At 67.3% G+C, this 55,664-nt stretch carries 55 protein-coding genes and 1 tRNA gene (2 of these 56 only partly in view); 37 read left to right on the top strand and 19 right to left on the bottom strand.

Annotation, left to right across the window (positions count from 1 at the left end; translation table 11 throughout):
• From glnA to map, 3 genes are all read right to left on the bottom strand, one after another.
• On the bottom strand, nucleotides 1-1,155 hold the 5' portion of the coding sequence (gene glnA, locus NDB2M1_RS03465; protein ID WP_072379527.1) for a type I glutamate--ammonia ligase. It extends 255 nt beyond the left edge of the window; only the first 1,155 of its 1,410 coding nucleotides appear in the window; the start codon lies at nucleotides 1,153-1,155; its stop codon lies off the left edge, out of view.
• Nucleotides 1,156-1,280: 125 nt separating this feature from the next.
• Nucleotides 1,281-1,619 (bottom strand): P-II family nitrogen regulator, encoded by a 339-nt coding sequence (locus tag NDB2M1_RS03460; protein WP_072379525.1) that lies wholly within the window; start codon nucleotides 1,617-1,619, stop codon nucleotides 1,281-1,283.
• 433 nt (nucleotides 1,620-2,052) lie between these two features.
• Nucleotides 2,053-2,886 carry a type I methionyl aminopeptidase gene (map, locus tag NDB2M1_RS03455; RefSeq protein ID WP_054121755.1) on the bottom strand — a complete coding sequence of 278 codons (834 nt, stop codon included), beginning with the start codon at nucleotides 2,884-2,886 and terminating at the stop codon, nucleotides 2,053-2,055.
• Nucleotides 2,887-3,005: 119 nt separating this feature from the next.
• Between map and NDB2M1_RS03450 the strand changes: the two genes are divergently transcribed.
• The 4 genes from NDB2M1_RS03450 (at nucleotide 3,006) to NDB2M1_RS03435 (ending at nucleotide 6,404) form a co-directional block, all read left to right on the top strand.
• On the top strand, nucleotides 3,006-4,418 hold the full coding sequence (locus NDB2M1_RS03450) for a leucyl aminopeptidase family protein (RefSeq protein ID WP_072379524.1): 1,413 nt from the start codon (nucleotides 3,006-3,008) through the stop codon (nucleotides 4,416-4,418).
• A 56-nt stretch (nucleotides 4,419-4,474) separates the two neighbouring features.
• Nucleotides 4,475-4,819: an SH3 domain-containing protein gene (locus tag NDB2M1_RS23055; protein ID WP_072379522.1), complete on the top strand. Its 345-nt coding sequence runs from the start codon at nucleotides 4,475-4,477 to the stop codon at nucleotides 4,817-4,819.
• Entirely contained in the window at nucleotides 4,816-5,739 is a 924-nt protein-coding gene (argC, locus tag NDB2M1_RS03440; RefSeq protein WP_072379520.1) for an N-acetyl-gamma-glutamyl-phosphate reductase, read from the top strand. Before NDB2M1_RS23055 ends, argC begins: the two co-directional genes overlap by 4 nt.
• Before the next feature lie 170 nt (nucleotides 5,740-5,909).
• Complete coding sequence (locus NDB2M1_RS03435) at nucleotides 5,910-6,404, top strand: DUF427 domain-containing protein (RefSeq protein WP_072379518.1); 495 nt, start codon at nucleotides 5,910-5,912, stop codon at nucleotides 6,402-6,404.
• 3 nt (nucleotides 6,405-6,407) lie between these two features.
• Here NDB2M1_RS03435 and NDB2M1_RS03430 read toward each other — a convergent pair whose 3' ends face one another.
• The 3 genes from NDB2M1_RS03430 to NDB2M1_RS03420 all read right to left on the bottom strand — a co-directional run bounded on the left by NDB2M1_RS03430 (nucleotide 6,408) and on the right by NDB2M1_RS03420 (nucleotide 10,748).
• Entirely contained in the window at nucleotides 6,408-7,763 is a 1,356-nt protein-coding gene (locus NDB2M1_RS03430; protein ID WP_072379516.1) for an alkaline phosphatase family protein, read from the bottom strand.
• A gap of 1 nt (nucleotide 7,764) precedes the next feature.
• A complete protein-coding gene (locus NDB2M1_RS03425) occupies nucleotides 7,765-10,071 on the bottom strand; it encodes a TonB-dependent receptor domain-containing protein (protein ID WP_072379514.1) in 2,307 nt (768 codons plus the stop codon).
• Nucleotides 10,072-10,430: 359 nt separating this feature from the next.
• Nucleotides 10,431-10,748 carry a 2Fe-2S iron-sulfur cluster-binding family protein gene (locus NDB2M1_RS03420; RefSeq protein ID WP_054121762.1) on the bottom strand — a complete coding sequence of 106 codons (318 nt, stop codon included), beginning with the start codon at nucleotides 10,746-10,748 and terminating at the stop codon, nucleotides 10,431-10,433.
• A gap of 140 nt (nucleotides 10,749-10,888) precedes the next feature.
• On the opposite strand from NDB2M1_RS03420, the gene NDB2M1_RS03415 reads away from it, so the two are divergent.
• The 3 genes from NDB2M1_RS03415 (at nucleotide 10,889) to NDB2M1_RS03405 (ending at nucleotide 13,186) form a co-directional block, all read left to right on the top strand.
• The gene (locus tag NDB2M1_RS03415) at nucleotides 10,889-11,506 is read left to right on the top strand and encodes a DNA-3-methyladenine glycosylase family protein (protein WP_072379512.1); all 618 of its coding nucleotides are present in this window, start codon (nucleotides 10,889-10,891) and stop codon (nucleotides 11,504-11,506) included.
• 28 nt (nucleotides 11,507-11,534) lie between these two features.
• A complete protein-coding gene (locus tag NDB2M1_RS03410; protein WP_143146599.1) occupies nucleotides 11,535-12,314 on the top strand; it encodes a hypothetical protein in 780 nt (259 codons plus the stop codon).
• 71 nt (nucleotides 12,315-12,385) lie between these two features.
• A complete protein-coding gene (locus NDB2M1_RS03405; RefSeq protein WP_072379508.1) occupies nucleotides 12,386-13,186 on the top strand; it encodes an SDR family oxidoreductase in 801 nt (266 codons plus the stop codon).
• Here NDB2M1_RS03405 and NDB2M1_RS03400 read toward each other — a convergent pair.
• Complete coding sequence (locus NDB2M1_RS03400) at nucleotides 13,183-13,476, bottom strand: 4a-hydroxytetrahydrobiopterin dehydratase (RefSeq protein WP_072379506.1); 294 nt, start codon at nucleotides 13,474-13,476, stop codon at nucleotides 13,183-13,185. The two genes, NDB2M1_RS03405 and NDB2M1_RS03400, sit on opposite strands and share 4 nt — an antisense overlap.
• Nucleotides 13,477-13,525: 49 nt before the next feature.
• On the opposite strand from NDB2M1_RS03400, the gene ccmA reads away from it, so the two are divergent.
• From ccmA to NDB2M1_RS03250, 30 genes are all read left to right on the top strand, one after another.
• Entirely contained in the window at nucleotides 13,526-14,101 is a 576-nt protein-coding gene (gene ccmA / locus NDB2M1_RS03395) for a heme ABC exporter ATP-binding protein CcmA (RefSeq protein WP_072380088.1), read from the top strand.
• On the top strand, nucleotides 14,098-14,757 hold the full coding sequence (ccmB, locus tag NDB2M1_RS03390) for a heme exporter protein CcmB (RefSeq protein ID WP_072379504.1): 660 nt from the start codon (nucleotides 14,098-14,100) through the stop codon (nucleotides 14,755-14,757). Before ccmA ends, ccmB begins: the two co-directional genes overlap by 4 nt.
• 94 nt (nucleotides 14,758-14,851) lie before the next feature.
• Nucleotides 14,852-15,859 carry a cysteine synthase A gene (locus tag NDB2M1_RS03385; RefSeq protein WP_072379502.1) on the top strand — a complete coding sequence of 336 codons (1,008 nt, stop codon included), beginning with the start codon at nucleotides 14,852-14,854 and terminating at the stop codon, nucleotides 15,857-15,859.
• Nucleotides 15,860-15,877: 18 nt separating this feature from the next.
• Nucleotides 15,878-16,267, top strand: a complete 390-nt coding sequence (locus NDB2M1_RS03380) for a hypothetical protein (protein ID WP_083554625.1) — start codon at nucleotides 15,878-15,880, stop codon at nucleotides 16,265-16,267.
• A 26-nt stretch (nucleotides 16,268-16,293) separates the two neighbouring features.
• The gene (locus NDB2M1_RS03375; protein ID WP_083554624.1) at nucleotides 16,294-16,953 is read left to right on the top strand and encodes a motility-associated ABC transporter substrate-binding family protein; all 660 of its coding nucleotides are present in this window, start codon (nucleotides 16,294-16,296) and stop codon (nucleotides 16,951-16,953) included.
• Between the two features lie 351 nt (nucleotides 16,954-17,304).
• The gene (locus tag NDB2M1_RS03370; protein WP_072379498.1) at nucleotides 17,305-17,805 is read left to right on the top strand and encodes a division/cell wall cluster transcriptional repressor MraZ; all 501 of its coding nucleotides are present in this window, start codon (nucleotides 17,305-17,307) and stop codon (nucleotides 17,803-17,805) included.
• Nucleotides 17,802-18,752, top strand: coding sequence for a 16S rRNA (cytosine(1402)-N(4))-methyltransferase RsmH (rsmH, locus tag NDB2M1_RS03365; RefSeq protein WP_072379496.1), 951 nt, complete (start codon nucleotides 17,802-17,804; stop codon nucleotides 18,750-18,752). The genes NDB2M1_RS03370 and rsmH overlap by 4 nt, the downstream gene beginning before the upstream one ends.
• On the top strand, nucleotides 18,749-19,534 hold the full coding sequence (locus NDB2M1_RS23050; protein WP_072379494.1) for a hypothetical protein: 786 nt from the start codon (nucleotides 18,749-18,751) through the stop codon (nucleotides 19,532-19,534). Before rsmH ends, NDB2M1_RS23050 begins: the two co-directional genes overlap by 4 nt.
• Nucleotides 19,531-21,276, top strand: coding sequence for a peptidoglycan D,D-transpeptidase FtsI family protein (locus NDB2M1_RS03355; RefSeq protein WP_072379492.1), 1,746 nt, complete (start codon nucleotides 19,531-19,533; stop codon nucleotides 21,274-21,276). Before NDB2M1_RS23050 ends, NDB2M1_RS03355 begins: the two co-directional genes overlap by 4 nt.
• Nucleotides 21,273-22,742, top strand: a complete 1,470-nt coding sequence (locus NDB2M1_RS03350; RefSeq protein ID WP_072379490.1) for a UDP-N-acetylmuramoyl-L-alanyl-D-glutamate--2,6-diaminopimelate ligase — start codon at nucleotides 21,273-21,275, stop codon at nucleotides 22,740-22,742. Before NDB2M1_RS03355 ends, NDB2M1_RS03350 begins: the two co-directional genes overlap by 4 nt.
• On the top strand, nucleotides 22,739-24,244 hold the full coding sequence (gene murF, locus NDB2M1_RS03345; RefSeq protein WP_072379488.1) for a UDP-N-acetylmuramoyl-tripeptide--D-alanyl-D-alanine ligase: 1,506 nt from the start codon (nucleotides 22,739-22,741) through the stop codon (nucleotides 24,242-24,244). The genes NDB2M1_RS03350 and murF overlap by 4 nt, the downstream gene beginning before the upstream one ends.
• Nucleotides 24,245-25,309, top strand: a complete 1,065-nt coding sequence (gene mraY / locus NDB2M1_RS03340) for a phospho-N-acetylmuramoyl-pentapeptide-transferase (RefSeq protein WP_072379486.1) — start codon at nucleotides 24,245-24,247, stop codon at nucleotides 25,307-25,309.
• Between the two features lie 7 nt (nucleotides 25,310-25,316).
• Nucleotides 25,317-26,627 (top strand): UDP-N-acetylmuramoyl-L-alanine--D-glutamate ligase, encoded by a 1,311-nt coding sequence (gene murD, locus NDB2M1_RS03335; protein WP_072379483.1) that lies wholly within the window; start codon nucleotides 25,317-25,319, stop codon nucleotides 26,625-26,627.
• Nucleotides 26,624-27,856 carry an FtsW/RodA/SpoVE family cell cycle protein gene (locus NDB2M1_RS03330; protein WP_072379481.1) on the top strand — a complete coding sequence of 411 codons (1,233 nt, stop codon included), beginning with the start codon at nucleotides 26,624-26,626 and terminating at the stop codon, nucleotides 27,854-27,856. Before murD ends, NDB2M1_RS03330 begins: the two co-directional genes overlap by 4 nt.
• 8 nt (nucleotides 27,857-27,864) lie before the next feature.
• Nucleotides 27,865-29,046: an undecaprenyldiphospho-muramoylpentapeptide beta-N-acetylglucosaminyltransferase gene (gene murG, locus NDB2M1_RS03325; RefSeq protein ID WP_143146629.1), complete on the top strand. Its 1,182-nt coding sequence runs from the start codon at nucleotides 27,865-27,867 to the stop codon at nucleotides 29,044-29,046.
• A 187-nt stretch (nucleotides 29,047-29,233) separates the two neighbouring features.
• Nucleotides 29,234-30,646, top strand: a complete 1,413-nt coding sequence (gene murC, locus NDB2M1_RS03320; protein ID WP_072379476.1) for a UDP-N-acetylmuramate--L-alanine ligase — start codon at nucleotides 29,234-29,236, stop codon at nucleotides 30,644-30,646.
• Nucleotides 30,643-31,638 carry a UDP-N-acetylmuramate dehydrogenase gene (murB, locus tag NDB2M1_RS03315; RefSeq protein WP_083554664.1) on the top strand — a complete coding sequence of 332 codons (996 nt, stop codon included), beginning with the start codon at nucleotides 30,643-30,645 and terminating at the stop codon, nucleotides 31,636-31,638. Before murC ends, murB begins: the two co-directional genes overlap by 4 nt.
• Nucleotides 31,635-32,579: a D-alanine--D-alanine ligase gene (locus tag NDB2M1_RS03310; RefSeq protein ID WP_072379474.1), complete on the top strand. Its 945-nt coding sequence runs from the start codon at nucleotides 31,635-31,637 to the stop codon at nucleotides 32,577-32,579. The genes murB and NDB2M1_RS03310 overlap by 4 nt, the downstream gene beginning before the upstream one ends.
• Before the next feature lie 3 nt (nucleotides 32,580-32,582).
• Nucleotides 32,583-33,596 carry a cell division protein FtsQ/DivIB gene (locus NDB2M1_RS03305; protein WP_072379472.1) on the top strand — a complete coding sequence of 338 codons (1,014 nt, stop codon included), beginning with the start codon at nucleotides 32,583-32,585 and terminating at the stop codon, nucleotides 33,594-33,596.
• A 10-nt stretch (nucleotides 33,597-33,606) separates the two neighbouring features.
• Nucleotides 33,607-34,890 carry a cell division protein FtsA gene (ftsA, locus tag NDB2M1_RS03300; RefSeq protein ID WP_072379470.1) on the top strand — a complete coding sequence of 428 codons (1,284 nt, stop codon included), beginning with the start codon at nucleotides 33,607-33,609 and terminating at the stop codon, nucleotides 34,888-34,890.
• Between the two features lie 142 nt (nucleotides 34,891-35,032).
• The gene (gene ftsZ, locus NDB2M1_RS03295) at nucleotides 35,033-36,496 is read left to right on the top strand and encodes a cell division protein FtsZ (RefSeq protein WP_072379468.1); all 1,464 of its coding nucleotides are present in this window, start codon (nucleotides 35,033-35,035) and stop codon (nucleotides 36,494-36,496) included.
• A 154-nt stretch (nucleotides 36,497-36,650) separates the two neighbouring features.
• Nucleotides 36,651-38,930, top strand: a complete 2,280-nt coding sequence (locus NDB2M1_RS03290; protein ID WP_171955309.1) for an SPOR domain-containing protein — start codon at nucleotides 36,651-36,653, stop codon at nucleotides 38,928-38,930.
• Between the two features lie 154 nt (nucleotides 38,931-39,084).
• Nucleotides 39,085-39,588: a type III secretion system chaperone family protein gene (locus tag NDB2M1_RS03285; RefSeq protein ID WP_072379466.1), complete on the top strand. Its 504-nt coding sequence runs from the start codon at nucleotides 39,085-39,087 to the stop codon at nucleotides 39,586-39,588.
• A gap of 190 nt (nucleotides 39,589-39,778) precedes the next feature.
• The gene (proC, locus tag NDB2M1_RS03280) at nucleotides 39,779-40,579 is read left to right on the top strand and encodes a pyrroline-5-carboxylate reductase (RefSeq protein WP_256374883.1); all 801 of its coding nucleotides are present in this window, start codon (nucleotides 39,779-39,781) and stop codon (nucleotides 40,577-40,579) included.
• A gap of 153 nt (nucleotides 40,580-40,732) precedes the next feature.
• Nucleotides 40,733-41,476, top strand: coding sequence for a Bax inhibitor-1/YccA family protein (locus NDB2M1_RS03275; RefSeq protein WP_054121152.1), 744 nt, complete (start codon nucleotides 40,733-40,735; stop codon nucleotides 41,474-41,476).
• 135 nt (nucleotides 41,477-41,611) lie between these two features.
• Nucleotides 41,612-42,400 carry a hypothetical protein gene (locus NDB2M1_RS22850; protein WP_072379461.1) on the top strand — a complete coding sequence of 263 codons (789 nt, stop codon included), beginning with the start codon at nucleotides 41,612-41,614 and terminating at the stop codon, nucleotides 42,398-42,400.
• A gap of 142 nt (nucleotides 42,401-42,542) precedes the next feature.
• A tRNA-Ala gene (locus NDB2M1_RS03265) sits at nucleotides 42,543-42,618 on the top strand.
• A 130-nt stretch (nucleotides 42,619-42,748) separates the two neighbouring features.
• Nucleotides 42,749-43,807, top strand: coding sequence for a GTPase ObgE (obgE, locus tag NDB2M1_RS03260; protein WP_072379459.1), 1,059 nt, complete (start codon nucleotides 42,749-42,751; stop codon nucleotides 43,805-43,807).
• Between the two features lie 162 nt (nucleotides 43,808-43,969).
• A complete protein-coding gene (gene proB, locus NDB2M1_RS03255) occupies nucleotides 43,970-45,115 on the top strand; it encodes a glutamate 5-kinase (RefSeq protein ID WP_072379457.1) in 1,146 nt (381 codons plus the stop codon).
• On the top strand, nucleotides 45,112-46,038 hold the full coding sequence (locus tag NDB2M1_RS03250; RefSeq protein ID WP_072379455.1) for an NAD-dependent epimerase/dehydratase family protein: 927 nt from the start codon (nucleotides 45,112-45,114) through the stop codon (nucleotides 46,036-46,038). Before proB ends, NDB2M1_RS03250 begins: the two co-directional genes overlap by 4 nt.
• 4 nt (nucleotides 46,039-46,042) lie before the next feature.
• On the opposite strand, the gene NDB2M1_RS03245 is transcribed toward NDB2M1_RS03250, so the two are convergent.
• The 12 genes from NDB2M1_RS03245 to sseA all read right to left on the bottom strand — a co-directional run.
• Nucleotides 46,043-47,374 carry an ABC1 kinase family protein gene (locus tag NDB2M1_RS03245; RefSeq protein ID WP_072379453.1) on the bottom strand — a complete coding sequence of 444 codons (1,332 nt, stop codon included), beginning with the start codon at nucleotides 47,372-47,374 and terminating at the stop codon, nucleotides 46,043-46,045.
• Complete coding sequence (locus NDB2M1_RS03240; RefSeq protein WP_072379451.1) at nucleotides 47,371-47,721, bottom strand: thiol-disulfide oxidoreductase DCC family protein; 351 nt, start codon at nucleotides 47,719-47,721, stop codon at nucleotides 47,371-47,373. The genes NDB2M1_RS03245 and NDB2M1_RS03240 overlap by 4 nt, the downstream gene beginning before the upstream one ends.
• A gap of 308 nt (nucleotides 47,722-48,029) precedes the next feature.
• Nucleotides 48,030-48,836 (bottom strand): phosphoadenylyl-sulfate reductase, encoded by an 807-nt coding sequence (locus NDB2M1_RS03235; RefSeq protein ID WP_072379449.1) that lies wholly within the window; start codon nucleotides 48,834-48,836, stop codon nucleotides 48,030-48,032.
• Nucleotides 48,826-49,257, bottom strand: coding sequence for a DUF934 domain-containing protein (locus tag NDB2M1_RS03230; protein ID WP_072379447.1), 432 nt, complete (start codon nucleotides 49,255-49,257; stop codon nucleotides 48,826-48,828). The genes NDB2M1_RS03235 and NDB2M1_RS03230 overlap by 11 nt, the downstream gene beginning before the upstream one ends.
• Nucleotides 49,250-50,884: a nitrite/sulfite reductase gene (locus NDB2M1_RS03225; RefSeq protein ID WP_072379445.1), complete on the bottom strand. Its 1,635-nt coding sequence runs from the start codon at nucleotides 50,882-50,884 to the stop codon at nucleotides 49,250-49,252. The genes NDB2M1_RS03230 and NDB2M1_RS03225 overlap by 8 nt, the downstream gene beginning before the upstream one ends.
• Nucleotide 50,885: 1 nt before the next feature.
• Nucleotides 50,886-51,185, bottom strand: a complete 300-nt coding sequence (locus tag NDB2M1_RS03220; protein WP_072380082.1) for a DUF2849 domain-containing protein — start codon at nucleotides 51,183-51,185, stop codon at nucleotides 50,886-50,888.
• Nucleotides 51,182-51,952: a uroporphyrinogen-III C-methyltransferase gene (gene cobA / locus NDB2M1_RS03215; protein ID WP_072379443.1), complete on the bottom strand. Its 771-nt coding sequence runs from the start codon at nucleotides 51,950-51,952 to the stop codon at nucleotides 51,182-51,184. The genes NDB2M1_RS03220 and cobA overlap by 4 nt, the downstream gene beginning before the upstream one ends.
• A gap of 210 nt (nucleotides 51,953-52,162) precedes the next feature.
• Nucleotides 52,163-52,549 carry a RidA family protein gene (locus NDB2M1_RS03210; RefSeq protein ID WP_072379441.1) on the bottom strand — a complete coding sequence of 129 codons (387 nt, stop codon included), beginning with the start codon at nucleotides 52,547-52,549 and terminating at the stop codon, nucleotides 52,163-52,165.
• A 122-nt stretch (nucleotides 52,550-52,671) separates the two neighbouring features.
• Nucleotides 52,672-53,604, bottom strand: a complete 933-nt coding sequence (locus NDB2M1_RS03205) for a mechanosensitive ion channel family protein (protein ID WP_072379439.1) — start codon at nucleotides 53,602-53,604, stop codon at nucleotides 52,672-52,674.
• Entirely contained in the window at nucleotides 53,601-54,830 is a 1,230-nt protein-coding gene (metC, locus tag NDB2M1_RS03200) for a cystathionine beta-lyase (protein ID WP_072379437.1), read from the bottom strand. The genes NDB2M1_RS03205 and metC overlap by 4 nt, the downstream gene beginning before the upstream one ends.
• 159 nt (nucleotides 54,831-54,989) lie before the next feature.
• Complete coding sequence (locus NDB2M1_RS03195; protein WP_054120521.1) at nucleotides 54,990-55,199, bottom strand: hypothetical protein; 210 nt, start codon at nucleotides 55,197-55,199, stop codon at nucleotides 54,990-54,992.
• A gap of 89 nt (nucleotides 55,200-55,288) precedes the next feature.
• A protein-coding gene (gene sseA / locus NDB2M1_RS03190; protein ID WP_054120520.1) for a 3-mercaptopyruvate sulfurtransferase crosses the window boundary here: on the bottom strand, nucleotides 55,289-55,664 show its 3' portion. 470 nt of this gene lie beyond the right edge of the window; 376 of the gene's 846 nt are visible here — the last part of the coding sequence; its start codon lies off the right edge, out of view — the gene reads right to left on this strand; it ends in the stop codon at nucleotides 55,289-55,291.

The raw sequence follows: 55,664 nt of genomic DNA, 5'->3' as shown, positions 1-55,664 counted from the left end.
GTTCTTGATCCCGTCGAGGCCGGCCATGAGCAGCGCCGAGTAGCACAGGTAGGGGTTGGCCATCGCGTCGGGGAAGCGGAACTCCACGCGCTTTGCCTTGGCGCCCGAGCCATAGGGGATGCGGCACGAGGCCGAACGGTTGCGCGCCGAGTAGGCGAGCAGCACGGGGGCTTCGTAGCCCGGCACCAGCCGCTTGTAGCTGTTGGTGGTCGGGTTGGTGAAGGCGTTGAGCGCCTTCGCGTGCTTGATCACGCCGCCGATGAAGTAGAGGCACATGTCCGACAGGCCGGCATAGCCGTTGCCCGCGAAGAGCGGCTTGCCCGCATCCCAGATCGACATGTGGGTGTGCATGCCGCTGCCGTTGTCGGTCTTGATCGGCTTGGGCATGAACGTCGCGGTCTTGCCATAGGCCTGCGCGACCTGGTGCACGACGTACTTGTAGACCTGCATGCGGTCGGCGGTCTGGACGAGCGTGCCGAAGGTGAGGCCGAGCTCGTGCTGGGCCGAGGCCACTTCGTGGTGATGCTTGTCGCAGGGCAGGCCCATGTCGATCATCGTGCGGACCATCTCGGCGCGGATGTCGACGCAGCTGTCGACCGGCGCGACCGGGAAGTAGCCGCCCTTGGCGCGCGGACGGTGGGCGAGGTTGCCGGCTTCGTATTCCTTGTTGGAATTGGTCGGCAGCTCGATGTCGTCGATCTTGAAGCCGTTGCCGTCGTAGCCGTCGTAGAAGCGCACGTCGTCGAAGATGAAGAATTCGGCTTCGGGGCCGACGTAGACGGTGTCGCCCACGCCGCTCGCCTTGACGAAGGCTTCGGCGCGCTTGGCGGTCGAGCGCGGATCGCGGGCGTAGAGTTCACCGGTCGAGGGCTCGACGATGTCGCAGCAGATGATCATCATCGGGGTCGCCGAGAACGGATCGACGTAGACCGCATTGAGGTCGGGCTTGAGGATCATGTCGGACTCGTTGATGGCCTTCCAGCCCTCGATCGAGGAGCCGTCGAACATCAGGCCGTCTTCGAGTTCATCCTCGCCGAGCACCGACGAAACCATCGTGAGGTGCTGCCACTTGCCCTTGGGGTCCGTGAAACGCAGATCAACCCATTCGATTTCCTCGTCCTTGATGCGGGCGAGAATGTCCTTTGCAGTAGCCATCGCTGGTCCTTTAACTGGCCTCGGCCCCTGCCGAAGCGCTCAGTGGTGGGGTCTGGAGAAGCCGCCGGCCCGCGGCGCCCTCCGGTTCAAATTCCGATACTGGATCGCGTCCCTAGATTGCGTCCCTAGATTGCGTCGTTGTCGCGCTCGCCGGTGCGGATGCGCAGCGCGCTTTCCACCGCGAACACGAAGATCTTGCCGTCGCCGATGCGTCCCGTCTGCGCCGCGGTCGCGATCGCCTCGACCACGCGGTCGACCATCGCATCTGTCACGACGACTTCGAGTTTCACTTTGGGCAGGAAATCGACGACATATTCGGCGCCGCGATAGAGTTCGGTATGGCCCTTCTGCCGGCCGAAGCCCTTGGCTTCGGTGACGGTGATGCCGGAAACGCCGATTTCGTGGAGCGCTTCCTTCACCTCGTCCAGCTTGAAGGGCTTGATGATCGCTTCGACCTTTTTCACTCGATCAATCCCTGCAGGCAGACCGGTTTGCAGGCCCTGCGGCCCTGACCGGCGGTGTTGGTATTCGTACGGAGCCCGATTGCCGGATCAGCTATCCAAGAATCGTGCCACGCGGGTACCACTCATCACTAGGACAGGAACGGGGCGTGCGGAAGCCGGAAAACGGCCACTCCGGCAAGAATGCAAGCCCTGCGCGCGCGCTCGCATTGCGCAAGTTGCGCGGGGCGGTTGGATTGGTGCACAAGATTTGCGCAAACGCTGCCTGATTTTTAGGCAGAAGGGCGGAAGAACCCCTCCGACCCGCCTGCGGCGGGCCACCTCCCCATTTGTCCCTGCGGGAAAAATGGAGAGGACCATCTTTTTCCTCCCCATTTTTGCGAAGCACAAATGGGGAGGTGGCTCGCGAAGCGAGACGGAGGGGTTCTTACCCCCCTCAACCACCGTAAGGCGGCTGGTGCAGCCCCTTCGGGCTCAGCGTGAAAATCTCGCAGCCCGTTTCGGTCACGCCGATCGAATGCTCGAACTGCGCGGAGAGCGAGCGGTCGCGCGTCACCGCCGTCCAGCCGTCGTCAAGCAGCTTCACCCCCGCCTTGCCGAGGTTGATCATCGGCTCGATGGTGAAGAACATGCCGGGGCGCAGCTCCGGCCCGGTGCCCCGGTGCGCGGCGTGGATCACTTCGGGCGCATCGTGGAACAGGCGGCCGAGGCCATGCCCGCAGAACTCGCGCACCACGCCGTAGCGGTGCCGCTCGGCATGGGCCTGGATCGCCGCGCCGATATCACCCAGCCGCGCGCCGGGCTTCACCTGCTCGATGCCGATCATCAGGCATTCGTACGTCACATCGACCAGCCGCCGCGCCTTCAGCGCCACGTCGCCAACGAGGTACATCCGGCTGGAATCGCCGTGCCAGCCATCGAGCAGCGGCGTCACGTCGATGTTGACGATATCGCCATCGCGCAGGATCCGGCTTTCCGATGGGATGCCGTGGCACACCACGTGATTGATCGAGATGCAGCACGAATGGGTATAGCCCCGGTAGCCCAGCGTCGCCGGGATCGCCCCGCCGTCGAGCGTCATCTGCCGCACCACGTCGTCGAGCGCGGCGGTCGAGACACCCGGCTGCACCATAGGCGCGAGCGCATCGAGGATCTCGGCGGCAAGGCGCCCGGCCTTGCGCATGCCTTCAAAGCCCGCGGGCCCATGCAGCTTGATCGTGCCGTCGCGCGGCATCACATCGGTCTCGTCGGCGATCACATAGTCGGTCATGCAAGGCCATGTAGCGCCTTTGCGCCCGAATTGCGAGGTCACGGCGCCACAAGGGCATGCCGCGCGGTGCAATTTCCTCTCGCACTCGCCGTCAAGCTGCGGCAACACTCGCGGCCACGATGAACCAGCTCGATGCACTGATCCAGCCCGATCGCGGCCAGAAGGCCATTCCGCTCCACCTGACCGACAAGGCCGGCCTGCCGGCTTGGCTCTCCGGCCTGACCGCCGCCCAGCGCGCGGTTCTGGCAGGCCAAGGCTTCGAAGGCGGGGCGGGGGAGACCGCCATCGTCCCCGATGCGGCGGGCGCAGGCGAGGGCTGGTTCGCGGTGGCAGGCGTGGCCGATCCGGTGAAACTTTCCAGCTGGTGCCTTGCGCCCCTGGCTGACAGGCTGCCCGCGGGCACCTACCGGCTGGCCAATCCCGGCGCGGAAGGCCCCGCGCTGATCGGCTGGCGGCTCGCGCAGTACCGCTTCGATCGCTATCGCAGCGATCCTTCCGACAAGGGCGCCCGCCTGCTGCTGACCCATGCGCTCGGCGCGATGAACGCGGCCTATGCCGAAGCCGAAGCGGTGATCCGCGTGCGCGATCTGGTCAACACCCCGGCGGAGGACATGGGCCCCGCGCAGCTTGAGGCCGAAGCGCGCGCGCTGGCCAAGGCGCACCACGGCGTGATCCACGTCATCTCGGGCGATGCGCTGGAGCGCGATTATCCGATGATCCACGCCGTCGGCCGCGCTGCCGCGCGCAGCCATGCGCCCCGGCTGATCGAGCTTGAATGGGGCGATCCTGCACACCCGCGTCTCGCCATCGTCGGCAAGGGGGTCTGTTTCGATTCCGGCGGGCTCGACATGAAGCCAAGCTCGGCGATGGCGTTGATGAAGAAGGACATGGGCGGCGCGGCGCATGCCTTGGCGCTCGCGGGGCTGGTGATGGGCGCGGGCCTGCCGGTGCGCCTGCACCTGTTGATCCCGGCGGTCGAGAATGCCGTATCCGGCAATGCCTTCCGCCCCGGCGACGTGCTGCGCTCGCGCGCCGGCCTGTCGGTGGAGATCACCAACACCGATGCCGAGGGGCGGCTCGTGCTGGGCGACGCGCTTACCCGCGCCTGCGAGACCAGGCCCGACCTGATGATCGATTTCGCCACCCTCACCGGCGCCGCCCGCGTCGCGCTGGGTCCGGACCTGCCCGCGATGTTTGCCCGCACCGACGAAACCGCAAGCGGCCTCCTCGCCGCCGGGCTGGAGCGCGATGATCCCTGCTGGCGCCTGCCGCTCCACGATGGCTACCGCGAAATGCTCAAATCCGATGTCGCGGACCTGCAGAACAGCCCCTCCGGCGGCTTTGCCGGTGCGACCGTCGCGGCGCTGTTTCTCGACCGGTTCGTGGCGGAAGGTGTTGATTGGGCACACTTCGATACCTTCGCCTGGCGCCCCGCCGCCAAGCCCGGACGCCCCAAGGGCGGGGAGGCGCTGGGGCTGCGGGCATCTTGGGGCCTGATCCAGTCCCGTTTCGGCAAGGCTTCCGCGCCTTGAACACTGCGCCGGATGCCTCTAAGCGGCGCGCTTTCCTGTTTGCCGGAAAGCCTGACGTGACCGATCTGATCCTGCCAAGCCTGACGACATCGCATTCGCTGAAGGGCCCCGCGCCCAAGGTCGACAGCCATGCGCACACCCGCGCGGTGCGCGGCGATGTCGCGCATATCCGCTATGCCGGGCAGGTCTTCGTCTCGCACTATGCCGTGCCGATGCCCAAGACGGTCGGCGCCGCCGGGGCGACGCTGCGCACGGCGGGCCGCGAGGACGCCGAAGTGATCGGCACCCTGGCGGCGGGCGAGACTTTCAACCTGCTCGACAAGGCGGGCGGCTGGGGCTGGGGCCAGCAGGGCGAGGACGGCCTTGTCGGTTATCTCCCGCTGACGGCGCTGGAGCCATGACCACGCAAGTTTTCATCGACGGCGCGGCGGGCACCACCGGCCTTGAAATCGCCGACCGGCTGGCGGGACGCAGCGAGTTCAGCCTGATCGCGCTCGACGATGCCCAGCGCAAGGACGCCAAGGCCCGCGCCGAGGCACTGAACGCCGCCGATGTCGCGATCCTCTGCCTGCCCGACGATGCCGCGCGCGAGGCCGTGTCGCTGATCGCCAATGACCGCACCCGCGTGATCGATGCCTCGACCGCGCACCGGGTCGCCACCGGCTGGACATACGGCTTCCCCGAACTCGTCGGCCGCGACGCCGTGGCAAACGCCAGGCGCGTCTCGAACCCCGGCTGCTACCCCACCGGCTTCCTCGGCCTCCTCGTGCCGCTGCTGCGCGCTGGCCTGCTCCCGGCGGACTGGCCCTACACGGTCAACGCCGTCTCCGGCTATTCGGGCGGCGGCAAGGCGCTGATCGCCCGCTTCGAAGACGATGCGGACATCGCCTTCCGCGCCTATGGCCTCGCCCTCGGCCACAAGCATGTCGCCGAAATGCAGGGCCATGCGGGCCTCAAGCACGCACCGATCTTCGCGCCCGCCGTGGTCCCGGCGCACCGGGGCATGGTCGTCGAAGTGCCGGCGCCGCTTGCCGCGATCCCCGGCGCCGCTGCACCCGATGCGCTGCGCGATGCCCTCAAGGCTTTCTACGCTGCTAGCCCGCTGGTGCGCGTGCTCGATGGCGTGCCCGATGAACTTCTGCTGCGCCGCTCGGACGAACCGCGTGATGGTCTCGACCTCTACGTCTTCGGCAGCAAGGATGGCACACAGGCCCGCCTCGTCGCCTTGCTCGACAATCTCGGCAAGGGCGCGAGCGGGGCTGCGGTGCAGAGCCTCAACCTGATGAGCGGCCTGCCCGAGACGGCGGGCCTGCGGCTCTAAGGGCAGCTTGAATTTCCATCCCGCTTGCCCGTTCGTGTCGAGCGAAGTCGAGACATCAAACCCAGCGCCCGGTGTCTCGACTTCCGGCCTTCAGGCCGGAAGTTTATCCCGAGCAATGGCGAGGGGCTCGACACGAACGGAGGATGGGTTAATGGCAAAGAGTATGCGGTATGTGGCCCAAACCTGATCCGGTTCTTCCCGGGCAGGAAAGCGTCTGGGACTATCCCCGTCCCGCCGTGGCGCGCGCCTGCTCGGCCCATGTCATGATCGAACATCGCGGCCAGATCATCGCCGATACCCGCCGCGCAGTGCAGACGCTCGAGACCAGCCATCCGCCGAGTTACTACATCCACCCGGACGACATCGCCCCCGGCGTGCTGCGCCGCGCGTCCGGCTCTTCGCTGTGCGAATGGAAGGGCGCGGCGATCTATTGGGACGTGGTGGTGGCGGGCGAAGTCCTGCCCCATGTCGGCTCGAGCTATCCCAGCCCGACCCGCGGCTTCCTCGCGCTCAAGGATCATGTCGCGTTCTACGCCGCGCCGTTCGATCGGTGCAGCGTGGATGGCGAGACGGTTATCCCGCAGCCGGGCGAATTCTACGGCGGATGGATCACCAGCGCGGTCGCCGGGCCGTTCAAGGGCGGACCCGGCAGCCGGGGCTGGTAGGTCTTATTTTCCGAAGGCGATCGCCGGCTCGTCTGCATCGGGCAGCGTGCCGCCCATCAGTTTGGCCAGCGTGGGGGCGATCGCGCGCATGTCAATTTCGCCGAGATTGCGGCCCTCGGGGATGCCCGGGCCCATGATCATGAATGTGGAGCGCATTTCGGGCGCGGTCGGGAAATAGCCGTGCATGCCCTTGACCGGCGAGGGGAACGCCAGCGGCAGGCTGCCGTTGACGAACGGCCCGGCGACCGCGCCGATCTTGAGGTTCACGTAGAAGCTGGCATCGGGATTGCCGCCGCGCTTGGCGATTTCGGGCGCGTCGATCACGCGGTCGATCTTCGCGGCGGGATCGGCGGCCAGCTTGTCGAGCACGGCCTTGACCTTGGCCTTCAGCGCCGCATCGTCCGGCCGCGCGAGGCGGATCGCGAACGAGCCGCCCGAACCCCACGGCGTTGCATCGGCGGAGGCGATCTTGCCATCGGCGCCCAGCGTGACAAGGCCGGCGTCGATAAACGGGCGGTAGAGATTGATCACGGTATCGACCGGCGCAAAGCCATGGTCGCTGACGAGGGCGATGATCGCATCGGGATGCACCTGTTGCTCCGAGACGATCAGATCATTGACGAACCCGTCGATCCGCTCGAGCGCATGCTTGGCCTGCGGCGAGCCCGGGCCGCTTTCGTGCTCGATATGGTCCAGCCCGGCGAAGTAGACGGTGATGAAACCGGGCTTGTGCCTGATGATCAGGCCTTCGGCGATGCGGCTGCGGAGATAGTCTGCGTCGACATCTTCGGACTTGCCGTCGGCATAGGGCACACCGGCTTCGCCTTCGAGTTCCTCGATCAGACCCGGGGTGGCCAGCGCGTTCACCAGCTTGCGGTCGTCCTCATGGCCGGTGCGCCAGATCTGGGGCAGGTTCCACGTCACATTCTTTGCCGCGACCGAGACCGGCCAATGGACATTGGCGGTGGTGAGCCCGGCATCGTGCGCCGCGTCCCACAGCGTGCGGGCCTTGTTGTCCTCGGCATACCAGAACCAGCCGCCCTGGTTGATCTGCAGCGGATCGAAGGTCGTGTTGTTGACGATGCCGTGCTGGGAAGGCGCGGCGCCGGTGATCAGCGTGGTGTGGCTGGGATAAGTCACCGAAGGCAGCACGCCGACAACGCCGGTGGCATAGGCGCCTTCCTCGATGAAGCGGCGCAGCGTGGCGACCTGGAGGCCGCGTTTTTCGGCTTCGATCACGTCGGCGGGCCGCAGCCCGTCGATGGAAATCAGCAGTACGGGAGCGGCGCGCGCTTCCCCGGCAAGTGCGCTGCCGGAAACAGCAGCAAGAAAAGCAAGGGAAAGCGCGCGACGCATCATGTCAGAAACCTACCTTCACAGTTGCAAAGACCTGCCGCGGAGCACCCGCGAGCAGCGTCTGGTTGTCGCCGCTGTTACCGAAGCCATTTGACCCAATTGTTGCGACATAGCTCTTGTCGAACAGGTTGGTCGCATTGACCTGCAGTTCCACCGGCTTGCGCATCCCCAGATCGAACCGGTAGCCGATCGTGGCATCGACAAGCGCCCGCCCCGGCACCGACTGGTCGTTGGTGTAGGTGAAGTAGCGCTTCGACATGTAGTCAACCCCGACGCGGCCGTAGAGCGGGCCCTGATCGTACGAAATCTCGCCGTGCACAAGGTGCTTGGGGCTGTCCGTCACGGTCTTGCCCGCGGTCGGGATCGTGGTGACCGTGCCATTGGCGCGGATCACGACGTCGTCGCGGTAGGTGTTGTCGTTGTAGCTGTACGACGCCAGCGCCGACCAGCCGTGGCCGAGGCGCAGTTCGCCGCTCGCCTCGATCCCAGCCGAGCGCACGCCGCCGACGTTCTGCAGCGCGTTCGCCGCACCCACGATGCCGACCGAGGTCGGGATCGCCAGCAGGCGGTTGCGGAAGTTCACGAGGTAGCCTGCGAGCACGCCGTGGAAGATGCCGCTGTTGTAGCGCAGACCGGCTTCATAGGTGTCCGACTGCTCGGGCTTGAGGAAGGGCTTGATCGCGTCGAAACCCGCCTGGCTCGAGGAGAACGGACCCGCCGTGGTGGCCGAGGCGAAGGCGCGTGTCACCTGCGTGAAGCCGGCGAAGGCTTCGATCTCGCTGGTGAAGCGGTAGCTCACGCCCGCATGCGGCTGGAACCAGTCCTTGGTTGAAAGGTCGCCCTGGGTACGGCCACCGGCGACGATCGGCCGCGCGTGGTTATCCACCTTGAAGCCCTTCCAGCCGAGGCTGATCGTCGCATCTCCCAGCTTGATCTGGTCTTCGACGTAGTACTGGAACGTCTTGGTGTTGAAGTCGATGTCCCACTGCGTGAAGAACGGATCGCGCTGGAACTTCAGGTGATCGCGGCCCGGATTTGTGCGGCTGGCATAGGCGTAGAACCGGCGCGCCTGGTTGAAATCGTTGTTCTCGTACCACGCGCCGACGGTCACGTTGTTCCAGCCCAGATCGGCGTTCACGCTGCCGAACACGCCCTTGCGGTTGATGTCGTATTCGGTGGTGCGCAGCGCCATCGGCACGCCGGTGGGGCTGTTCACATAAGGCGAACCCCAGGTGCCCTGGCCTTCGTTCTTGTGGAGGTAGGTCTTGAGCTTCACCGTGACGCCCGAGGCGATCGGAGCGGTCAGGCCCACCGACGCCAGCGTGTCGCGGCGCAGGCCCGAGGCGTCGTAATAGGCATCGTCCGCGGTCCTGATCGGGGCGGGGTAGACCTTGCCGGCCGCCGGGTTGAGCGGAGTGGTGCCGGTTTCGCCGCGGTTTGCGGCAATGTCCGCCACCTGGATCGCCAGCGCATAGTTGCCCGGGCCGAAGTTGTCCCAGTTGTAGCCGAGGCGCTTGATCTGGTCGAGGCTGAGGTCCTGATAGTCCTGCTCGGCGCGGTCGGAGTAGCTGAAGTAGCCGTCGAGCGTCACGCTGCCGAGCGGCAGGATGCCCTTGGCGTTGACGTTGAGCTGGCGCTGCTTGCCATCACCCTTCCACTTGTCGGTGGTGATATAGGCGACCGACGCGAAAGCGCGCGCGCCGCTTTCGCTGCCGATGCCGCCGCGCAGGAAGCCGCGCCAGGTGTTGTTCGAGCCGTAGGTGCCGCTGGCGTCGAGGCCGAGCGCGGTCCTGGGATCGATCGAGTAGAAGTTCAGCGTACCACCGAGGTTATTCGTCGACTGCGTGTCGATCGAGCCCGAACCCTGCGAAACGACGGTCGAGCCGATGTTCTCGGTGGTGATCGCGCGGCTGATGTGGAGGCCGTTGTAGTTGCCGTACGACATGTCGCCGAGCGGGATGCCGTCGAGGTTGAAGCCCAGCTGGTTCTGGTTGAAGCCGCGCAGGGTGATGCGGGTCGACCATTCGTAGGTGCCGAAGGCGTCGGCCGACTGGAAGTTCACCGAGGGCAGCTTGGCGATGGCGCGCAGCGGGCTGGTGCCGGCGGCCTGGATGGCAAGGTCGGCGCCCGAGAGTTCCTGGACCTGACGGGTCTTGCCGGTGCCGTAGACGACGATGGCGTCGGCATCGCCGCCATCGGTCGCGGGGGCATCGGCGGCCGCAGCTTCAGGCGCGGCCTGCGGTGCGGGGGCCGCGAGAGCCGGGGTGGCCGCAAACGCCGTGGTGGCGAGCAGCAGGGTAACAAGGCGCATATTAAACTCCCTCATAAAGCCTTGGAATGCTGCGGCCGCTAGGGAGGGAGTGTGACAGTTTTGCGTAAATTTTGTAGTATCTTAGGGTAATTTCAATGGTGACAGTTTTGCGTCGCAGCAATCAGGTCACATCGGATTTTTATTCAAAAATAGGGCGGCAGGCGGCCGTCAATGTACGGTGAGCCGAGGGTGCCAAGGTCCGAAATTCAGCAAGCGTTCAGGCACAGGCCAATTGACTAAAGTTAGCAGAAAGGACGCTCAGCTCTGCACGAATCGCCCACAGCAAAACGCCCCGTACGCATCGCTGCGCCGGGGCGTTTGTGCCTTGTAACGGACGGGCGCGCCGGAGCGCGCGGCCATCAATCTTCGGGAGCGATCGTGACCTTGAGGCCGTCGAGATCGGCGGTCAGCTGCACCTGGCACGACAGGCGCGAGGTGTCGTTGCGGTGGTCCGAGCTTTCCAGCAGGTCGTTCTCGTCTTCGCTCATCTTCGGCAGCTTGTCGGCGAAGGCGGGGTCGACATAGATGTGGCAGGTCGCGCACGAGCAGCAGCCGCCGCACAGCGCGAGAAGTTCGTCGAAGCCGTTGTCGCGGATCGCTTCCATCACCGAGAGGCCGGCAGCGGCCTCGACAGTGGATTCTTCACCCGAGCGGTTAACCACGACAAGCTTCGGCATCGACTTGATCTCCTGTTGAGCGCGGCAGGTTCAGGATGCCAACGCTCTCTGGCCCCATTTGACCCGCGCTGCTATCGCGTGGGGGGCAAGTTGGCAAGGTGCTGCACTGCATCCTGGCCTCAAAAGGAAAGCTGAACCGCATGGGCCTCACCGCCAGCCAGATTGCCGAGGGCCTGACCTTCGTCGGGCAGAAGAACCCGCTGATCGCCGAGGCCGTGGCGCGCGTCGGCCATCCCGAGCCGCGCATCCGCCCGCGCGGCTATGCCACGCTCCTGCGCACGATTGTCGGCCAGCAGGTCAGCGTCGCCGCCGCCGCATCGGTGTGGACCAAGCTTTCGGCACTGCTGGGCGATGATATTCCGCCGCATGACCTGCTCGCCGCCGATTTCGATTCCCTGCGTGCTTGCGGCCTCTCGCGCCAGAAGCAGGGCTATGCGCGCAGTTTGTGCGAGCTGGTGGTGACGGGCGAACTCGATCTCCACGCGCTGCCGGAAGACGACGAGGACGCCATTGCCCAGCTCACCAAGATCAAGGGCATCGGTCGCTGGTCTGCGGAAATCTACCTGCTCTTCGCAGAAGGCCGCCCCGATATCTGGCCGGCGGGCGATCTCGCGGTGCAGGCGGGCATGGGCAAGCTGCTGGGGCTCGCCGAACGCCCGAGCGAAAAGCAAGCGCGCGCGCTTGCCGAAGACTGGCGCCCGCACCGGGGCGCGGCGGCGATCTTCACCTGGCATTGCTATAACAATCCGGCGTTGTAGTCTGGCCTCGTTGGAGGGGAGCCAAGCGATGTCCGAGACGAGCGCTACCATGATGCCGGCTGTGTTCCGCGAACATCATCCTGCGGACCACGACGCGGTCGCGGTGGCGATTGCGCTGTGCTGGTTCCTGCTGCTCGCGGGTTTTGTGCCGGATATGGTGCGCGGCCTCGTCACGGGTCACCGCTATGTGCTGAGCGCCCATCTGCACGCGGCTTCGGCCTTCGGCTGGATGGTGCTGCTTAGCTGGCAGGCGCTCAAGATTCGCGGTGGCCGGCAGGCCGATCATCGTCGCCATGGTCGCCTGATCGGAGGCTGGCTGCTGACGTTTGTGGTGCTGAGCGCGCTGGTCACTGTCTGGACTGCCGACCGCGCCCGCCTTGCCGGCACGATGCTGACCCCGGACGGGAGGCCCTACAACCCGGCCGGGCTGGCTTTCCAGCTTGGCCACGTCATTCCCTTCGTGGTTCTCACCGGACTGGCTCTGATGCGCACGGATCAGCCCGCACTGCATAAGCGGTTGCTGCTTCTGGGCATGTTTGCCGTGCTCGATACCGGCTGGTCGCGATGGCTGGGCCCCGACATGGTCAAGCTTCTCGGGCCAGGCTGGGCAGGGCAACTGCTGTTCCGCTTTCCGGCGAGTTGGATCATGCTTGCGGGTATGGCGTGGTATGACCAGGCAACGCGTGGCCGCCTCCATCCGGCGTTCCTGCCGGCGGCAGGGTTGATCTTTGCCACCCAGCTTGGCTCGGCGATGATCTACTTCACCCCCGGCTGGAGCGCGCTGGCTCGACGTTTGCTTGGCGCCTGAAGCTAACGCGTGCTTGCAGGCATGGCACAGCGAGCCATTGTCGCGCGGCAACGGATAAGGAAATGGCGGCTATGGCGCAGAAGACGATTTTCATCACCGGCGGCGCGTCGGGCATCGGGCGCGCGGTGGCGGAGCGGTTCGGGCAGGCCGGCTGGTTCGTCGGCATCGCCGATATCAACCAGGAAGGCATGGCGGGCACCGCTGCGCTGATTCCGGCGGGGTACTCCTCGCAGCACAAGCTCGACGTGCGCGACCGGGCGGCGTGGGACGTGGCGCTCGCTGACTGCGCGGCGGCCGCGGGCGGCAGGATCGATGTCGTGTTCAACAACGCAGGCATCCCCCTCGGCGGGAAGATCACCGATTGCTCGCCCGAGGAGGTGGAGCGCACGCTCGATATCAACCTCAAGGGCGTGATTTTCGGCGCGCAGGCAGCCTATCCGTGGCTCAAGGCCTCGGCCCCCGGCTCATGCCTGCTCAACACGGCGAGCGCGGCAGGCATCTACGGCGTGCCGGGCGGCTCGATCTACTCCGCGACCAAGTTCGGCGTCCGCTCGATCACCGAATCATTGGATGCCGAGTGGAAGGAAGACGGCATCCGCGTCCGCGACCTGATGCCAAGCTTCATCGAAACCCCGCTGCTCGACCACGCCCCGAACCGCGCCTCGAACGAGGATATCCGGGGCCTCGTTACCTCCGCCGGGCTGGAGATCACCCCCGTGAGCGAAGTGGCGGAAGGCGCGTGGGCTGCCGTCCACGGCGAGAAAGTCCACACCCTCGTCGGCAAGACCGCGAAGAAGCTCGCCTTCGCCGCGCGCTGGATGCCCGGCGCCCTGCGCAAGCAGGTGGGGAGCCGAGGCGGGGCGCTAGGCTAGCCGCCGAACCCGTCGATCGCGCTCGCCAAAGCCACGTCGCGCTGGCTCAGGCCGCCGGCGTCGTGTGTGGTCAACGTGATCTCGACGCGATTGTAGACGTTGAACCATTCGGGGTGGTGATCGGCCTTTTCCGCCAGGATCGCGACGCGGGTCATGAAGCCGAAGGCCTCGGCGAAATCGGTGAAGCGGAACGTGCGCGTGATCGCGAGGCCGTCTTCGCGCAAGGCCCAGTGAGGCAGGGCGGCCAGCGCGGCGGTGCGTTCGGCTTCGGTCAGCTGGGCAATAGCCATTTAAGGGTCTCCTTGGCAGGTCCGGGTCTTTCCCCTATCGCGGCAGATGATGCAACCTGCCCGTCTTGCTGCCTACGATCTTGCCTGCCGGCGCGGCGACCGGCTGCTGTTCCGGGGCGTCAGCTTTGAACTCCATCAGGGCGATGCGCTGCAGCTTGCCGGGCCCAACGGCATCGGCAAGTCGAGCCTGATGCGCATTCTGGCCGGGCTGCTGCGGTCCTACAATGGCCATGTGGAGATCGACGGATCGCTGGCGCTGGCGGATGAACGGCCCGCGCTCGATCCGCACCGGCCGCTGGGCGAGGCGCTGGCGTTCTGGCGGGCGATCGATCAGGCGGGCGAGGCGCGTGCCGATTTCGGGCTTGAAGACTTGCTCGATGTGCCGGTGCGCTATCTATCCACCGGCCAGCGCAAGCGTGCCGCGCTTGCCCGGCTGGCGGCGAGCGGAGCGCGGATCTGGTTGCTGGATGAGCCTTTGAATGGTCTGGATACGCATTGGGGCGCAGCTACGCAGGCAGCAATCGAGGCGCACCGCGCGCTGGGCGGGATCGCGGTGATCGCCTCGCACCAGCCGCTGCAATTGCAGAAGCTGAAGAAGCTGGCGCTGCTGGAGCATTTGCCGTGAGGGCGCTGTGGACCATCTTCCGGCGCGACCTCACGCTGCTGCTGATGGGCGCGCCGGGTCGGGGCGGGGCGCTGCTGCCGCTGCTGTTCTTTCTGGCCGTCGCGATGCTCTATCCCTTCGCGGTGGGGCCGGATGCCAAGCTGCTGGCGCGGACCGGCGCAGGGGTGATCTGGGTGGCGGCCTTGCTCGCCGCGATCCTGCCGCTGGACCGGCTGGTGGAGCCCGATCTCGAAGCCGGGTTCTTCGATCAATGGGCGCTGCGCGGGATTGCCGAGGAAGGGGTGCTGACCTTGCGGATTGTCGCACATTGGCTGAGCTTCGGCGTGCCACTGATGCTGGCGGCGCCATTGGCGGCGGGGCTGCTCAACCTCGACGGCGCGCATTTGTGGACGGTGGAAGTGGGCCTGTTGCTGGGTACGCCGGGGCTGGCGGCCATCGGCGTGACCATTGCGGCGCTGACAGCGGGCCTGCGGGCAGGAGCGGCGCTGGGCGGCTTGCTCGCGATCCCGCTCGCCGTGCCGCTGCTGATCTTCGGCGCAGGCTCGCTCCAGCCGGGCGGGGAAGGCGGGTTGCTGTTGCTCGCCGCCTCGAGCCTTGCCGCGCTGGCCATCGCGCCCTTTGCTGCGGCGGGGGCGATCCGGGCCGGGCGGGAATAGACAGGGACAGTCCCCCTTTTTTGACAGCCGCCCTTCGCTCCCTGAAAGCGCAAATCCGTTGCGGCGGGCGCGGCGGCGCATTACCTCACCGGGCATGAGCCAGACCGTCCAGCCGCCCGCCCTGCAATCCGATACTCTCTCGCTGATCGGCAACACGCCGCTTGTCCTCCTCAAGGGGCCGAGCGAGGCGGCCGGGTGCGAGATCTATGGCAAGTGCGAATTTGCCAACCCCGGCGCCTCGGTGAAGGACCGCGCCGCGCTGTGGATCGTGCGCGATGCGGAGGAGAAGGGCCTGCTGAGGCCCGGAGGCACTATCGTCGAAGGGACAGCGGGCAACACCGGCATCGGCCTTGCGCTCGTCGCCAATGCGCTGGGCTACAAGTCCGTGATCGTGATGCCCGAGACGCAGTCGCGCGAGAAGATGGACACGCTGCGCGCGCTCAGGGCCGAGCTCGTGCTGGTGCCCGCCGCGCCGTTTTCCAATCCGGGCCACTTCGTCCATACCTCGCGCCGCATTGCCGAGGAGACCGAAGGCGCGATCTGGGCCAACCAGTTCGACAACATCGCCAACCGCCGCGCGCATATCGAAAGCACCGCGCCGGAAATCTGGGCCCAGATGGAAGGCCGGGTCGATGGCTTCATTTGTGCGGCGGGGACGGGCGGAACCATTGCGGGCGTCGGCTTCGGGCTCAAGGCGTTCGACGAGAACGTGACGATTGGCCTCGCCGACCCGCATGGTGCCGCGCTTTACAACTACTTCGCCCACGGCGAGCTGAAGGCGGAAGGATCGTCGGTCGCCGAAGGCATCGGGCAGGGCCGCATCACCGCGAACCTCGAAGGCGCGCCGATCGACACGCAGTTCCGCATCTCGGACGAGGAAGGCCTCGAATGGGTGCGCCGCCTGCTGGAGGAGGAGGGCCTGTGCCTCGGCCTGTCGAGCGGCATCAACGTTGCGGGCGCGGTGGCGCTGGGCAAGCAATTGGGGCCGGGCAAGCGGATCGCCACCATCCTGTGCGACACCGGCTTCCGCTACCTCTCTTCGCTCTACAATCCGGAGTGGCTGCGGGCGAAGGGCCTGCCGGTCTTCCCTTGGCTCGCATAAACGCGTAACATCGCAGGGATGGCACTGTTCGGCCTCATTCCTGATCGTTCGCCGGAACCGGCCGCGCCTGCCGGAGACGCCGCTGCGGACGCCGCGCGCCTCGCCGCGCTGCAGCCCCAGCATCCCGGCCCGCGCGAGCTGCGCGCGCAGGCGGTGCACCGGTTGCAGATCGGGCTGTTCGGCCTTGCCGGGATGCTGCTGATCGTCAGCCTCGCCAATGTGATCATGGACCGGGCGAAACTGGTCGACCGAACCACCGGCGGCACGCCCGCTGCTGCCGTCAGCCCGAGCGCCAGCCCAAGCACCGCCAACGACCCGCTGGTCGACATGGGCGTTGCTCCCGAACTCCCCGTTGCGGGCGGGGCCAAGCCGGCGCATCAGGCGCCGCCGGCCTCCTCCGGCAACTGAGCCCACTTCGCACTATTCTCGGCGTTTTGGTCGGCGCACTGGCGCTGGCGGGCTGCCATCGCGCGCCCCCGCCGCCAACGCTTGGCCTGTTCACCACCCTGCCGATCCTGTGGAGCGAGGCGGACGGCGTTTCCGCACAACTTGCCGCGCCCACCAGGCCGCATTGGGCCAAGGCTGTGCTGGAGGAAGGTCGCCCGCTCGTCCCGCTCGATACGCTGCTGCACCCGGAAACCGTGGGCGAGCTCGTGATTGCCCAGCCGCGTCCGCTGGAACCGGCCGAGAACGTCGCGCTCGACAGCTGGGTGCGGGGCGGTGGACATGTGCTGCTTTTCGCCGATCCCTTGCTGACGAGCGAAAGCCGCTTCGCCCTCGGCGATCCGCGCCGCCCTGCTGATACGGTGCTGCTCGGGCCGATCCTTGCGCATTGGGGCCTTGCGCTGGGGGAGGGGCGGGAAAGTGCGGGAACGCCGTTTCCGGTGGAGGCGCCCGGTGAACTCGCTCCGCTGCCAGGCGGACCACGCGACTGCCGGATCGAGCAGGCCGGACTGATCGCGGCCTGCCATATCGGCAAGGGTTTCGTTCTGATCGTGGCCGATGCGGCGCTGCTGGGGCCATCAGCTGGCCCGGACGTGGCCGGACGAGCGCGCAGTCTGCGCGAACTGATGCGGCGCGCTTTCGTCCACTGATTTTTCCACAGGCTATTCCACACAGCCAACTCGCGGGAAATCGCGGGAACGAGGCGTGTCGGCCTGTACACCGAGCGGCGGCATCACGAAAACTGGCGGAATTGCGGGATTCCATGCGGTGGCAGGCGGCCCGATTAACTTTGCAGGCGACTGGTCGATGATAAGATTCATCCCTTAGATTCAACGTTCGGACGCAATTTCCCGCATTTTCCCCTTTTCGCCCGGACCCTCCCGCGTTAAGACAACTCCCCATCAGGACGGACTCCATGACGCATCCGCGGGGGATGAGTCGGTCGCACGGGTGTGTGCGGCCGGGTTGGGAGGCTTTCGTCCGACGCGGGGAAGCGGCACGTGGCTGGGGCACAGTCGCATTACTGGGGGCAGGGCTTTTCGCCGCGCGGCGAGAAGAACCGCTTTGTCCTCCCCGCAGACTTCCGCCAGACCGTCCGCGAAGCCTCGAAGGGCAACCGCACCCTCTGCCTCGACAAGCACCACAAGCACCCCTGCCTGGTCGGCTTCGGCGAATCCCGCGCCGACAGCTTCGCTGAGATGCTCGCGCACGAGGAACGCGTCGCCATCGAGCGCGGCGAGCCGTTCGACATGGACCTGCGTGCCTCGCAGATCGGCGGTTTCGCCCGCATCAATTTCGATGATTCCGGCCGCTTCGTCCTGCCCGAATACCTCGGCGAGCAGGCGCAGGTGGGTGATGAACTCTATTTCCACGGCGGCATGCACCAGATCATGATCTGGGCGCCCGATGTGCTGTTTGCGATGGGCTCCGAATGGGATTCCGTCAAATCGGCCTGCCGTGCCCGGATGGCCGAATTCTCGGCCAAGGCGGCGCGCAAGTGAGCGCGGCTCCCCATATCCCCGTGCTCCTCGATGAGGTGATCGCAGCGCTACACCCCGCGCCCGGCAGTCTGATCGTGGACGCCACCTTCGGCGCAGGCGGATACACCCGCCGCCTGCTCGGTGCCGGCGCCACCGTCCACGCCTTCGATCGCGACCCCGATGCGATCGCGGCGGGACGGGCCTGGGGGGAAGTGTCCGAGAACCCGCCCCGTCTGGTCCTCCATCCCCGCCGGTTCTCCGAACTCGCGGAGGGCCTTGCGGAAGCGGGTGTTTCGAGCGTGCAGGGCATCGTCTTCGACATCGGCGTCAGCTCGATGCAGCTCGATCAGGCGGCGCGCGGGTTTGCCTTCTCCAGCAATGGCCCGCTCGACATGCGCATGTCGCAGAGCGGGGAAAGTGCGGCGGACTTCCTCAACGGCGCGACCGAGGAAGCGATTGCCGACGTGCTCTACCACTACGGCGAGGAGCGCCAGTCGCGCCGGATCGCCCGCGCCGTTGTCGCCGCCCGCCCGCTGACAACGACAGGGCAGTTCGCCGATGTGGTGCGCAAGGCCTTGGGCTACCGCCCCGGCGCGCCGAAGGACCCCGCGACCCGCAGTTTCCAGGCCGTCCGCATCCATGTGAACGGCGAACTGGACGAGCTTCACGCCGGGCTCGCGGCGGCGGAACGCATGCTGGCGCCGGGCGGGCGGCTCGCGGTGGTCAGCTTCCACAGCCTTGAAGACCGCATCGTCAAGCAGTTCCTCCGCGAAGGCGCGGGCGCGCTGCCGACGGGTTCGCGCCATATGCCGATGAGTGCGCCCACCGCCGCGCCGGTGTTCGAAAAGCCCTCCGCTGCGATCCGCCCCGGCGCGGACGAGCAGGCGCGCAATCCCCGCGCGCGCTCTGCCACCTTGCGCTGGGCGGTGCGGACGGCGGCCCCGGCACGAGGAGCATTGGCAGCATGATGGTCAGCGCCAACCGCTTCCGTTCGATCGGCTGGATCGCGCTGCTGCTCGTTTGCGCGGCGCTGGTCATGGTGCTGGCGTTCCGCGTCAACGCGCTGCGCAGCCAGGTCCACCGCACCGAGTTGCAGATCGTCGCGCTGCGCAAGGAGAAGCTCTACCTCGAGACCGAGGTGGAGACCCGCGCCAACCAGCAGCAGCTGAAGCTGTGGAACGATGTCGAGTTCGGCTACGTCGCGCCGACGGCGGGGCAGTACCTGTCGAACGAGCGCCAGCTGGCCGCTTTCGCCAAGCCCGATAGCCCGGACACCCCCGCACCGATCCGCGTCGCCAGCGCTGACGACAGCGTGGCAGCCGAAGCGGCGTTCCCCTCGGTCATTTCTGGTCTGGCAGCCGAAATCGCCGCGCCGATCACCCGGTCGGCTGACGATGAGGGCAACGCCAAGCCGGCAGCAAAGCCCGCCGATGCGGCGGACCGCGCCAAGGCGACGGCCAACCTCGGCGCGCGCCTTGCGATGGTCACGCCGTTGAAGAAGGATGGCAAGGACAGCGGCGGCAAGGCGAAGACGGACAAGGACGAGAAGGCGAAGGACGGGGACAAGAAGGCCGGCCTCGCCAAGTCAGCCAAGACCGCGAAGGAAGAAGCTGCGAAGCCGGGCAAGGGCGCGAAGCTTGCGGCCGGCAAGACCGAGACCAAGCCGGGCAAGGCGCCTGCTGCGAAGTCCGCCAAGAGCACCAAGCCCGCGGCGAAGTCCGCCATGGGTGGGAGCAAGTCTGCCCAGTGAACTCGCTGACCGCCTCCGCCGCCATCGCCACCGGCCGGGTCCAGCTCGCCAACGTGCGCCATACCGCACTCAACACGGCGCGGGTGCGCGCGCTGTGGATCATGGTGCTGTTCATCTTCGCGACGCTGACCGCCTGCGTGCGCATCGCGCAGCTCGGCCTGTTCGAGCAGACGCCCGAGCGCACCTCGCTGGCCGAGGCGTTGCTGCCTTCGCGCGGGGAAATCACCGATCGCAACGGCATCGCGCTGGCCCGCGCTTTTGCGTCCTATTCGCTGTGGTTCAATCCCAAGGCGATGGGCGAGGGCGGCGCGCCGCTGGTCAAGACGCCCGAGGAAGTCGCCCGCGCGCTGGTCGGCATCTTCCCCGATGCAGACTACGCCGATCTCGTGGCGCGGCTGAAGGCGGGCAAGCCCTGTTATTTGCGCCGCCGTGTGCTGCCGGAAGACGCCAACAAGGTCTTTGCGCTGGGCGAGCCCGCGCTCGAATTCCCGCGCGAGGAGCAGCGCTTCTATCCGCAGGGCTCGCTCGCGGCACACGTGCTCGGCTTCGTCGACGAGGCGGGCAAGGGCCATGTCGGCATGGAGGAGGTGCTGGAGCCGCGCCTCCTCGATCCCGCCCACCGGGGCACGCCGACCGCGCTCTCGATCGACGCGCGGGCGCAGGGCGCGCTCGAGGATGAACTGGGGCGCGGCATGCTGGAGACCAGCGCCAAGGGCGCTGCCGGGGTTATCCTCGATGCCGACAGCGGCGAGGTCATTGCGCTCGCCTCGCTGCCCTCGTTCAATCCGAACCGGTCGGACCTTGCCTTCAACTACCTCGTGACCAACCGCGTATCGAACGACGTTTACGAACTCGGCTCTACGTTCAAGCCGATCACCATCGCCGCCGCGATCGATGCCGGGGTGGTTACCGATTTTTCGACGCGCTATCCGGCTGTTCCGTTGCAGATCGGCAAGTTCACCATTCACGACAGCCACGATTTCGGCGCCTCGCTCAATGTGCCCGAGGCGCTCATTCATTCCTCGAACGTGGTGACCGCGCAGATCGCCGACAAGCTCGGGCCGGCGGCCTTGCGCCGCACGATGATGCAGCTGGGCATGAACGAGCGCCCGAAGATCGAGCTGCCCGCGCGCGGACGTCCACTCTGGCCGCGCGGCGGCGGGCAAAGCGCGGACAGCGATTGGGCGCGGCTGACGACGATGACCGTAAGCTACGGCCACGGCATCGCGGTCACCCCGCTGCACCTTGCCTCGGCCTATGCCGCGCTCGTCAACGGCGGCATCTGGCGTCCTGCCACGCTTTACAAGGTAGACCCGGCACATCTCGCCCAGGGTCGCCGCGTGTTCCAGGCTTCGACCAGCGCGCGCATCCGCCAGCTGCTGCGGATGATCGTGGTCGATGGCACGGGCCGCAAGGCCGATGCACCGGGCTTCCGCGTCGGGGGCAAAACCGGTTCGGCGGAAAAGCCCGGCAGCGGCGGCTACCGCAAGACGTCGCTGATCGCGACGTTCGCAGCGGCTTTTCCGATGGACAAGCCGCGCTATGTGGTGATCGTGATGCTCGATGAACCCCAGGCCACCCAGCAGACCAGCGGCCAGCGCACTGCCGCGTGGAATGCCGCGCCTATCGTCGGCCGGCTGGTGCCGCGTATCGGCCCGATGCTGGGCGTCGTGCCCGACGCCCACCATGATGTCGACATTTCCGACCTCAGCCCGTTGGTCGGCTCCGGAGAAGGCGAATGAACCTTGGCGGGCTTGCCGCTGCGGCGGGGGTCGCCCTGCCTGAGAATGCTGCCCCGCTCGCCGGAGCGCAAGTCACCGGCTTTGCCATCGATCACCGCAAGGTTGCGCCTGGCACCGTGTTCGGCGCTTTCGTCGGTGCGCGCTTCAATGGCGAGGATTTCATTGCCGATGCGGTGAAGGCGGGTGCCATCGCGGTCGTCGCGCGGCCCGAGGCCAAGGTCGAAGGCGCGGTCCATATCGCCGATGCCTCCCCACGCCGCGCCTTCGCGCGCCTCGCCGCGCCGTTCTTCGCGCCGGTGCCGGAAATGCTCGTGGCGGTGACGGGGACCAACGGCAAGACCTCCACCGTCGAGATGACGCGCCAGCTGTGGCGCATGGCCGGTTTCCGCGCCGCCTCGATCGGTACGCTGGGCGTCACCACGGCGGACGAGAGCGTCTCCACCGGGCTGACCACGCCCGATATCGTCACCTTCCTCGCCAACCTTGCCGGGCTCGCCCGCGAAGGGGTGAGCCATGTCGCCTACGAGGCCTCCAGCCACGGCCTCGACCAGTTCCGCAACGAAGGCCCTCGGGTCGCAGCCGGCGCCTTCACCAATCTCAGCCGCGATCACCTCGATTACCATGGCACGATGGATGCCTATTTCGAGGCCAAGATGCGGTTGTTTGGCGATGTCGTGGCGGAAGACGGCGCGGCGGTGATCTGGGCGGACGATGCATGGTCCGCACAGGCCATCGCCGCGGCCCGTTCGCGCGGCCTGAAGCTGATCACCGTGGGCGAGCAGGGCGAGACGCTGCGCCTCCTTTCGCGCACGCCCACGCTGCTGGGCCAGACGCTGGAACTCGCCTTCGATGGCGCCACCCGCAAGCTCGATCTGCCGCTGATCGGCGCCTATCAGGCCGCCAATGCGCTCGTTTCGGCGGGGCTGGTCATCGCGACCGGCGGCGATCCGGCGGCGACGCTGGCCGCGCTCTCGCGCATCCAGCCGGTGCGCGGGCGGCTCGAGCGCGCGGCGATCACGCGGGCCGGCGCGCCGGTCTATGTCGACTACGCCCATACGCCTGACGCGATCACCGCCGCGATTGCCGCGCTGCGCCCGCATGTCGGCGCGAAGGGCAAGCTGATCACCGTGTTCGGCGCCGGCGGCGACCGCGACGAAGGCAAGCGCCCCGAGATGGGCCGCGCCGCCTGCGTCGGCTCCGAACTTGTGATCGTCACCGACGACAACCCGCGCGGCGAGGACCCGGCGCTGATCCGTGCTGCCGTGATGGGCGGCTGCAACGAGCGCGCCCGCGAAGTGGCAGGTCGCCGCGAAGCCATCGCTGCCGCGATTGCCGCAGCAGGCGCGGGCGATATCGTGCTGGTGGCGGGCAAGGGCCATGAACAGGGCCAGATCGTGGGGCGCGGCGAGGCGATGCGCGTCCTTCCCTTCGACGACGTGCAAGTGGCGCGGGAGTGCAGCCAATGAATGCGATGAGAGCCCTGCTGCAATGGCCGGTCGAGCCGACTGATAGCATCGGGCTTGCCTTGTGGACGGCGGACGAGATCGCCGCGGCGACGGGCGGCAAGGCCTCAGGCGTGTTCGAGGTTTCGGGCTGCGCCACCGACAGCCGCGAAGTGCAGCCGGGCGACTTGTTCATTGCGCTGATCGGCGCGGAGAGCGACGGCCACATGTTCCTCGAAGGTGCCTTCGCGCGCGGAGCGACCGCCGCGCTGGTCGACCGCCCGGTGCCTCATCCGCATGTGCTGGTCGCAAGCACCACGCAGGCGCTGGTCGACCTTGGCCATGCTTCCCGCGCCCGTGCCGACCGGGCCGGGGCGGTTATCATCGGCGTGACCGGCTCGGCCGGCAAGACCGGCGTCAAGGAAGCGCTGTTCGCGGCGCTCGATCGCGGCAGCCGGGGCCGCGCGCACCGCTCGGTCAAGAGCTACAACAACCACGTCGGCGTGCCGCTCAGTCTCTCGCGCATGCCGCCGCGCACGCGCTTCGGCGTGTTCGAGATGGGAATGAACCACGCGGGCGAACTCGCCGCGCTGACCCGGCTGGTGCGCCCCCACATCGCCATCGTCACCACTATTGCGCCTGCGCATATCGGGCACTTCTCGGGCGAAGAAGCCATCGCCCACGCCAAGGCGGAAATCTTCGAGGGGCTGGAGGCGGGCGGCATTGCGATCGTCCCTGCCGACAACCCGCACTATGCCCTGCTGCGCGAGGCGGCGGCGCGCCATGCGGGCGATGTCGTGAGCTTCGGGCGCAGCGCCCATGCCGACGCGCGCCTGCTCGATGCCGTGCCCGCACCGGGCGGCGGGACGCTCGTGACCGCCGCGTTCTCGGGTCCGCTGGGTTCGCGCAAGCTGTGCTACACGATTGCCCAGCCCGGCGCACACTGGGTCGACAATTCGCTTGCGGTCATGGCGGCTGTCGCGGCTGCTGGCGGTGATTTGGGTGCAGCAGGTCTCGCACTTTCCGAAATGGAAGGCCTTGCCGGACGCGGCGCGCGGCACGTGATCCCCGCGCCCGGTGGAGACAGCTCAGGCAAGGCGCTCCTTATTGACGAAAGCTACAATGCCAACCCTGCCTCGATGCGCGCGACCATCGCCGCGCTGGGCGAGGTTCCCGCCCGCCGCCGCATCGCCGTGCTCGGCGCGATGAAGGAGCTGGGCGAGGCTTCGGATGGGTACCACGCCGGTCTGGCCGAACCGCTGATCGCCGCGGGGGTCGAACGGATTATCCTCGTGGGCCCGGAAATGGCCCCGCTGGCCAAGGCACTGGGGAAAAGCGCAGACCCTGCGCTTGCCGCGCGAATCGAACTCGACCATGCCAAAACCGCTGCAGAAGCGGCGGAATGTCTTGCGGCCGACGCGCCGCAGGGCGGGGACGCCATTCTGGTCAAGGGATCGAACTCGGTTGGCCTCGGCACCCTCGTGCGCGCGCTGACCGCAGGGGCCAAGACGGCCGGGGAAAACTGAATGCTCTACGTTCTGGCGCACTGGCTGCATTTCGAGGGTATCGCCAACCTCATCCGCTACCAGTCGTTCCGCTCGGGCGCGGCGCTGATGACGGCGCTGGTGATCGGCCTGATCATCGGCCCGCGCTTCATCAACATGTTGCGCGTGCGGCAGGGCAAGGGCCAGCCGATCCGCGCCGACGGGCCGCAGTCGCACCTCGCCAAGCGCGGCACGCCGACGATGGGCGGGCTGATGATCGTGATCAGCCTCGCGATCTCGCTGCTCCTGTGGATGGACCTTACCAGCAAGTTCGTCTGGGCCTGCCTTGTGGTGACGCTCGGCTTCGGGCTGATCGGCTTCCTTGACGACTATGCCAAGGTCACCAAGTACGCCCACGCCGGGCTTTCCGCGCGCATCCGCCTGCTCGCCGAGTTCGCTGTCGCGGGGACCGCGCTCGCGCTGGTGGTGACGGACACCAACCTCTACCTGCCGATCTTCAGCAACCTCTATGTGCCGATGGGCCCGGCCTATTACCTGTTCGCCGCTTTCGTGATCGTCGGCGCGGGCAACGCGGTGAACCTCACCGACGGGCTGGACGGACTCGCCACGATGCCGGTGATCATCGCGGCAGGCACCTTCGCGATCATCGCCTACCTCGCCGGCCGCGTCGACTATGCGCACTACCTCGGCATCCAGCACGTGCCGCGCGCGGGTGAGCTTTCGATCTTCTGCGGCGCGGTGATGGGCGCGGGGCTGGCCTTCCTGTGGTTCAACGCGCCGCCTGCCGCGGTGTTCATGGGCGATACCGGCAGCCTCGCGCTCGGCGGCACGCTCGGCGTCATCGCTGTCTCGATCCACCACGAAATCGTGCTTGGCATCGTCGGCGGCCTCTTCGTGATGGAGGCGGTCTCGGTCATCGTGCAGGTCTTCGTCTACAAGCGGACCGGCAAGCGGGTGTTCCGCATGGCGCCGATCCACCACCATTTCGAGCAATTGGGCTGGAAGGAATCGACCGTCGTCATCCGCTTCTGGATCGTCTCGATCGTGCTCGCGCTGATCGGCCTTGCCACGCTGAAGGTGCGGTAAGCGCGCCGTGATCACGTCCCCCGCCTTCAGCGGCAAACGCTACGCCGTTCTGGGCCTCGCGCGTTCAGGCCTCGCCAGCGTCGATACGCTGCTGGCAAGCGGGGCGGACGTGACAGCGTGGGACGGGCGCGAGGATGCCCGCGCGGCGGTCGAGGGACGCGCGACGATTGCAGACCCGCTGACGATCGACCTCACCGGCTTTGACGGTATGGTTGTCTCCCCCGGGGTGCCGCTCAATCGCCACCCCATCGCCGCGCACGCCCGCGCGGCGGGCGTGCCGATCATCGGCGATATCGAGCTCTTCGCGCAGGCCCGCGCCAGCCTGCCGCCGCACAAGGTCGTCGCGATCACCGGCACCAACGGCAAGTCGACGACGACTTCGCTGATGCATCACATCGTCAAGGAAGCGGGCCTCCCGACCGAAATGGGCGGCAATATCGGCCTCCCCATCCTTGGCCAGCCGCCGCTGCCTGAAGGCGGGGTCTATGTGCTGGAGCTGTCAAGCTACCAGATCGACTTGACCTACAGCCTCCACGCCGATCTTGCCGCCTTCATCAACCTCAGCCCCGATCACCTTGATCGCTACGACGGCTATGAAGGCTACGGTGCCTCGAAGGCGCGGCTTTTCCAGATGCAGCAGGCGGGCCAGTTTGCCGTGTTCGGCTGCGGCGATGACGATACCCGCCGCATCGCTGCCGAGATCGCGGCGCACCGTCCAGATGGCGATGTCGAAGTCGTCGATCCCGCCGCGCTGACGGGGCAAGCCGACTGGCCCTCGCTGCAAGGCCCGCACAACCTCCAGAACGCCGCCATCGCCGTCGCCATGGCGAAGCGCCTCGGGATCGACGAGCCGGTCTGGCGCGCCGCGCTCGCCAGCTTCGTCGGCCTGCCGCACCGCATGGAGCGTGTCGCCGAGGCGGGCGGCGTGCTGTTCATCAACGACAGCAAGGCGACCAACCCCGCCTCGACCGCGCCCGCCCTCGGCGCATGGCCGCGCGTCCACTGGATTCTCGGCGGCCTCCCCAAGGGCGACGACCTTGACGCCTGCGCGCCCTATTTCGGCCACGTCGTGCAGGCCTATACCATCGGCGAGGCCGGCCCGCGCTTTGCCGAGATCCTTGAACCGCTCATGCCCGTCCAGCGCAGCGAGATGCTGGGCGCGGCGGTACGGCAGGCGATGGACGCGGCGCAGCCCGGCGATGTCGTGATGCTCTCGCCCGCCTGCGCCAGCTTTGATCAGTTCCGCGATTTCGAAGCGCGCGGCGATTGCTTCCGCCAGATCGTCACCGCGCTGATCGCCGAGAAGGGGGCGGCATGAACTCGGTCCAGTCCACCCGGCAGGTCGCCACCGCGCTGCCCGGCGGCGGCGTGCGCATCGCCCCGCGCACCAACCGCTATCGCCGTACCCGGCGCAGCGAACTTGTCATCTGGTGGCGCGAGATCGACCGCGTGCTGCTTGCGCTGGTGCTGATGCTCGTCACCGTGGGAACTGTCGCGGTCGCCGCTTCCTCCCCGGCCAGCGCGCACCGCCTGTCGACACAGATCAAGTCGCTCGGCGATCTCTACTTCTTCTGGATCCACTTGCGCTGGCTGGCGGTCGGGCTCTTCGCGATGTTCGTCGCCTCGCTTCTGCCCAAGGAGACCACGCGCCGGCTCGCCATCATTCTCGCCGCGGCGATGCTCGTGGCCCTCGTGCTCGTGCCCTTCCTCGGCAACGAAGTGAAGGGCGCCAAGCGCTGGCTGTGGATCGGGTTCAGCCTCCAGCCGTCCGAATTCCTCAAGCCCGGCTTTGCCATTGCGGTCGCATGGATTCTTTCGTGGAAGGTGCGCGATCCCAACATTCCCGTGATCCCGATCACCATCGGCCTGATGCTGCTGATCGCCGCGCTGCTGATGGCGCAGCCCGATTTCGGCTCGACCGTGCTGTTCGGCGGCGTGTGGTTCGTGCTCGTGCTGCTCTCGGGCCTCGATCTCAGGAAGATCGGCTGGAGCATCGGCGGCGGCATTGCCGGCGTGATCCTGGCCTATTTCTTCTATCCCAACGCCACGCACCGCATCGACGCGTTCCTTTCAGGCGGCAGCGAGTTCGACCAGGTCGATCTTGCCATGCGCACGCTGGTCAGCGGCGGGTGGAGCGGCACTGGCCTCTGGCTCGGCAGCCGCAAGATGGCGCTGCCCGAGGCGCATACCGACTATATCTTCTCGGTGATCGGCGAGGAATTCGGGCTGATCGCCTGCGCGCTGATCGTGGTGCTCTACTGCGCCATCGTGATCCGCGTGATGATGCGGCTGGCGGACGAGGAAGACCTCTTCACCGTGCTCGCCGCCGCCGGGCTCACCGCGCAGCTGGCGGGGCAGGCGTTCATCAACATCCTCGTCAACCTGCAGCTGTTCCCGTCCAAGGGCATGACCCTGCCGTTGATCAGCTATGGCGGTTCCTCCACCATCGCGCTTCTGCTCGGCGTCGGGTTCCTCCTCGCCATCACGCGGCGCAATCCCTATCTCTCGCGCGAGACGTCGGACCTCAGGGAGCTCGTGCGCACATGACCAATCCTATTCCCGGCGTGTCGCGCCATTTTGTCCTCGCGGCGGGCGGCACCGGCGGGCACTTGCTGCCGGCCTTCGCGCTGGCGGTCGAGCTGGAGCGGCGCGGACACCATGTCGCGCTGGTGACCGATGAGCGCGGCGCGAAGATCCCGGGCAAGCCTTCGTTCCTGCCCGCGCATGTCCTGCCTGCGGGCCGCCTCGGCAAGAACCCCATTGCGCTTGCCAAGGGCCTCGCCGCGATCTGGCGCGGCCGAGCGATGGCGCTGCGCCTGTTCGAAAGCTTCCAGCCGTCCTGCGTCGTCGGCTTCGGCGGCTATCCCGCGCTCCCCGCGCTGCTCGCCGCGCGTTCGGCGAAGATCCCCACGGTGATCCACGAGCAGAACGCCGTGCTGGGGCGCGTCAACCGCCTGCTGGCCAAGCGCGTCGATGCCATCGCCACGGCCTACATGGAAGTCGAGCGGCTCGATCCGAAGCTCTGGAGCAAGGTCCACCGCGTCGGCAATCCGGTGCGCGCCGAAGTCCTCGCGCTGCGCGGGGAGCCGTTCCCGCCGTTCAGCGAGGACAGCCTGTTTCGCGTACTGGTCACCGGCGGCAGCCAGGGCGCTTCGGTGCTGTCCGAAGTCGTGCCCGATGGCCTTGCCATGCTCCCGCCCGCGCTGCGCCACCGCCTGCAGGTGACGCAGCAGTGCCGGCCCGAAGACCTCGAAGCCGTGCGCGCGCGCTATGCCGGGCACCAGATCCCCGCTGAACTCGGCACCTATTTCGAGGACATGGCGAGCCGCCTTGCGGAAACGCACCTGTTCATCGGCCGCTCCGGTGCTTCGACCATTGCCGAACTGACGGCGGTCGGTCGCCCGGCGATCCTCGTCCCGCTGCCCATCGCGACCGACGACCACCAGGCTGTCAACGCGCGCGAGATGGTCAAGGCCGGCGGGGCGCGGGCGATCCGGCAGACGGGCTTCACTCCCAAGGAACTCGCCAAACAGATCCAGACCATGGCGCTCAATCCCACCTCGCTCGCCAATGCCGCCCACGCCGCGTGGAACTGCGGCTTGCCCAATGCCGTCTCCGACCTCGCCGATCTTGTCGAAGGCTTCGGCGGCGTCCCGCTGATGGACGTGATCCGCATGGAAGGCGCGGCCGCCGCGCCCGCCACGCGTGAGGCACTTGCGAAGGAAGCCGCCGAATGAGCCAGTCGGTCCCTGCTCCTCTCCATTTTCACGAAGTGCAAATGGGGAGGTGGCATCGCGAAGCGATGACGGAGGGGTTCTTCCTCCCCGCCAGCACCCCTCCGACCCGCCTTCGGCGGACCACCTCCCCATTTGTGCCTGCGGCAAAAATGGGGAGGACCAGGATCGCCGCCCAAGGAGTGGCAGCATGAAGGGCGTCGGCACCGAGATCGGCACGATCCACTTCGTCGGCATCGGCGGGATCGGCATGTCCGGCATTGCCGAGGTCATGCACAACATGGGCTACAGCGTGCAGGGCTCCGACATGGCGGAAAGCTATGTCGTCGATGGCCTGCGCCAGCGCGGCATTCCGGTGATGATTGGCCAGCGCGCGGAGAACGTTGCGGGCGCGGCGGTGGTTGTCACATCTACTGCGGTGAAGCGCGACAATCCGGAAGTCGTCGCCGCGCTTGAAGCTCGCGTCCCCGTCGTCCGCCGCGCCGAAATGCTGGCCGAGCTGATGCGGCTCAAGAACACCGTCGCGGTGGCGGGCACGCATGGCAAGACCACCACGACCTCGATGGTCGCCTGCCTGCTCGATGCGGGCGGGATCGATCCCACCGTGATCAACGGCGGCATCATCAACTCCTACGGCTCCAACGCGCGCCTCGGCGACAGCGACTGGATGGTGGTCGAGGCCGACGAAAGCGACGGCTCGTTCCTGCGGCTTGATGGCACCTTGGCGGTCGTCACCAACATCGATCCCGAGCACCTCGATCACTACGGTTCGTTCGAGCGGGTGAAGGACAGCTTCGTCGAGTTCATCGAGAACGTGCCGTTCTACGGCGCGGCGATCCTGTGCATCGACCATCCTGAAGTGCAGGCGATCATCCCCAAGGTGCGTGATCGCCGTGTGGTGACCTACGGCTTTTCCGCGCAGGCCGACGTGCGCGGCGAGGCGGTCACCCCGATCCCGGGCGGCAACCGCTTCACCGCCGTGCTGCGCCAGCGCGACGGCAGCTTCCGCCGCATCGAGGGCATCGAGCTGCCGATGCCCGGCCGCCACAACGTGCAGAACGCGCTCGCCGCCGTTGCCGTCGCGGTGGAAATGGGCGTTTCGGAAGAGCTGATCCGCACCGGCTTCGGCAAGTTCGGCGGGGTCAAGCGCCGCTTCACCAAGGTGGGTGAGGTGGACGGTGTCACCGTGATCGACGACTATGGCCACCACCCGGTCGAGATCCGCGCCGTGCTCGCCGCCGCGCGCGAGGGCGTGCAGGGCCGCGTCATCGCCGTCGTCCAGCCGCACCGTTTCACCCGCCTGCGCGATCACATGGAAGACTTCCAGGGCGCCTTCAACGATGCCGATGTGGTCTATGCGGCGCCCGTCTATCCCGCAGGCGAGCAGCCCATCGAAGGCGTGGACAGCGCGGCGATGGTCGAAGGCATCAAGGCGCGCGGGCACCGCTCGGCGCACCTGATCGCGGGCGCTGACGCACTGGCGGCGGAGCTGGCGGGTTTAGTCCAGCCGGGCGACATGGTCGTCTGCCTCGGTGCGGGCGATATCACCAAGTGGGCGGCGGGCCTCGCCGGCGCGATTGCCAGGCAGCGGGGGGCGACGTGACGCAAGCCTCGGCGGATAGTCCTTCGACAAGCTCAGGACGAGCGGATGTTGGGAGTTCCTATTCCCAGTCCGCTCGTGCTGAGCTTGTCGAAGCACTACAGCGCAACGTTCGCGGCAAGCTCACCCCTGACGCCCCGCTTGCGCCGCTTGTCTGGTTCAAGTCCGGCGGCACGGCTGAGTGGCTGTTCGAGCCGAAGGACGTCTCTGATCTGCAGGACTTCCTCGCCGGTCTCGCGCCCGATGTCCCGGTCATGGCGCTCGGCCTCGGCTCCAACCTCATCGTGCGCGATGGCGGCGTCCCCGGCGTCGTCGTCCGCCTCGGCAAGGCCTTCGCGCAAGTCGAGCGCGTGGATGAAACCACGCTCAACTGCGGCGGCGGCGCGAGCGGCATCCTCGTTTCCTCCACCGCGCGCGACAACGGCATTGCTGGCCTCGAATTCCTCCGCTCGATCCCCGGCACCGTGGGCGGCTTCGTGCGCATGAACGGCGGCGCTTATGGCCGCGAGGTCAAGGATGTGCTGATCGATTGCGACGTCGTGATCCGCTCGGGCGAGATCGCCACGCTGCCCTTGAGCGAACTCGGCTACACCTACCGCCACTCCGACCTCGTCGATGGTTGCGTCGTCGTCGCCGCGCGCTTCCGGGGCCACCCGGGCGAACCTGCCGCGATCCAGGCTGAAATGGACCGCATCTCCGCCGCGCGCGAAGCCAGCCAGCCGCTGCGCAGCAAGACCGGCGGCAGCACCTTCAAGAACCCGCCCCCTGAACTCTCTGGCGGCGCCAAGGCGTGGGAACTCGTCGACAAGGCCGGCTGCCGGGGCCTCACGCTGGGCGGCGCGCAAGTCTCCGAAAAGCACACCAATTTCCTCATCAACACCGGTGAGGCCACCAGCGCCGAGATCGAAGCGCTGGGTGAAGAAGTCCGCCGCCGCGTAAAGGAACTCTCGGGTGTGGAACTGCAGTGGGAAATTCAGCGAGTAGGCCGACCGTGACACTTCCCAAACTCCACATCGCGGTCCTCATGGGGGGCTGGTCGAGCGAGCGCCCCGTGTCGCTCATGTCCGGCGAGGGCGTCGCCAAGGCGCTCGAGGCCAAGGGCCACCGCGTCACCCGCATCGACATGGGCCGCGATGTCGCGCAGAGGCTGGCCGAGGCCGCGCCCGATGTCGTGTTCAACGCGCTCCACGGCACGCCGGGCGAGGACGGCACGGTGCAGGGCCTGATGGACCTGATGGGTCTCACCTACACGCACTCCGGCCTCGCCACCTCGGTCATCGCCATCGACAAGCAGCTCACTAAGCAGGCGCTCGTGCCCCACGGCATTCCGATGCCGGGCGGACGCATCGTGAAGAGCGAGGACCTGTTCCAGCGCGATCCGCTGCCGCGGCCCTATGTGGTGAAGCCGGTCAACGAAGGCTCCTCGGTCGGCGTCGCCATCGTCACGAAGGACGGGAACTACGGCGATCCGATCAGCCGCGACAGCGTCGGTCCATGGAACGAGTTCGACGAGCTTCTCGCCGAACCCTTCATCCGCGGCCGCGAACTGACGACGGCGGTGCTGGTGGACAAGGCACTCCTCGTCACCGAACTGAGGCCCAAATCCGGCTTCTACGATTTCGACGCCAAATATACCGACGGCATGACCGACCATATCTGCCCCGCCGAAATCCCCGAAGAGATCGCCGAGGCCTGCAAGGATATCGCCCTGCGCGCGCATCAGCTCTTGGGCTGCAAAGGCACCAGCCGCAGCGATTTCCGCTGGGATGACGAACAGGGCGTCGAGGGTCTGTTCCTGCTCGAAGTGAACACCCAGCCGGGCATGACCCCGCTCAGCCTCGTGCCCGAACAGGCCAAGGCACTGGGCATGGAATACGGCGATCTCGTGGAGGCGATTGTCGCCGACGCGCTCGCCTCTGCGAAGAAGGAGGCCTGAGCCATGGCGCAGACCATTCGCCGGGGCGGAAAGACGGTGCGCAAGGTCGCGGCGGCGAGTGGAACCAAGCGCAAGGTTCATGCCGCGCGGCGCCAGACCGGTTCGGTGCTCGATCAGATCATGCAGTGGATACCGTTCAGCGAGGAAACGCTGCACCGCATCCTGATGGTGATCATCCTCGGCGGCGCGGCGGTGCTGATGTGGGTCGTCGCCAGCATGGCGGGCGTCCCGCAGCTGGCCGAAGCCCAGATGGCGCAGATCGCCGGCAAGTCCGGGTTCGAGGTGAAGCGCGTCGAAGTGCGCGGCGTCAACCGCATGAACGAGCTCAAGATCTATGAGAAAGTGCTCGGCCAGCGTGATCAGGCGATGTCGCGCCTTGATATCGCGGCCTTGCGTGATCAGCTGCTCCAGCTTTCGTGGGTGAAGGACGCTCGCGTCTCGCGGCAGCTCCCCGATACGCTGGTGGTCGATGTGGTCGAGCGCAGTCCCCACGCGGTGCTGCGCCGTGACAACAAGCTGACTTTGATCGACGAGACCGGCCATCCGCTCGAAGCGGTGAACCCGGCCAAGGCCAAGGGCCTGCTCGTCCTTTCCGGCAATGGTGCAGAGGCGCGCGTGCCCGATCTGGTTCACCTGCTCGATGCCGCGCCCGCCATTCGCCCGCAGGTGACGGAAGCCGAATGGGTCGGCAACAGGCGCTGGAACCTGACGTTCAAGACCCGCCAGGTCGTCGCGCTGCCCGAAGGCGAAACCGAGGCAGCGAGCGCGCTGCTGACGTTCGCGCGGATGGACGGCGTCGACCGTCTGCTCGGCGGCCGGGTGGCAAGCTTCGACATGCGCAATCCGGACCGCATCTACATGCGCGTGCCCGGCCGCGCCGACGAAGTGGCCGCCGCCGCGCGTGCCGAAGCGACGGCCAAGGCCAATGCCGCCGCGGCGAAGACCGAAGCCGCCCGCAGCGCGGTCGCCTCTGCTGCACCGGCTAAAGTCGCTATCGCCAAGACCGCGCAGGACTGATCATCCGGCCATGGCTGCCCCCCGCATCACCAAGGTCTTCGCGGCCGTCAATCTCGGCTCGTTCCGGGTTTCGGCGATCATCGCCGGGCTGACCGAAGGCGGCGAGATGGTGGTCATGGGTTCCGGCCACCGCCAGTCGCAGGGGATCAAGCGCGGCTATGTGACCGACATGGTCGCCGCCACCCATTCGGTGCGCGATGCGATCGAGCGGGCCGAAAAGATGGCCAATGCCAGCGTGCAGAGCGTGTGGATCGGCTGCTCGGGCGCGGGGCTTGCCAGCACCACCGCCAAGGTCGAAGTCGAGATCGGCGGGCGGCGCATCGAAAGCGACGATATCGAGCACCTGCTGATCGCCGGGCGCGAGGTGATCCAGCCCGATGGCCGCACCGTGCTCCACGCCCAGCCCGCGCACTATACGCTAGACGGCGCGGACGGCGTGCCCAACCCCAAAGGCCTCCATGCCGAGCGGCTCGCGGTCGATATCCACGTGATGCTGGCGGACGGCGCCCCGGTGCGCAATCTCAAGGAAACGGTCGAGAACGCGCATTTGCGCGTCGAGGCCGTGGTCGGTTCGCCGGTCGCGACGGGCCATGCCTGCCTCTCCGCCGAAGAGCGCGAACTGGGTGTTGCGCTGATCGAGTTCGGCGCGGAAGTGACCACCGTTTCGGTCTACGCGGGCGGCATGCTGCTCGGCATGCAGGCGATCCAGTTCGGCTCGGGCGACATCACCGATGCCATCGCCTCGGCTTTCGGCATCCGCCGCTATCAGGCCGAGCGGCTGAAGTGCATGGCCGGTTCCGCGCTCGCCAGCCCCGCCGATCACCGCGAGATGATCCCGGTCAACGCGCCCGGCGATCCCGAGCAGGGCGGCCCGATGGCGCGCCATGCCGATGACAAGAACCGCATCCCGCGCGCCGAACTCGTCTCGGTGATCACCCAGCAGCTGGGGGTGTTTACCGACGAGGTCGGGCGAGCGCTCAAGTCGCTCGGCTTCAACGGCAAACGCGGCCAGCAGGTCGTGCTGACAGGAGGCGGTGCACAGCTTCCCGGCCTTGCCGACTACGCGCAGGCTGCGCTGGGCCGCCCGGTGCGCATAGGCTCTCCGCCCACGATGCTGGGCCTGCCGCCGGGCCACGCAACACCCAGTTCCTCGACGCTTGTCGGCCTGATGCTCTATGCCGCCGCCGATCCGGTCGACATCCGCAAGATCGGGCCGACCTGGGGGCCTACGCAATCCTACAGTGGTATCGGCCTGCTGCAGCGCATCTGGCGCGCGATGAAAGACTATTTCTGATGGTTGGAGGCGGCGCAAACCCTCCTACTTGTGGAAAAACCTGTCGAAGCTTTGATTCGGTCAAACAATCCGTGCCAAAGCAAACGTTACATTTACCGGGGCACCATTTCCGGCCCCCCGCAGACCCGCATGGGAGAGCGCTATGAGCATCAACATCGGACCGCCGGCCATCGACGAACTGCGGCCGCGCATCACGGTCATCGGCGTGGGCGGGGCGGGTGGCAACGCCATCGCCAACATGATCAACGCCAGGATCGAGGGCGTCGACTTCGTCGTCGTCAACACCGATGCGCAGGCGCTCAACAATTCGATCGCGGACAACCGCATCCAGCTTGGCCCCGACATGACGCAGGGCCTTGGCGCGGGCGCTCGTCCCGAAGTCGGCCGTGCCGCTGCGGAAGAGACCATCGAGGAAATCGAGCGCGCGCTTGAAGGCGTGCACATGTGCTTCATCGCTGCCGGCATGGGCGGCGGCACCGGCACCGGCGCAGCGCCGGTCATCGCCGAAGCGGCCCGCCGCAAGGGCGTGCTGACGGTCGGCGTCGTCACCAAGCCGTTCCTGTTCGAAGGCACGCGCCGCATGCGCGCGGCCGAAAGCGGCATTGCCGAGCTGCAGAAGCACGTCGATACGCTGATCGTCATTCCGAACCAGAACCTGTTCCTCGTCGCAAAGGCGGAGACCACGTTCAAGGAAGCCTTCCAGCTGGCTGACGAAGTGCTCCAGCAGGGCGTCCGCTCGATCACCGACCTCATGGTCATGCCCGGCCTCATCAACCTCGACTTTGCCGACGTCCGCTCGGTCATGGGCGAGATGGGCAAGGCGATGATGGGCACGGGCGAGGGCGAGGGCCCCAACCGCGCGCTCGAAGCGGCAGAGCGCGCGATTGCCAACCCGCTGCTCGACGGCGTGTCGATGCAGGGCGCCAAGGGCGTGATCATCTCGATCATCGGCGGCGACGACATGAAGCTGCTCGAAGTCGACGAAGCGGCCAACCACATCCGCGAACTGGTCGATCCCAACGCCAACATCATCTGGGGCTCGGCGTTCAACCCGAACCTCGATGGCAAGATCCGCGTTTCGGTGGTCGCCACCGGCATCGAGCAGACCGGCGAGATGGCGGAAAGCGCCTCCCGCCCTGCGGTGACCGGCGGCATGCGTGGTCCGGCTTTCCCGGGCGGCCTTGCCCGTCCCGCCGCGCCCGAACCGGCACCTGCTCCGGCGCCCGTTGCGGCCGAGCCGCAGCCGTTTGCGCCGCCGCCAGGCCATGCCGCGCCGGAACCGGTCGCAGCCGAGCCTGAAGCTGCCGAAGAGCCGCTCGATCTGACGCTCGACCTGTCCGACGCGCAGGAAGCCGCGCCGCCTGCCGACGAGCCGGGCGAGCTCACGCTGGGGCTGGACGATGCGGAGCCGATCCCGCCCCGCTTCGGCCGCGCGCAGCCGGATCCGGCAGGTGACGCGCCGCGCAGCCCGCCGGGCAGCACCTTGTTCGAGCGCATGGCCAATCTCTCGCGCGGCGGGGGCCGCGTGGGCGAGGACGATGCCGATCCGGAAGATGGCAGCGCGCTCAACATCCCGCGCTTCCTCGGCCGCCAGAACAACCAGTAAGACCATGCAGCCGGGCGCAGGTCGCCCGGCCACAGGAGACACGCCGGCCGGGGGCGGCTGGCGTGTCCATGCAAGCCGCGATAAGGTCGGCCCCATGATCTGCCGCTTTTCCCGTTCCGCCCCCCGGCTCAGTGCTTCGACGTTTGTTCTGGGCATGGCGCTGGTCCTCGCGCACCCGGCATGGGCGCAGCAGCGCGGTGGCCCGGTCGATGACGATGCGACCGAGCCGGTCGCGAGCACCTCGATCCCGGTTGTCCAGCCGATCGCGCCGAGTCCCACGCGCACGCTCAATGCCGCGCTTTCCCGGCTGGCCCGCGATCCGCGCGATATCAGCGCCTTGCTTGATGCTGGCGGCGCCGCACTCGATCTGGGCGACACGGATGCGGCGATCGGCTTCCTCACCCGCGCCGAACAGGTTGCGCCCGGCACCGGCGGGGTGCGCGCACGGATGGGCATCGCGATGCTGCGCTCGAACCAGCCGTTCGAGGCGATCCGCTGGTTCGATCTGGCCGAGCAAGCCGGGTTCAACCGGACCGAAATGGCCAGCGACCGCGGTCTCGCCTATGATCTCATCGGCGACAACGCCGCCGCGCAGCGCGAATACCAGCTCGCGCTTTCGGCGGGGCGCAACGACGAGACCAGCCGCCGCTATGCGCTGAGCCTGGTGATCGCGGGCGACCGGCGCGGCGCCGAGCTCGTGCTCCAGCCGCTGCTCGAGCGGCAGGACCGCGGCGCCTGGCGGGTGCGCACGTTCATCATGGCGATTGCCGGGCAGAGCGAGGAGGCCGAGGGCATTGCCAAGGCGACGATGCCCGCCGATCTCGCCGCCGCGATTTCGCCCTATCTGCGCTACATGCCGCGCCTGACCCCCGCGCAGCAGGCCGCCGCCGCCAATCTCGGCCGCTTCCCGCGCGCGGCGGACATCGGCCGTGATGATCCGCAGATCGTGCAATATGCGCTCGCCCATCCCCGCGCGCAGCGGGTCGATGCCGCGCTCGTGCCGCAGGGTGAGGCGCTGGGTGCGCGCGGCCGCGATGACCGGTCGAAGCGCCGCCGTCCGGGCAAGGAAGACAAGCAGCAGACGGCCCTTGCCGCAGCATCGCCGGCTCCGGCCCAGCCGCTGCTCGTCAGATCCGCGCCACTGCCGCCGCCGCCGCCACCTCCAACGTCGGCGCAACCGGCCCTCACTGCGCCCTGGGGGCTGCAACCGGGCAGCCGCACCGCCGCCGCGCCGCAGCAGGGCTCGCCCGCCGGACAGACGCAAGTGGCACCGACGCAGACCGCACCGGCGCGGCCCACGGTCCTGTCAAAGCTCGACGTGCCCCCCGGCACCCCGCTTTCGCCGCCGCCGGTCCCGCGCCCTGTAACGCCGCCGCCGTCTGCTTCGCCAACATCGGTCGCTCCGGCAACCACTCCGCCGCAGCCGCAAGTGGCCACGCCAGCGCCGCCGCCGAGCGCTCCTGCGCAAGTGCAAGTGGCGGCCTCTGCGCCAGCAGGCACGCCTGCCGCGATCGGCCCCCAACTTGCGCTGGCATCGACCCAGCCGACACCGGCAACACCGCCGACTCCTGCACCCGCCACGGTCCTCCCCCCGGCGCCTTCCGCCGTGCCGCCGCCGGTTGTGGCACCGTCCACGCCGACCCCGGCTCCGGCGCCATCGGCCAGTTCCGCGCCGGCCGATTTCCGCAGCATGTTCGACGGCTTCAAGGCGCCCGAGCAGGAAGCAGCCGCCGCCAGCAGCGAAGCGGTCGATCTCGCGCGGATCGAGGCGATGCGCGAGACGGCGCGCGCTGCCGCCGCCGCCAAGGCCAAGGAGCGCGCGGCCAAGGACCGCGGCGCGAGGCCCGATGGCCCGACCGCCGTCTCGCGCACCAGCGATCAGGACGAGGCCGAGCCCACCGTCACGCGCGGCGGCAAGGAAAAGGCTGCCAAGGAAGACGCCGCGAAAGATGCCAAGGCCAAATCGGCCAAGGACAAGCTCGCGCTCGATGCCGATTGCCTCGAGCCTTCGGGCAAGGGCAAATCAGGGAAGAGCAAGGCCTCGGCCGCGAAAGGCAAGACGACCGCGAAGTCCAAGGGCAAATCGGGCAAGGCTGACGCGCAGTGCCCGCCGGAGAACAGCAAGTCCGCCAAGAGCAAGGCAGCCAAGGCCGAGCTCCAGCACCCCAGCCGGATCTGGGTGCAGGTCCTCACCGGTTCCAACCGCCCGGCGATGGGCAAGGAATGGCAGCGCCTTGCCGGCAGCTCTGCCGCGCTCCGTGCGCGCAAGCCTTCGATCACGCCGTGGCGCAGCAATTATCGTTTGCTGACAGGGCCTTTCGCCAGCGACGCGGAAGCGCAGGCGTTCGTCGAGAAGCTGCGCAGCCAGGGCGTCAGCAGCTATCAGTGGACCAGCCCGGCGGGCCAGGCGGTCGACGGTCTCGGCGCGAAGTAGGGTTTGTGAAGGGGCGGGGCTCTGCACCGCTTCTCCACAGCTTATGAACAGACTAGTAAAGTTTTGCCCAGCCCCGCGCGGGGCTCCGATTGCCGTCAAGAGCCCTCTCCGCGATGGCTCGCATCTGTCCAGTCCGGACACCGAGGAACACGCGATGCGCACCGGCCATGAAGACAGCGAACGCGATGATGCGGCGCCCGTCGATATGCTCGCCTCGCTGTTCGAGGCACGCGGATGGCCCTGCGAATTCGTTTCGGATGACGAGATCCACGGCGAAATCCAGGGCAGCTGGGCCAGCTACCAGCTCCGCTGCATCTGGCGCAGCGAGGACCATGTCCTCCAGATTCTCTGCCTCCCCGATATCCGCGTCGCCGAGGACAAGCGCGGCGCGATGTTCGAGATCATGGCGCTGATCAACGAGCAGGTCTGGCTCGGCCACTTCGATATCTGGTCCAACGGCTCGGTGCTGCTTTACCGCCACGGCCTGATGCTGGGCGACGACGGCCTGCTCAGCCTCGTCCAGGCACAGACCGCGATCGAGGCGGCGGTCGACGAATGCGATCGCTTCTACCCGGCCTTCCAGTTCCTCCTCTGGGGCGACAAGAGCCCTGCGGAAGCCCTCGCCAGCGCCCTGATCGACGCCGCCGGCGAGGCCTGACAGTCGGGGCTGCCATTACTCCCGTTCGTGTCGAGCCCCACGACTTCGCTCGGGATAAACTTCGGGTCGAAGACCCGAAGTCGAGACACTTTGCACCGCGCGAGGTGTCTCGACTTCGCTCGACACGAACGGGTAAGGGGGCTGAAATTCTGACAGCCCCAGTTATCCGCCATGGGGCAGGAGACCCCCAGTGACCTTCTCCCTTCTCCAATTCGGCTGCGGCAACATGGGCGGCGCCATGCTCGCCGGCTGGCTGGCGGCCGGGTTCGATCCCGCCGCGTTCACGGTGGTCGATCCGCTGCTCGCCGAAGCGCCCACCGGCGTATCCCTGCTGCGCGAAGCCTCCGCCGAAGCGGCCCCCGCCGATGTCGTCCTGCTCGGCTTCAAGCCGCAACAATTCGCCGCGTCCGCCCGCGCCATCGCCCCGCATGTGGGGGAGGGGACGCTGCTGCTCTCGATCCTCGCCGGAGTCGATGTGGCCACCTTGCGCGCCGCCTTTCCGCAGGCCGCGGCCATCGTGCGCGTCATGCCCAATCTCGCCGCCGCGATCGGCAAGTCGCCCATTGCGCTCTACGGCTCGGCGGAAGGGCCCTTGCGCGAACGGACCGAAGCGTTGATGGCCCCGCTCGGCCCGGCCGAATGGCTCGCCGAGGAAGCCGCGATGGACATTGTCACCGCGCTTGCCGGTTCCGGTCCTGCGTTCGTCTACCGCTTCATCGATGCGCTGGCGGAAGGCGCCGCCTCGCTCGGCCTGCCACGCGTCCAGGCGGACCGGCTCGCGCTGGCAATGGTCGAGGGCGCCTCTGCGCTTGCGGCGGCCTCGCCCCACGCGCCCGGAGAACTCGCGCGCCGCGTCGCCAGCCCCGGCGGGACGACCGAAGCCGGGCTCAAGGTCCTCGATGCCGACCAGCATCTCGCCGCGCTCGTCACGGCCACCTTGCGCGCCGCGCGCGACCGCAGTGCAGAGCTCACCGAAGCCGCACGAAGATAGGGACGGTCCCTGTTTTTCCGGATGCGGGCCAAAACCGGACCTTATTACGCTTTGATACATTCCGTTATGGCCCGGAAGCTTGAATTGGTAAGGGTTTGGGGCGATATTGGCAGCACTCGGTCCATCCCGGGCCGAAACGGAGTTAGGTACGTCATGGCAAACTGGAATGACCCCCAGCCTTCTGGCTGGAGCCCGGCAGGCTTCGGCGCTGCGGCGGGTCTCGCCGGGCGCGGCGCCGCGTATGATGCGGGTCTGCGCCGCTACATGCTGTCGATCTACAACTACATGGCCTCGGGCGTGCTGCTTTCGGGCATCGTCGCGCTGCTGTTCGCCACCTCCGGCATGGCCGAGGCGGTGTTCGGCACCCCGCTGCGCTGGCTGGTCGCGCTCGCACCGCTCGCCATCGTCATGGTGATGAGCTTCGGGGTGAACCGCATCTCGACCACCACGATGCAGGCGCTGTTCTGGGCCTTCAGCGTGCTGATGGGCATTTCGCTCTCGGCGATCTTCGCGGTCTACACCGGCCCGTCGATCGCGGCGACATTCTTCGCCACCGCGGGCGCCTTCGCTGGCCTGAGCCTCTACGGCTACACCACCACGAAGAGCCTGTCGGGCCTCGGCACGTTCCTGATCATGGGCCTCGTGGGCATCCTGATCGCCAGCCTGATCAACATCTTCCTGCAGTCGCCGGGCCTTGCCTGGGGCATCAGCTTCCTCGGCGTGCTGATCTTCGCAGGCCTCACCGCGTATGACACGCAGAAGCTGAAGGAAATGTACAGCCAGGTCGCGGGCACCGATTTCGCGGGCAAGATGATCGTGCTCGGCGCGCTCACGCTCTACCTCGATTTCGTGAACATGTTCACGTTCCTGCTGCAGTTCATGGGCGACCGTCGTTAATCTTTGGCGCTGCTGATCTGAAGCAAGCTGCTTCACGTTAACGTGCCCGGCGGGCCTTCCGGCTCGCCGGGCATTTTCTTTGCGCGTCGGGCCGGTTAGACCGCAGGACAAACAGAACCGGGGGGACCCTCTCGCATGCTTCGTTCTTCGCGCCCGGCGGCGCCTGTTTTCCAGAACATTGCCCGTTTCCTCCCCGCCGCCGTACTCGCGGCCGCACTGGCAAGTTGCGCCGCGCCGCCGCCCCCGCCGCCGCCACCCCCGCCGCCGCCGCCCAAGCCCTACATCCCGCCGCCGCCCAAGCCCAAGCCCCCCGCCGGGGCGAGCGGCAACCTCGTCATCCCGCCGCTCGATCCCAGCGGCCTGCGGCAGTCGGTGAACCGGGGCATCTCGTCCACCCAGATGCTGTGGAACCTGCGCTCGGCGCTCAACGTCGCCGCGCTCAATTGCAGCGATCCCAAGCATGCCGAGATCCTGCCGCGTTACAGGGCGTTCCTGAAAAACTACAACGCGACGCTCGCGGCGACGAACCGCAAGGTCGATGACGAGTTCAAGGCCCGCTACGGCGCGAAATTCACCGCCCCGCGCGAGGCCTACATGACCTCGGTCTACAACCACTTCGCGCTGCCGCCGATGATGAATGAGTTCTGCAACGCGGCGCTTGCCGTCACCAGCGATCTCGATGCGATCACGCCGCCTGCGCCCCCCGCGCCGCCCCGCAAGAAGGGCGCCAAGGCGGTCCCGGCGAAAGTGCCGACACTCAAGCCCGCCGAGCTTGAAGCCTTCGCCATGCGCAGCCTGCCCAACATCGAAGTGGTCTACGACGATTTCTACCGCCGCTACGAACAGTACCAGCGCGATCTCGCCGAATGGAACGCCAAGTATGGCCCGCCAGCGGCGCCTGCGGCTGCGAGTGGGACGCCCTGAGAGATCGTCCATAACCAACGAGAGGGTGGAGGCATCAACGCTTCGCCCGCATTTTGCTCTTGGCAAGCGCCGCCCCGGTGGGCTAAGGGCCGCGCTCCCGGCAGGGCAGCTTCGTGCTGGCAGGCCGGAGGATACTGGGAACGGGGCCGTAGCTCAGCTGGGAGAGCGCGTCGTTCGCAATGACGAGGTCAGGGGTTCGATCCCCCTCGGCTCCACCAGTATGCCGTAAATTGGCCCTGAACGGCCTGCGATCCTTCGACAAGCTCCGGATGAGCGGTCGATGGACTTCACCCCACACCCGCTCAGCCTGAGCTTGTCGAAGGCCGCGCTCTTCGATAGCTCCATTCCATGCATTTTCTCGACCAGGCCAAGATCTTCATCCGCTCCGGCGCGGGCGGGCCCGGTGCGGTCAGCTTCCGGCGCGAGAAGTACGTGCAGTATGGCGGCCCCGATGGCGGCGACGGCGGCAAGGGCGGCGACATCATTTTCGAGGCGGTAACCGGCCTCAACACCCTGATCGACTTCCGCTACACCCAGCACTTCCGCGCTCCCCGCGGCGGTGGCGGTGCGGGCAAGAACCGCACCGGCGCGGCGGGCGACGATCTCGTCATCAAGGTCCCCGTCGGCACGCAGGTGATCGATGGCGAGGACGGCGAGACGGTGCTGCTCGATCTTACCGAACCCGGCCAGCGCGAAGTCCTGCTGCGCGGCGGCGACGGCGGGCGCGGCAACCTGTCCTACAAGACCTCGACCAACCGCGCCCCGCGCCAGTTCGGCCCCGGCTGGCCGGCGCAGGAAATGTACGTCTGGCTGCGGCTCAAGCTCTTGGCGGATGTCGGCCTTGTCGGCCTGCCCAATGCGGGCAAGTCCACCTTCATCAACCAGATCACCAACACCAAGGCCAAGGTGGGAGACTACGCCTTCACCACCTTGCGCCCGCAGCTCGGCGTGGTGCGCCATCGCAACCGCGAATTCGTGCTGGCGGACATCCCCGGCCTGATCGCCGGCGCCGCCGAAGGAGCCGGGGTGGGCGACCGCTTCCTCGGCCATATCGAGCGCTGCCGCGTGCTGATCCACCTGATCGACATCAATGGTACGGATCCCGCCGAAGCGCTGCATATCGTGCAGGACGAACTCGAAGCCTATGGTGGCGGACTGGATGAGAAGCCGCGCCTGATCGCGCTCAACAAGATCGACACGGTCGACGCCGAACTCGTCAGCGCCTTCCGCGCCGAACTGCGCGCCGCGGGCGCGCGCCGCGTGTTCCCGATTTCCGGCGCCACCGGCAAGGGCATGAACGCCTTGCTCGATGCCGTGCTCGAACACCTCCCTGCCGCCACTGCCACCGAACGCCCGGATGGCGAGGTCGAGGACATCGAAGACCAGAAGCCCTGGTCGCCGATCTGAGGAGCGCAAGCCCTACGCACCCATCTTCGTCATGGCGAGGAGCGCAGCGACGATGCAATCCAGAGCGGTGATGCGTGGGGCCCTGGATTGCTTCGCTACGCTCGCAATGACGAACCAAGCGGGCTTCCCGCGCCGCAGCATTTCCCCTAAGCGGCTCGCACCATGTCGATTGAACGCCTTGCCCAGCTGACGGATGCCGCCGAGACCCCGCGCCTTGTGCTCAAGGTCGGCTCGGCGTTGCTGGTCGGCAAGGATGGCGAGCCGCGCCGGGCCTGGCTCACCCTGCTGGTGGCGGAAATCGCCGCCGCCCGGGGACGCGGTCAGGATGTCATCGTCGTGTCCTCCGGCGCGATTGCACTGGGCGCCCGCAAGCTTGGCCTCGCGCGCGGCGGCAGGGGCAGCCTTGCCGATGCGCAGGCCGCCGCTGCCGTCGGCCAGATCGCGCTTGCAGGGCTCTGGGCCGAACTGCTGGCCGCACATGGGCTGATCGCCGCGCAGGTTCTGCTCACGCTCGAAGACCTCGAGGATCGCCGCCGCTATCTCAACGTCACCGCCACGCTGGGCACTTTGCTGGCGTCTGGTGCGGTACCGGTGATCAACGAGAACGACACCGTCGCCACCGAGGAAATCCGCTTCGGCGACAACGACCGCCTTGCCGCCCGCGTCGGCCAAGCGGCGGGGGCGAGCGCGGTGCTGCTGCTCTCCGATATCGACGGCCTCTACGACCGCGATCCCCGCCTCGAAGGCGCGGTGCGCATTCCGGTGGTGCGCGGCGTCACGCCGGAGATCCATGCCATGGCGACGGGTGGTTCCTCTTCCGGCCTCGGCTCGGGCGGCATGACCTCCAAGTTGCAGGCTGCCGAGATCGCGGGCCTTGCCGGCATCGCGCTTGCGATCATCGATGGCCGCCCCGAAAGCCCCATAGCCGCCGCACTCGGCGCGGAACGCGGCACGCTGTTCTGCCCGCCCCAAAGATCCAGGCGCAAGGCGCGCGCACGCAAGGCGTGGCTTGGCGGCAAGCTGCGCATGAAGGGCGCGGTCGCGGTCGATGCCGGTGCCGCCGCAGCCCTCGCACGCGGCTCGAGCCTGCTCGCGGCGGGCGTCACCGCGGTGGAAGGCAGCTTCCTGCGCGGCGATGCCATTGCCGTGCTCGGCCCGGACGGCACCGTCCTCGCGCGCGGCCTCAGCGAGTATGACGCGGCGGAATGTGCGGCGCTGATGGGCCATCCTTCCGCCGAGCATGAAGCGCTGCTCGGCTATGCCCCGCGCTCGGCGCTGATCCACCGCGACCAGCTGGTGATGCTGTGAGCGACGGTCAGCTCGTCGCGGTCACGGGTGCGACCGGTTTCGTCGGGCAGGCCGTCCTCATGGCCGCAGGACGCCAGCAGATCGAGGTTCGCGCACTCACCCGGCGCAAACAGCGCCTGCGCGGCGGGGTCGAATGGATCGACGGTGATCTTGGCGACAAGGCTGCCCTCAAACGCCTGATGGAAGGCGCCAGCGTGGTGATACACATCGCCGGTGTGGTCAACGCGCCCGATCCTGCCGGCTTCGAGGAAGGCAATGTCCAGGGCACCCTGCGCGTGATCGAGGCGGCGCACGCAATCGGCGTTGGCCGCATGATCCACGTCTCCTCCCTCGCCGCGCGCGAGCCGCAGCTGTCGGTCTACGGCGCCTCCAAGCTGCGCGGCGAACGGCTGGTGCGTGCCTCCGGGCTTGATTGGACGGTGGTGCGCCCGCCTGCCGTGTTCGGCCCGCGCGATACCGAGATGCTCGAGCTGTTCCGCCTCGCCCGTCGCGGCGTCGTGCCGCTGCCGCCACCGGGACGCCTTTCGGTGATCCATGTCGCCGATCTTGCCGCTCTGCTGCTCGCGCTGCTCCCCAGCAGCGAGGAGACCACGCATCAGGTGTTCGAACCCGACGACGGCGAACCCGGCGGCTGGACCCATGTCAGCCTTGCCCACGCCATCGGCGCCGCCGTGCGCGAGAAGCCGATCCGCCCGTTCTCGCTCTCCCCAGGGGTGGTCAAGCTTGCCGCGCGTGCCGACCGCATGGTGCGCGGCAAGAAGGCCAAGCTGACGCCCGACCGCGCCAGCTATATCTGCCATCCGGACTGGACGGTGAGCGAGGGCGCGCAGCCGCCTGCATCGCTCTGGCGCCCACGCATCGATACGCGCGAGGGGCTCCACGCCACCGCCGCGTGGTATCGTGAGGCGGGCTGGCTGAAATAGCGGCTCAGGCCGGCTCGACCAAACCCGCCAGCCGCGCCGCGACCATCCCCTGCAGCGGCAGCCGCGCCTTCATCCGCACCGCGAGCAGCGCCGTGCCGCTGACCTTCCTCTGCACGAACAGCGTATCCATCGGTGGCAGGTGCCAGGTGTCGCGGTCCTGCGCCACCGGCTCGCCGAAATCGCGCAGTTTCGCCACGAAGCTGCGGTCGGCAAAATCGAAGATATCGTCCTTGTTCACATGCTCGAGGATCACCCCGATCACGCCCTCGAACGCCTTGCCGTGGCGCGCCATCTGCTCTTCGGAGGCGAAGCCCACTTCGCAGATGCGCTGCTTCAGTTCCGCCGGATCGCCATTGAGGCCCGCCTGCATCATCCGCGCATAGGCGGCGCGGGTCTCATCGGGAACCGCGCGCGCCGCGCCGAAATCGAGCAGCACCACGCGCCCCGTATCGGGCTGCCAACGATAGTTCGCGAAGTTCGGATCGGTCTGCATGAAGCCGAACACGAACAGTTCGCGTAGCACCAGATCGAGCATCGCGCCCATCACCCGGTCGCGCACGTCCTGCGGCGCTTCGGCCAGCGTGTCGATCGGGCGCGAGGCGATGAAGTCCATCGTCAGCACGCTCGGCCCGGTCAGCTCCTCGACCGGCGCGGGGACCACGAACTGCTCCTCGCCCGCGAGCATCGCGCCATAGCGGCGCATCTGCTCGGCCTCGCGCAAGTAGTCGGCTTCCTCGTGCAACTGGCGCTTGGCCTCGACCAGCAGCGGCGAAATATCAAGCGTCTTGGGCAGCAGGCCCGAAACCCTCAGCAGCGTCGCGACATTGTCGATATCGGCGTCGATGCTGGCGGCGATGCCCGGATACTGCACTTTCACCGCCACCGTGCGCCCATCGTGAAGGACCGCGCGGTGGACCTGCCCGATGGAAGCCGCCGCAATCGGCGTCGCCTCGAAGCGGGCGAACTTGCGCCGCCAGTCCGGCCCCCAGCTGGCCGCGAGCACGGTCTGCAACTGCTTGGGCGGCATGAAGTGCGCGGCATCGCGCAGCCGCGCCAGAATGGCCGTCAGCTCTGCCGGAAGCAGATCGCCGGCATCGAGCGAGATCATCTGCCCCAGCTTCATCGCCGCCCCGCGCAGCCGCGAAAGCTGCTCGGTCACGCGCGTGGCGTTGGCGGGGGTGAGCAGCAGATCGGCCATCTGCGGCCGCTCCCCGCGTGCGATCCGCTTGGCCCCTTCCGCGATCACTCCGCCCGCGACGCCGCCAGCCAGCTGGCCGAACGCCGAAAAGCGGCCGAGGCGGCTGGTGGGAACTTTCCGGTAGCGGTCTTCGCTCAACGCATGATCCTCTGAAGGGCAGGACGAACCCGCAGAAACCGCACATAGGCCCATTCGAGCGCCGAGAGCACTACGGGAATGCGCGCCAGCACGCCAAGCGGACGCAGCAGCGGGATCGCCCGCCACATGGCCGCAAAAGCCGCCGCGCCATCGAGCAGCACGCCATCCTCGCGCGCATGGAGCCGCGCCAGCAGCAGCGCGCGGTCACGCGGGCAGACGGCGCTATCATCGCTCACATCGACAAATTCGATCCGCCGCGCCCGGTCCAGCCGCCGCATCAGCGCAATCTCGCGCGTGCAGAGCGGGCAGGCGCCGTCATACCAGACGGTGAGGGGGGCAGGGGACATGCCATGCGCCTAGGCCTTGGGGCGAGGGCGCGGCAAGGTGCTCATTGGTGAGGGGAAATCCGGCTCACCAGTCATGTGCACCTTCATTCGTCATTTCTTCGCTACGCTCGCAATGACGATGGTTTGGGCGATCTTTGACCCAACCCCAAGCCCGCTCATGTTGAGCTTGTCGAAGCATCACACACGGCGGTCGCGCCAGCACCCTTCGACAGGCTCAGGGTGAGCGGAGTTGGGTTGGAGTAAGATCAACACCAATCCGTTCGTGTCGAGGGGCTCGACACGAACGGGCGTGGTGGCGGGCCAGCGCCTCAGAACGCCGGATCATACCCCGGCGGCAGCTCGCCATCCGTCGCGCTGCTGTCTGGCGAACCGGGTACATGGATGCCGCATTCCACCTTGTCCCAGCCCTTCCAGCGGCCCGAGCGCGGGTCTTCGCCCGGCGCGACCTTGCTGGTGCAGGGGGCGCAGCCGATGGAAGGGTAGCCCTGCGCTACCAGCGGATGGCGCGGCAGATCGTGGCGGACCATGTAGGCCTCAAGGTCTTCCGAACTCCACGAGGCGAGCGGATTGAACTTCAGGCGCCCTTCGGCATCGGTCCGGTCGATTTCGAAGCGCGGCAACCCGCTGCGGGTGGCCGACTGGAAGCCCTTGCGCCCGCTGATCGAGGCATCGAACGCCAGCAGCGCGCGTGCCAGCGGCTGCACCTTGCGGATCTCGCAGCAGCCGTCCGGGTCCCACGACCAGCGCAGGCCGTTCTCGTCCTTCTTGGCGACAAGCTCCATGTCCGGCTCGACGATCAGCCGGTTCGTCAGGCCCAGATGCGCCACCAGCTGGTCGCGATAGGCAATCGTTTCCGGGAAATGCTTGTGCGTTTCGAGGAAGATCACCGGGATCGTCTTGTCGACCTCGGCAATCAGATGGAGCAGCACCGCGCTTTCCGCGCCGAAGCTGGAGACGACCGCGACTTCGCCGATCAGCTTGTCCTTGAGGACGCTGCGCAGCATCTCGGGCGTGTCGGTGCCGCGGAACAGGTTGTTGAGCCGGATCGCGTCACTTTCGGTGAAGCGCGGTCCGGTGTCGATCCGGTCTGCGGTTCTGGTGGTGTTATCGGCCATGGCGAAGCGCCCAGATGGGCGAGCGGCCGTCCACCGTCTTCTGATAGACCTCGGGCCAGGTCGCGAGCGCCTTGTCCGCGGCGTCCGGCGTGATCGGCTTGTCGGGCGCGAAGGCATCGAAGCCGCAGCGGCGCATGTGGCTCAATTGGTCGATCAGCACATCGCCCACCGCGCGCAGTTCGCCGGCATAGCCATGCTCGCGCAGGATGCGGGCGGCGGAATAGCCGCGGCCGTCGCCGTAGCTCGGGAAGTTGATCTCGATCAGCGCGATGCGGTCGAGCGCGGGCAGCAGCGCACGCGCGTCGTCGCCGGGTTCGATGCGGACGGCAGTCGCGTTGCCCTGCACGGCAAAGGCGTCGACCGTCACCGCCGGATCCCCCACGGGCTCGTCGTCGCGGTAACGCAGGCAGTGCTCAACCATAGATCGCCTCCTTGAACGGAGCCATGCCGAGGCGGCGGTAGGTATCGAGGAAGCGTTCCCCCTCCGCGCGCTGGGCGAGATAGACGTTCGTCACGGTCTCGATCGCATCGACGATGCCGTCCTCGCTGAAGCCGGGGCCAACGATCTGGGCGAGCGAAGTATCCGCCGCTTCCGAACCGCCGAGCAGCAGCTGGTAGTTCTCGGTGCCCTTCCGGTCGACGCCCAGAATGCCGATGTTGCCGGCATGGTGGTGCCCGCAGGCATTGATGCAGCCCGAAATCTTGAGCTTAAGCTCACCTAGCGCGCGCTGGCGTTCCGGCTCGGCGAACCGGGCCGAGATCTTCTGCGCCAGCGGGATCGAGCGCGCATTGGCGAGGCTGCAGTAATCGAGCCCCGGGCAGGCGATGATATCGCCGATGAGGTCAAGGTTCGCGGTCGCGAGACCCGCCGCATCGAGCTTTTGCCACAGCGCGTAGAGGTCGCTCTGCTTCACATGCGGCAGCACGATGTTCTGGGTGTGGGTCACCCGCAGTTCGTCAAGGCTGTAGACTTCGGCGAGGTCAGCCATCAGCCGGATCTGGTCCGCCGTGGCGTCGCCCGGAATGCCGCCAGCCGGCTTCAGGCTGATGACGACCGCCCTGTAGCCCGCCTGCTTGTGCGGCGTGGTGTTCTGGTCAGCCCAGACCGCGAAGTCCGGATCGCTGCGGTCATAGCCATCGGCGAGCCCGCTTTCGAGGCCGGGATCGGCAAAGAACGCGGCAATTCTCTCGAACTCGGCCTGCGGCGGCTCCAGTCCCAGGGTGAGGATATGCGCGAACTCTTCCTCCACCTGCCGACGGTATTCGTCCGCGCCGATCTCGTGGACGAGGATCTTGATCCGCGCCTTGTACTTGTTGTCGCGGCGGCCGTAGCGGTTGTAGACGCGAAGGCACGCTTCGGCGTAGCTCACCATCTGCAGCGCGGGCACGAACTCGCGGATAACCGGCGCGATCATCGGGGTGCGGCCCATGCCGCCGCCCACATAGAAGCGCGCGCCGATCTCGCCCGCATCGTTCTTCACGATCTGGATGCCGATATCGTGCAGGCGCATCGCTGCGCGGTCGGTGTCGGACGCGATCACCGCGATCTTGAACTTGCGCGGCAGGTAATCGAACTCCGGATGGAAGCTCGACCACTGGCGCAGCAGTTCGGCATAAGGGCGCGGATCGACCACTTCGTCTGCCGCTGCCCCGGCGAAGTGATCCGAGCTGATGTTGCGGATGCAGTTGCCGCTGGTCTGGATGGCATGCATCTCCACCGTCGCGAGATCGGCAAGGATCTGCGGCGCGTCTTCCAGCTTGATCCAGTTGTACTGGATGTTCTGGCGTGTGGTGAAATGGCCATAGCCGCGGTCATACTTGTCGGCGATGTCGCCCAGCATGCGCATCTGGCGGCCATTGAGCGTGCCATAGGGAATGGCGACGCGCAGCATGTAGGCGTGCAGCTGCAGATAGAGCCCGTTCTTCAGCCGCAGCGGCTTGAACTGGTCCTCGGTGATTTCGCCCGCCATGCGGCGCGCCACCTGGCCGCGGAATTCCTCGACGCGCGCATCGACCATGGCCTGGTCGTATTGGTCGTACTGGTACATGTCAGATCACCCAGTTGCCGCTGTGCGGATCGGAAGGTTGCAGCGCGAGGTCGGGACGGACGGTGGGGCCCAGCGCGCGGATGCGGTCCTTGATGTGGTCCGGGCGCACCGTGCCGTCCGCGCCCTTGGTGGCGCTGATCGCATAGCTTGCATTGACGCGGCGCGCGGCTTCCTCGGCGGCAAGGATCGTATCCGCCGCATCACCGACATCGACCGCATCATGGACATGGCGCGACCAGCCCTGGCCGTCCCACCAGACAACGTGGCCGCTGCCCAAATCATTCCCCGTCAAGATCTTCACGCAGCGCACTCCGCCAACTTCTGCAATTCCATATGCCGCTCGCGCCCGGTCACTTCGCCGATCACGATGAGGGCAGGGCTCTTCACCTTGTGCTCGGCCACCAGCGCGCCAAGCCCCGCCAGCGCCCCGCGCAGCACGCGCATCGTCGGCCGCGCGGCGTTCTCGATCACCGCCACCGGCATATCGGGCGCAAGGCCGTCGGCCATCAGCTTCTCGGCAATCGCATCGCTCGTCGCGACGCCCATGTAGATCACCAGCGTGCGGCCTACGCCCGCAAGGCCCGCCCAGTTCTGGTCGGTCAGGCCCTTGCACTGCCCCGCCACAAAGCTGACGATCGAGGCGTTCTCGCGGTGCGTCAGCGGAATCTGCGCCGCTGCAGCCGCGCCCATCGCGGCGCTTACGCCGGGCACGACCTCGACCGGCACGCCCGCCGCATAGCAGGCCTCCGCCTCCTCGCCGCCGCGCCCGAACACGAACGGATCGCCGCCCTTCAGCCGCACCACATCGTGGCCCGCCAGCGCCTCGTGCACCAGCAATGCGTTGATCTCATGCTGCTGCAAGGTATGCCGCGCCCGGCTTTTCGCGACGGAAACCAGCCGCGCGCCTGCCGGGATCATCGCCATGATCGCCGGATCGACCAGCCCGTCATGCACGACCAGCTGAGCCTCCGCGAGCAGCCGCGCCGCGCGCAAGGTCAGCAGGTCCGGATCACCGGGGCCTGCACCGACAAGGTAGACGGTGCCAAGTCTGGAAGGCGAATTGCTCATGGGCGGCAGATGGTCCTTGTACCCTGCAATCGCCAGCGAGGAAAGCTAGGGGGGCGGCTAGGTGAGCTTTAGCGGCCCTTTATGAAAAGCCCCTCCCCGTTCGGGGAGGGGTTGGGGACGGGTAACCAAGTTCGCCGTACAAGCGCCGCGCACCCCCACCCGGCCTCCCCCGACCGGGGGAGGAGCCAAAAGCCCTGTCCCATGGGCTCATCACGCCGCTGCAATGGCCTCGATCTCGACCAGCCAGTCGTCGGCCAGCGTCTGTGCCACGATGGCGGTGGTTGGAATGCGGTGCTCGCCCAATGCGGCGAGGCGGGCGGCCGCGTTGGCATCGGCATAGCTCGCGTCGCGCAGGTAGCTGGTCAGTCGTACTAGATTGTCGGTCGTCATGCCCGCGCTCGCCAGAATGGCGCGCAGATTGTTCCAGACGCAGTCCAGCTGTTCTTCGAGCGTCGGCGGTGCGGTGAAATCGGGGCGCAGGCCCATCGTTCCGCTGATGAACAGCAGGCGCTGCGGCCCGCGAACCTCGATGGCGTGAACCCAGTCGCCGCCCGTCGCATAGACTCCCTCAGTGGGATTGTGCGTGATCACTTCCATCAGGATTTCCTTGATTATCCTTTAACCACAATTGCCTGTGCATGCCGTAGCCGCTGGGTCGCGCGGGCCGGAAGGATAGATGGGGCCTCGTCAGGCGGGCAAGTTCGGATGTGTCCGATCTGCTACAGATTATCAGCGCCACGCCGAACCAGCGCCTCCGCCAGCACCCGCAGCCCATCCGAATCCCGCAAGGTGACATCCGATTGCGGCAGCGGAATGCTCACGCCGCTGTCCTTCAGCGCATGCCATGCCGCCTTCAGCACGTCGGACCGCACGTTGCCCACGCCGTTCTCGGGATCGTCGATCGAGATATAGATCAGCAACTCGATCGCGCTTGCCCCGAAGGCGCTGAACAGGATCGAGGGCGCCGGATCGCGCAGCACGCGCGGCACGGTCAGCGCGGCTTCCAGCAGCAGCTTTTCGGCAAGGTCGAGATCGCTGCCGTAAGCGACGTTCACGGGAATCGTGATCCCCACCTGCTTCGAGCTGTGCGACCAGTTCTCGACTTGCGTGGTCATCAGGATTTCGTTGGGAATCAGGATCTCGCGGTCATCACGCGTCGCCACGGTGATCGCGCGCACGCCGATGGCGCTGACGACGCCGAAGGTGCTGCCCTTGGTATCGTTCACCGCGATCACGTCGCCCGGCTTGATCGAGCGGTCCATGAGGAGGATCACGCCCGCGATCAGGTTGCCGAAAGTCTTCTGCAGGCCAAAGCCGACCGCGAGGCCGAAAGCGCCGGAAAACACGGTCAGCGTGGTGAGGTTGATCCCCACCGCATCGATGCCGACCAGCACCGCGACGGTCCACACCGTCACCGTCATCAGCTTCTCGCCGAGCGCGCGCTGCGTCGGATCGAGGCCCTTCATCGAACGCACGGCGCGCCGACCGACACGCCCCGCGATCCGCCCGAACACGATGACGAGCACGACGACCACGACCATCCACACCGCGTTGAACAGCGAGATATGGGTGCGGCCGATATCGAAACCGACGTCGTCGAGAGACCGCGCGACCTGTGCAATGCTGCGCTGCAGCTTGGTCCACTCGCTCATAGCGCCGCCCGCCACGCGGCCAGCCCGCGCGCAAGATCGGCGGTCAGGTCCGCCGTGTCCTCAAGGCCGATGGAAAGCCGCACGCCGAAGCGGTCTCCCGCCTCCAGCCCCGGCAGCGGCCAGGGGCTTGCGGTGCGGATCGGTGCGGGGTCGACCGGCGTCGCGAGGCTCTCGAACCCGCCCCACGAATAGCCGATGCCGAACAGCGCAAGCGCATCGATCAGCGCGTCGCGCGCCGCACAGGTGCCGCCCTTCAGCACGAAGCTGAACAGCCCGCACCCGCCGGTAAAGTCCCGCGCCCAGATGTCGTGCCCCGGTGAACCCGGCAGCATCGGGCAGAGCACTTTGGCGACCTCCGGCTGGGCTGCCAGCCATTCGGCAATCGCCAGCGCCGAGCCGGTTTCCTGCGCCAGCCTGAGGCCCATTGTGCGCAGCCCGCGCAGCATCAGGGCGGCGTCATCGGGCGAGACGACATTGCCCAGCCCCTGCGCGCGCAGCCGCAGCTTGCGGTACCACGCCGGCCCCGCGCTCGCGCTGCCCATCATCACATCCGAATGCCCACCGACATGCTTGGTCAGGCTCATGATCGCAATGTCCACCCCGCGCACGAGCGCCGGAAAGCCCAATGGCGAGGCCCAGGTATTGTCGAGCACCACCGTCAGCCCATGCGCCTTGGCGATGGCGGACAAGCGCGGCACATCGCAGACCTCGATGGTGAGGCTGCCCGGCACTTCCAGCAGCACCGCCTTGGTCCGCGCGCAGATCGCCGCCTCGAATGCTGCCGGGTCCGCCGGATCGAACCAGCGCGTCTCCACGCCGAAGTCCCCCAGCAGCCCGCGCCCCATCGCGCGGCTCGGCTCATAGGCGTTGTCGATCATCAGCAGCACATCGCCCGGCCGCAGCACCGTGAGCAGCGCGCCCATGATCGCTGCCACGCCGGAAGGATAGAGCACCGTGCCTTCCGCCCCCGGCTCCAGCGCGGTCAAAGCCTCGGCCAATGCCCACTGCGTCGGCGCGCCCCGCCTGCCATAATAGAACTTGCCGTCCTCGTTGGCGGGATGCGCGCGCAAGGCCGCCATATCGGGATAGAGATGCGTGCTCGCCCGGTAGACCGGCGGATTGACCACCGCGCCCGGATGATCCGCGCTGCCGGTCCATTCGGCCCGCCGCCCTGCGCCTACGAGCCGCGTGCCGATGCCAAGGCCTTCGCTGTCATGTTCCGCCATGGGAGGGTCTTAGGCTGAATTTGCGCGGAAGGGAATCCATCCCCTTTTCGCCAATGGCCCAAACCCCGCTCACCCTGAGCTTGTCGAAGGGTGCTGGTGCTGCGGTTGCGCTATATGCTTCGACAAGCTCAGCATGAGCGGGGTTGGGGGCAAATCCCGTCAGTCAAGCCCGTTGAACCAGTCGGTCGCCACGATGAATTGCTCGGCTGCAGACGGATTGTCGAATGGCCCGACCATCTTGCCATCATGGCGCGGCACCCAGGTCGATTGCTCGTCCCAATCGCTTTCCAGCAGATAGGTCTTGTCCCAAGCGAACTTGCACACGTCTGCACGGCGCTTGCCGTCAAAGCTGTAGAGTGATTTGATCACTCTGTATTTTTTGCCGAAAAGCGGGCCATGGACACTGTGCCCATTCAGCCATCTCCACAATTCGACGGGCCAAAAGCGGGCCACTGAACCTACCGCGCCGCCCCCGTTTCCTTCGGCGTTTCAGGATCCGCCCCCCATTCGCTCCAGCTGCCGTCGTAAAGCGCCACGTCGTGCTTGCCGATCAGATGCGCTGCGAAGATCAGCACGTTGGCCGTCACGCCCGAGCCGCAGCTGGTGATCAGCGGCCGGCTCAGGTCCACGCCCGCCGCATCGAACACCGCGCGAATCTCGTCCGGCGATTTCCACGTGCCATCGGGCTTGAACATCGTGGCGTAGTGCAAATTGCGAGCGCCCGGGATGTGCCCGCTGGCAAGCCCCGGCTTCACTTCCGCCACCTCGCCAGTGAAGCGCCCGGCCCCGCGCGCATCGACCACCTGCGCCGCGTGGCTATCGAGGTTCGCCAGC

Source organism: Novosphingobium sp. NDB2Meth1 (assembly GCF_900117425.1).
In the GTDB taxonomy this organism is placed as follows: domain Bacteria; phylum Pseudomonadota; class Alphaproteobacteria; order Sphingomonadales; family Sphingomonadaceae; genus Novosphingobium.
This window is presented reverse-complemented; position numbering and strand designations above follow the sequence as displayed.

Excerpts from the sequence above, each read along its gene's own strand:
- NDB2M1_RS03405 (WP_072379508.1), top strand. The coding sequence starts at position 12,386 with ATGGCGCAGAAGACGATTTTCATCACCGGCGGCGCGTCGGGCATCGGG.
- NDB2M1_RS03290 (WP_171955309.1), top strand. The coding sequence starts at position 36,651 with ATGGCGCTGGTCCTCGCGCACCCGGCATGGGCGCAGCAGCGCGGTGGC.
- murC (WP_072379476.1), top strand. The coding sequence starts at position 29,234 with ATGAAGGGCGTCGGCACCGAGATCGGCACGATCCACTTCGTCGGCATC.
- NDB2M1_RS03210 (WP_072379441.1), bottom strand. The coding sequence starts at position 52,549 with ATGGAAGTGATCACGCACAATCCCACTGAGGGAGTCTATGCGACGGGC.
- argC (WP_072379520.1), top strand. The coding sequence starts at position 4,816 with ATGACCACGCAAGTTTTCATCGACGGCGCGGCGGGCACCACCGGCCTT.
- NDB2M1_RS03435 (WP_072379518.1), top strand. The coding sequence starts at position 5,910 with ATGTGGCCCAAACCTGATCCGGTTCTTCCCGGGCAGGAAAGCGTCTGG.
- NDB2M1_RS03430 (WP_072379516.1), bottom strand. The coding sequence starts at position 7,763 with ATGATGCGTCGCGCGCTTTCCCTTGCTTTTCTTGCTGCTGTTTCCGGC.
- murF (WP_072379488.1), top strand. The coding sequence starts at position 22,739 with ATGAATGCGATGAGAGCCCTGCTGCAATGGCCGGTCGAGCCGACTGAT.
- mraY (WP_072379486.1), top strand. The coding sequence starts at position 24,245 with ATGCTCTACGTTCTGGCGCACTGGCTGCATTTCGAGGGTATCGCCAAC.
- NDB2M1_RS03240 (WP_072379451.1), bottom strand. The coding sequence starts at position 47,721 with ATGTCCCCTGCCCCCCTCACCGTCTGGTATGACGGCGCCTGCCCGCTC.
- NDB2M1_RS03230 (WP_072379447.1), bottom strand. The coding sequence starts at position 49,257 with ATGGTTGAGCACTGCCTGCGTTACCGCGACGACGAGCCCGTGGGGGAT.
- NDB2M1_RS03350 (WP_072379490.1), top strand. The coding sequence starts at position 21,273 with ATGAACCTTGGCGGGCTTGCCGCTGCGGCGGGGGTCGCCCTGCCTGAG.
- NDB2M1_RS03205 (WP_072379439.1), bottom strand. The coding sequence starts at position 53,604 with ATGAGCGAGTGGACCAAGCTGCAGCGCAGCATTGCACAGGTCGCGCGG.
- metC (WP_072379437.1), bottom strand. The coding sequence starts at position 54,830 with ATGGCGGAACATGACAGCGAAGGCCTTGGCATCGGCACGCGGCTCGTA.
- NDB2M1_RS03385 (WP_072379502.1), top strand. The coding sequence starts at position 14,852 with ATGAGCCAGACCGTCCAGCCGCCCGCCCTGCAATCCGATACTCTCTCG.
- NDB2M1_RS03305 (WP_072379472.1), top strand. The coding sequence starts at position 32,583 with ATGGCGCAGACCATTCGCCGGGGCGGAAAGACGGTGCGCAAGGTCGCG.
- cobA (WP_072379443.1), bottom strand. The coding sequence starts at position 51,952 with ATGAGCAATTCGCCTTCCAGACTTGGCACCGTCTACCTTGTCGGTGCA.
- NDB2M1_RS03275 (WP_054121152.1), top strand. The coding sequence starts at position 40,733 with ATGGCAAACTGGAATGACCCCCAGCCTTCTGGCTGGAGCCCGGCAGGC.
- NDB2M1_RS03425 (WP_072379514.1), bottom strand. The coding sequence starts at position 10,071 with ATGCGCCTTGTTACCCTGCTGCTCGCCACCACGGCGTTTGCGGCCACC.
- NDB2M1_RS03410 (WP_143146599.1), top strand. The coding sequence starts at position 11,535 with ATGTCCGAGACGAGCGCTACCATGATGCCGGCTGTGTTCCGCGAACAT.
- NDB2M1_RS03400 (WP_072379506.1), bottom strand. The coding sequence starts at position 13,476 with ATGGCTATTGCCCAGCTGACCGAAGCCGAACGCACCGCCGCGCTGGCC.
- NDB2M1_RS03380 (WP_083554625.1), top strand. The coding sequence starts at position 15,878 with ATGGCACTGTTCGGCCTCATTCCTGATCGTTCGCCGGAACCGGCCGCG.
- NDB2M1_RS03450 (WP_072379524.1), top strand. The coding sequence starts at position 3,006 with ATGAACCAGCTCGATGCACTGATCCAGCCCGATCGCGGCCAGAAGGCC.
- ftsA (WP_072379470.1), top strand. The coding sequence starts at position 33,607 with ATGGCTGCCCCCCGCATCACCAAGGTCTTCGCGGCCGTCAATCTCGGC.
- NDB2M1_RS03420 (WP_054121762.1), bottom strand. The coding sequence starts at position 10,748 with ATGCCGAAGCTTGTCGTGGTTAACCGCTCGGGTGAAGAATCCACTGTC.
- NDB2M1_RS22850 (WP_072379461.1), top strand. The coding sequence starts at position 41,612 with ATGCTTCGTTCTTCGCGCCCGGCGGCGCCTGTTTTCCAGAACATTGCC.
- proB (WP_072379457.1), top strand. The coding sequence starts at position 43,970 with ATGTCGATTGAACGCCTTGCCCAGCTGACGGATGCCGCCGAGACCCCG.
- NDB2M1_RS03225 (WP_072379445.1), bottom strand. The coding sequence starts at position 50,884 with ATGTACCAGTACGACCAATACGACCAGGCCATGGTCGATGCGCGCGTC.
- NDB2M1_RS23050 (WP_072379494.1), top strand. The coding sequence starts at position 18,749 with ATGATGGTCAGCGCCAACCGCTTCCGTTCGATCGGCTGGATCGCGCTG.
- map (WP_054121755.1), bottom strand. The coding sequence starts at position 2,886 with ATGACCGACTATGTGATCGCCGACGAGACCGATGTGATGCCGCGCGAC.
- ftsZ (WP_072379468.1), top strand. The coding sequence starts at position 35,033 with ATGAGCATCAACATCGGACCGCCGGCCATCGACGAACTGCGGCCGCGC.
- ccmA (WP_072380088.1), top strand. The coding sequence starts at position 13,526 with ATGCAACCTGCCCGTCTTGCTGCCTACGATCTTGCCTGCCGGCGCGGC.
- obgE (WP_072379459.1), top strand. The coding sequence starts at position 42,749 with ATGCATTTTCTCGACCAGGCCAAGATCTTCATCCGCTCCGGCGCGGGC.
- NDB2M1_RS03235 (WP_072379449.1), bottom strand. The coding sequence starts at position 48,836 with ATGGCCGATAACACCACCAGAACCGCAGACCGGATCGACACCGGACCG.
- NDB2M1_RS03415 (WP_072379512.1), top strand. The coding sequence starts at position 10,889 with ATGGGCCTCACCGCCAGCCAGATTGCCGAGGGCCTGACCTTCGTCGGG.
- NDB2M1_RS03330 (WP_072379481.1), top strand. The coding sequence starts at position 26,624 with ATGAACTCGGTCCAGTCCACCCGGCAGGTCGCCACCGCGCTGCCCGGC.
- NDB2M1_RS03285 (WP_072379466.1), top strand. The coding sequence starts at position 39,085 with ATGCGCACCGGCCATGAAGACAGCGAACGCGATGATGCGGCGCCCGTC.